The 46722-nt window shown below is 71.4% G+C and carries 49 protein-coding genes and 1 riboswitch (1 of these 50 cut by a window edge); of the genes, 35 read left to right on the forward strand and 14 right to left on the reverse strand.

Annotated elements, in window-relative coordinates:
• Positions 1-504 carry the 3' portion of a methionine adenosyltransferase gene (metK, locus tag ABLE68_RS17765; RefSeq protein WP_348873166.1) on the forward strand. The gene continues 687 nt to the left of window position 1, outside the view, so the window shows 504 of its 1191 coding nt (coding positions 688-1191); its start codon lies beyond the left edge, outside the window; its stop codon occupies positions 502-504.
• Positions 505-599: 95 nt separating this feature from the next.
• Complete coding sequence (locus ABLE68_RS17770; protein WP_348873167.1) at positions 600-2642, forward strand: primosomal protein N'; 2043 nt, start codon at positions 600-602, stop codon at positions 2640-2642.
• 1 nt (position 2643) lies between these two features.
• Here the strand turns inward: ABLE68_RS17770 and ppk2 are convergent, their stop codons facing one another.
• Positions 2644-3534, reverse strand: coding sequence for a polyphosphate kinase 2 (gene ppk2, locus ABLE68_RS17775; protein ID WP_348873168.1), 891 nt, complete (start codon positions 3532-3534; stop codon positions 2644-2646).
• Positions 3535-3613: 79 nt separating this feature from the next.
• On the opposite strand from ppk2, the gene def reads away from it, so the two are divergent.
• The 4 genes from def to ABLE68_RS17795 are packed head-to-tail and all read left to right on the forward strand — an operon-like array spanning position 3614 to position 6818.
• Positions 3614-4159 (forward strand): peptide deformylase, encoded by a 546-nt coding sequence (gene def / locus ABLE68_RS17780; RefSeq protein WP_348873169.1) that lies wholly within the window; start codon positions 3614-3616, stop codon positions 4157-4159.
• Positions 4159-5085, forward strand: a complete 927-nt coding sequence (gene fmt / locus ABLE68_RS17785) for a methionyl-tRNA formyltransferase (protein WP_348873170.1) — start codon at positions 4159-4161, stop codon at positions 5083-5085. The genes def and fmt overlap by 1 nt, the downstream gene beginning before the upstream one ends.
• A 4-nt stretch (positions 5086-5089) precedes the next feature.
• Positions 5090-5494, forward strand: a complete 405-nt coding sequence (locus ABLE68_RS17790; RefSeq protein WP_348873171.1) for an MmcQ/YjbR family DNA-binding protein — start codon at positions 5090-5092, stop codon at positions 5492-5494.
• Positions 5487-6818 (forward strand): RsmB/NOP family class I SAM-dependent RNA methyltransferase, encoded by a 1332-nt coding sequence (locus ABLE68_RS17795; protein WP_348873172.1) that lies wholly within the window; start codon positions 5487-5489, stop codon positions 6816-6818. The genes ABLE68_RS17790 and ABLE68_RS17795 overlap by 8 nt, the downstream gene beginning before the upstream one ends.
• A gap of 1 nt (position 6819) precedes the next feature.
• Here the strand turns inward: ABLE68_RS17795 and ABLE68_RS17800 are convergent, their stop codons facing one another.
• A complete protein-coding gene (locus ABLE68_RS17800) occupies positions 6820-7557 on the reverse strand; it encodes an AAA family ATPase (protein ID WP_348873173.1) in 738 nt (245 codons plus the stop codon).
• A 32-nt stretch (positions 7558-7589) separates the two neighbouring features.
• Between ABLE68_RS17800 and ligD the strand changes: the two genes are divergently transcribed.
• The 3 genes from ligD to rpe all read left to right on the forward strand — a co-directional run bounded on the left by ligD (position 7590) and on the right by rpe (position 10140).
• Positions 7590-8552 carry a non-homologous end-joining DNA ligase gene (gene ligD, locus ABLE68_RS17805; protein ID WP_348873174.1) on the forward strand — a complete coding sequence of 321 codons (963 nt, stop codon included), beginning with the start codon at positions 7590-7592 and terminating at the stop codon, positions 8550-8552.
• A gap of 486 nt (positions 8553-9038) precedes the next feature.
• On the forward strand, positions 9039-9464 hold the full coding sequence (locus ABLE68_RS17810; RefSeq protein ID WP_348873175.1) for a YkvA family protein: 426 nt from the start codon (positions 9039-9041) through the stop codon (positions 9462-9464).
• A gap of 10 nt (positions 9465-9474) precedes the next feature.
• Complete coding sequence (gene rpe, locus ABLE68_RS17815) at positions 9475-10140, forward strand: ribulose-phosphate 3-epimerase (protein WP_348873176.1); 666 nt, start codon at positions 9475-9477, stop codon at positions 10138-10140.
• 1 nt (position 10141) lies between these two features.
• Here rpe and ABLE68_RS17820 read toward each other — a convergent pair whose 3' ends face one another.
• Positions 10142-10972 (reverse strand): hypothetical protein, encoded by an 831-nt coding sequence (locus tag ABLE68_RS17820; protein WP_348873177.1) that lies wholly within the window; start codon positions 10970-10972, stop codon positions 10142-10144.
• A gap of 71 nt (positions 10973-11043) precedes the next feature.
• A riboswitch (FMN riboswitch) is annotated at positions 11044-11185 on the forward strand.
• 76 nt (positions 11186-11261) lie between these two features.
• Here ABLE68_RS17820 and ribD point away from each other — a divergent pair.
• Genes ribD through ABLE68_RS17860 form a run of 8 tightly spaced genes read left to right on the forward strand, consistent with a single transcriptional unit; the run spans position 11262 to position 16923 of the window.
• Complete coding sequence (gene ribD / locus ABLE68_RS17825; RefSeq protein WP_348873178.1) at positions 11262-12302, forward strand: bifunctional diaminohydroxyphosphoribosylaminopyrimidine deaminase/5-amino-6-(5-phosphoribosylamino)uracil reductase RibD; 1041 nt, start codon at positions 11262-11264, stop codon at positions 12300-12302.
• A 1-nt stretch (position 12303) separates the two neighbouring features.
• Entirely contained in the window at positions 12304-12909 is a 606-nt protein-coding gene (locus ABLE68_RS17830; protein WP_348873179.1) for a riboflavin synthase, read from the forward strand.
• The gene (locus tag ABLE68_RS17835; RefSeq protein ID WP_348873180.1) at positions 12906-13604 is read left to right on the forward strand and encodes a nicotinamide mononucleotide transporter family protein; all 699 of its coding nucleotides are present in this window, start codon (positions 12906-12908) and stop codon (positions 13602-13604) included. The genes ABLE68_RS17830 and ABLE68_RS17835 overlap by 4 nt, the downstream gene beginning before the upstream one ends.
• Positions 13601-14866, forward strand: a complete 1266-nt coding sequence (locus ABLE68_RS17840) for a bifunctional 3,4-dihydroxy-2-butanone-4-phosphate synthase/GTP cyclohydrolase II (protein WP_348873181.1) — start codon at positions 13601-13603, stop codon at positions 14864-14866. Before ABLE68_RS17835 ends, ABLE68_RS17840 begins: the two co-directional genes overlap by 4 nt.
• Before the next feature lie 2 nt (positions 14867-14868).
• The gene (gene ribH, locus ABLE68_RS17845; protein WP_348873182.1) at positions 14869-15354 is read left to right on the forward strand and encodes a 6,7-dimethyl-8-ribityllumazine synthase; all 486 of its coding nucleotides are present in this window, start codon (positions 14869-14871) and stop codon (positions 15352-15354) included.
• Positions 15355-15365: 11 nt separating this feature from the next.
• Positions 15366-15629, forward strand: a complete 264-nt coding sequence (locus ABLE68_RS17850) for a phosphoribosyl-ATP diphosphatase (protein ID WP_348873183.1) — start codon at positions 15366-15368, stop codon at positions 15627-15629.
• A gap of 9 nt (positions 15630-15638) precedes the next feature.
• Entirely contained in the window at positions 15639-16487 is an 849-nt protein-coding gene (gene hisG, locus ABLE68_RS17855) for an ATP phosphoribosyltransferase (protein ID WP_348873184.1), read from the forward strand.
• Positions 16471-16923, forward strand: a complete 453-nt coding sequence (locus ABLE68_RS17860) for a PH domain-containing protein (protein WP_348873185.1) — start codon at positions 16471-16473, stop codon at positions 16921-16923. The genes hisG and ABLE68_RS17860 overlap by 17 nt, the downstream gene beginning before the upstream one ends.
• Here the strand turns inward: ABLE68_RS17860 and ABLE68_RS17865 are convergent.
• Genes ABLE68_RS17865 through ABLE68_RS17895 form a run of 7 tightly spaced genes read right to left on the reverse strand, consistent with a single transcriptional unit; the run spans position 16913 to position 22914 of the window.
• Complete coding sequence (locus ABLE68_RS17865; protein WP_348873186.1) at positions 16913-17443, reverse strand: nucleoside/nucleotide kinase family protein; 531 nt, start codon at positions 17441-17443, stop codon at positions 16913-16915. The two genes, ABLE68_RS17860 and ABLE68_RS17865, sit on opposite strands and share 11 nt — an antisense overlap.
• Before the next feature lie 2 nt (positions 17444-17445).
• Positions 17446-18672, reverse strand: coding sequence for an amino acid deaminase/aldolase (locus ABLE68_RS17870; RefSeq protein WP_348873187.1), 1227 nt, complete (start codon positions 18670-18672; stop codon positions 17446-17448).
• Positions 18672-19097, reverse strand: a complete 426-nt coding sequence (locus tag ABLE68_RS17875; RefSeq protein WP_348873188.1) for a hypothetical protein — start codon at positions 19095-19097, stop codon at positions 18672-18674. Before ABLE68_RS17875 ends, ABLE68_RS17870 begins: the two co-directional genes overlap by 1 nt.
• Before the next feature lie 37 nt (positions 19098-19134).
• Complete coding sequence (locus ABLE68_RS17880) at positions 19135-20298, reverse strand: LLM class flavin-dependent oxidoreductase (protein WP_348873189.1); 1164 nt, start codon at positions 20296-20298, stop codon at positions 19135-19137.
• Positions 20295-21335 carry an ABC transporter substrate-binding protein gene (locus tag ABLE68_RS17885; protein ID WP_348873190.1) on the reverse strand — a complete coding sequence of 347 codons (1041 nt, stop codon included), beginning with the start codon at positions 21333-21335 and terminating at the stop codon, positions 20295-20297. Before ABLE68_RS17885 ends, ABLE68_RS17880 begins: the two co-directional genes overlap by 4 nt.
• Positions 21332-22105, reverse strand: coding sequence for an ABC transporter ATP-binding protein (locus tag ABLE68_RS17890; protein ID WP_348873191.1), 774 nt, complete (start codon positions 22103-22105; stop codon positions 21332-21334). Before ABLE68_RS17890 ends, ABLE68_RS17885 begins: the two co-directional genes overlap by 4 nt.
• On the reverse strand, positions 22093-22914 hold the full coding sequence (locus ABLE68_RS17895) for an ABC transporter permease (protein ID WP_348873192.1): 822 nt from the start codon (positions 22912-22914) through the stop codon (positions 22093-22095). The genes ABLE68_RS17890 and ABLE68_RS17895 overlap by 13 nt, the downstream gene beginning before the upstream one ends.
• A gap of 117 nt (positions 22915-23031) precedes the next feature.
• Here ABLE68_RS17895 and ABLE68_RS17900 point away from each other — a divergent pair, with 117 nt between their 5' ends.
• The 6 genes from ABLE68_RS17900 (at position 23032) to ABLE68_RS17925 (ending at position 27165) form a co-directional block, all read left to right on the forward strand.
• Positions 23032-23565 (forward strand): SseB family protein, encoded by a 534-nt coding sequence (locus ABLE68_RS17900; protein ID WP_348873193.1) that lies wholly within the window; start codon positions 23032-23034, stop codon positions 23563-23565.
• 304 nt (positions 23566-23869) lie between these two features.
• Complete coding sequence (infC, locus tag ABLE68_RS17905) at positions 23870-24577, forward strand: translation initiation factor IF-3 (protein ID WP_425475651.1); 708 nt, start codon at positions 23870-23872, stop codon at positions 24575-24577.
• A gap of 89 nt (positions 24578-24666) precedes the next feature.
• Complete coding sequence (gene rpmI, locus ABLE68_RS17910) at positions 24667-24861, forward strand: 50S ribosomal protein L35 (protein WP_348873194.1); 195 nt, start codon at positions 24667-24669, stop codon at positions 24859-24861.
• A 45-nt stretch (positions 24862-24906) separates the two neighbouring features.
• The gene (gene rplT / locus ABLE68_RS17915; RefSeq protein WP_348873195.1) at positions 24907-25293 is read left to right on the forward strand and encodes a 50S ribosomal protein L20; all 387 of its coding nucleotides are present in this window, start codon (positions 24907-24909) and stop codon (positions 25291-25293) included.
• A 14-nt stretch (positions 25294-25307) separates the two neighbouring features.
• On the forward strand, positions 25308-26135 hold the full coding sequence (locus ABLE68_RS17920; protein ID WP_425475652.1) for a TrmH family RNA methyltransferase: 828 nt from the start codon (positions 25308-25310) through the stop codon (positions 26133-26135).
• Positions 26136-26145: 10 nt separating this feature from the next.
• Positions 26146-27165, forward strand: a complete 1020-nt coding sequence (locus ABLE68_RS17925) for a sensor histidine kinase (protein ID WP_348873197.1) — start codon at positions 26146-26148, stop codon at positions 27163-27165.
• Here the strand turns inward: ABLE68_RS17925 and ABLE68_RS17930 are convergent.
• Positions 27157-27549: an ion channel gene (locus tag ABLE68_RS17930; protein WP_348873198.1), complete on the reverse strand. Its 393-nt coding sequence runs from the start codon at positions 27547-27549 to the stop codon at positions 27157-27159. The genes ABLE68_RS17925 and ABLE68_RS17930 overlap by 9 nt on opposite strands.
• Before the next feature lie 56 nt (positions 27550-27605).
• On the opposite strand from ABLE68_RS17930, the gene pheS reads away from it, so the two are divergent.
• From pheS to ABLE68_RS17945, 3 genes are read left to right on the forward strand one after another with little or no spacing between them, the layout of a single operon-like run.
• On the forward strand, positions 27606-28712 hold the full coding sequence (gene pheS / locus ABLE68_RS17935) for a phenylalanine--tRNA ligase subunit alpha (RefSeq protein ID WP_348873199.1): 1107 nt from the start codon (positions 27606-27608) through the stop codon (positions 28710-28712).
• Positions 28713-28716: 4 nt separating this feature from the next.
• On the forward strand, positions 28717-31197 hold the full coding sequence (gene pheT, locus ABLE68_RS17940; RefSeq protein ID WP_348873200.1) for a phenylalanine--tRNA ligase subunit beta: 2481 nt from the start codon (positions 28717-28719) through the stop codon (positions 31195-31197).
• Positions 31181-34168, forward strand: a complete 2988-nt coding sequence (locus ABLE68_RS17945) for an ATP-binding protein (protein ID WP_348873201.1) — start codon at positions 31181-31183, stop codon at positions 34166-34168. Before pheT ends, ABLE68_RS17945 begins: the two co-directional genes overlap by 17 nt.
• Positions 34169-34344: 176 nt before the next feature.
• Here ABLE68_RS17945 and ABLE68_RS17950 read toward each other — a convergent pair whose 3' ends face one another.
• Genes ABLE68_RS17950 through ABLE68_RS17960 form a run of 3 tightly spaced genes read right to left on the reverse strand, consistent with a single transcriptional unit; the run spans position 34345 to position 37024 of the window.
• Entirely contained in the window at positions 34345-35175 is an 831-nt protein-coding gene (locus tag ABLE68_RS17950) for an ABC transporter permease (RefSeq protein ID WP_348873202.1), read from the reverse strand.
• Complete coding sequence (locus tag ABLE68_RS17955; RefSeq protein WP_348873203.1) at positions 35172-36176, reverse strand: ATP-binding cassette domain-containing protein; 1005 nt, start codon at positions 36174-36176, stop codon at positions 35172-35174. The genes ABLE68_RS17950 and ABLE68_RS17955 overlap by 4 nt, the downstream gene beginning before the upstream one ends.
• A gap of 53 nt (positions 36177-36229) precedes the next feature.
• On the reverse strand, positions 36230-37024 hold the full coding sequence (locus ABLE68_RS17960; protein ID WP_348873204.1) for a maleylpyruvate isomerase family mycothiol-dependent enzyme: 795 nt from the start codon (positions 37022-37024) through the stop codon (positions 36230-36232).
• Between the two features lie 105 nt (positions 37025-37129).
• Here ABLE68_RS17960 and argC point away from each other — a divergent pair, with 105 nt between their 5' ends.
• From argC to ABLE68_RS18005, 9 genes are read left to right on the forward strand one after another with little or no spacing between them, the layout of a single operon-like run.
• Positions 37130-38167 (forward strand): N-acetyl-gamma-glutamyl-phosphate reductase, encoded by a 1038-nt coding sequence (gene argC, locus ABLE68_RS17965; protein ID WP_425475640.1) that lies wholly within the window; start codon positions 37130-37132, stop codon positions 38165-38167.
• Positions 38164-39315 (forward strand): bifunctional glutamate N-acetyltransferase/amino-acid acetyltransferase ArgJ, encoded by a 1152-nt coding sequence (gene argJ, locus ABLE68_RS17970; RefSeq protein WP_348873206.1) that lies wholly within the window; start codon positions 38164-38166, stop codon positions 39313-39315. The genes argC and argJ overlap by 4 nt, the downstream gene beginning before the upstream one ends.
• On the forward strand, positions 39312-40250 hold the full coding sequence (gene argB / locus ABLE68_RS17975) for an acetylglutamate kinase (RefSeq protein WP_348873207.1): 939 nt from the start codon (positions 39312-39314) through the stop codon (positions 40248-40250). The genes argJ and argB overlap by 4 nt, the downstream gene beginning before the upstream one ends.
• Positions 40247-41416, forward strand: a complete 1170-nt coding sequence (locus ABLE68_RS17980) for an acetylornithine transaminase (protein WP_348873208.1) — start codon at positions 40247-40249, stop codon at positions 41414-41416. Before argB ends, ABLE68_RS17980 begins: the two co-directional genes overlap by 4 nt.
• Positions 41413-42336, forward strand: a complete 924-nt coding sequence (gene argF, locus ABLE68_RS17985; RefSeq protein WP_348873209.1) for an ornithine carbamoyltransferase — start codon at positions 41413-41415, stop codon at positions 42334-42336. Before ABLE68_RS17980 ends, argF begins: the two co-directional genes overlap by 4 nt.
• Positions 42333-42866, forward strand: a complete 534-nt coding sequence (locus ABLE68_RS17990; protein WP_348873210.1) for an arginine repressor — start codon at positions 42333-42335, stop codon at positions 42864-42866. Before argF ends, ABLE68_RS17990 begins: the two co-directional genes overlap by 4 nt.
• Positions 42863-44299 (forward strand): argininosuccinate synthase, encoded by a 1437-nt coding sequence (gene argG, locus ABLE68_RS17995; protein ID WP_348873211.1) that lies wholly within the window; start codon positions 42863-42865, stop codon positions 44297-44299. Before ABLE68_RS17990 ends, argG begins: the two co-directional genes overlap by 4 nt.
• Entirely contained in the window at positions 44299-45729 is a 1431-nt protein-coding gene (argH, locus tag ABLE68_RS18000; RefSeq protein ID WP_348873212.1) for an argininosuccinate lyase, read from the forward strand. Before argG ends, argH begins: the two co-directional genes overlap by 1 nt.
• Complete coding sequence (locus ABLE68_RS18005) at positions 45713-46294, forward strand: DNA-3-methyladenine glycosylase (RefSeq protein ID WP_348873213.1); 582 nt, start codon at positions 45713-45715, stop codon at positions 46292-46294. Before argH ends, ABLE68_RS18005 begins: the two co-directional genes overlap by 17 nt.
• The last annotated feature ends 428 nt before the right edge of the window (positions 46295-46722 follow it).

The following is a 46722-nucleotide window of genomic DNA, read 5'->3' on the forward strand; positions in this document are numbered from 1 at the left end:
GACGGCTACCGGCTGCTGGTCAACCCGACCGGTCGGTTCGTCGTCGGCGGCCCGATGGGCGACGCCGGCCTGACCGGTCGCAAGATCATCGTCGACACCTACGGCGGCATGGCCCGCCACGGCGGCGGCGCCTTCTCGGGCAAGGACCCGTCGAAGGTCGACCGTTCCGCGGCGTACGCCATGCGCTGGGTCGCCAAGAACGTCGTCGCGGCGGGCCTGGCCCGCCGCTGCGAGGCGCAGGTCGCCTACGCGATCGGCAAGGCCCAGCCCGTCGGCGTCTTCATCGAGACCTTCGGCACCGGCACGGTCTCGGACGAGAAGATCCAGGAGGCCGTCCTCGAGGTCTTCGACCTACGCCCGGCCGCGATCATCCGCGACCTCGACCTGTTGCGTCCCATCTACGCCAAGACCGCGGCGTACGGCCACTTCGGTCGCGAGCTCCCCGAGTTCACCTGGGAGCGCACCGACCGCGCCGACGCCCTGAAGGCCGCTGCCGGTCTGTAGTCGGCCCGCCCGAAGCTGCTCGTCGACCCGCCCGAAACTTTCGGGCGGGTCGACGTGTTTCTGGGCCGTCCCCGGCCGCTGGTAGAACTGCGCCCATGACCGACCCCTCCGAGCAGCAGCCCGAGCTGCTGCCGGGCATGGTCCGGGCGACGGTCAAGGCATCGCAGGCGAAGGCCCGGGCGACGCGGGCCAAGAAGGCCGCGGAGGCCGAGCCGGCTGAGGTCGACCCGGTCGCGCAGGTGCTCGTCGACCTGCCGCTGGCCCACCTCGACCGGCCGTTCGACTACACGGTGCCGGCCGCGATGGCCGACACCGCGGTGGCGGGCGCCCGGGTCAAGGTGCGGTTCGCCGGCCAGGACGTCGACGGCTACGTCGTCGGTCGCGTGCCCGCCTCGGACCACGCCGGCCGCCTGGCACCCCTGCGCCGCGTGGTCAGCGCCGAGCCGGTGCTGGCCCCGCAGATCGCGGCGTTGAGCGCCGAGGTGGCCGAGCGCTACGCCGGCGCGCGTTCCGACGTCCTCCGGTTGGCCGTGCCGAGCCGGCACGCCACCACCGAGCGCGAGGAGTCGCCGCCGGCCGGCCCGTGGCAGCACGACCCCGCGGCGGGTGAGCTGGCCTGGGCCGACCACCAGCCCGGCCCGGCGTTCCTGCGCCACCTCGCCGAGGGCGGCAGTCCCCGAGCGGTGTGGGGAGCTGCCCCGGCCACCGACTGGCCGGTGCTGGTCGCCCACGCGATGGCGGCCGCCTACGCGTCCGGTCGCGGGGCGCTGGTGTGCGTCCCGGACGGCAAGGACGTCGCCCGGGTCGACCGTGCCCTGACGGACCTGCTCGGCACCGGTCACCACGTCGCGCTCACCGCCGACTCCGGTCCGGCTCGCCGCTACCGCGACTTCCTGGCCATCAGCCGGGGAGCCCGGCGGCTCGTGGTCGGCACCCGCGCCGCCGGATTCGCGCCGGTCCACGACCTCGGCCTGGTCGTCATCTGGGACGACGGCGACGACCTCCACGCCGAGCCACGCGCGCCCTACCCCCACACCCGCGAGACCCTGCTCCTGCGGGCCGAGCGGGAGGGCGCGGCCGCCCTGCTCGGTGGCTTCGTGCGCACGGTCGAGGCCGAATACCTGGTCCGCACCGGCTGGGCCCGGGAGCTGGGCCCCGACCGTGACGAGGTGCGCCGCCGGGTGACGGTCTCGATCGCCGGTGCCTCGGACAGTGCGCTCGCGCGCGACTCCCAGGCCCGCTCCGGACGGATGCCGCGCGAGGTCCACACCGCCGTCCGCGACGCCCTCGAGATCGGGCCGGTGCTCGTCCAGACACCGCGGCTCGGCTACGTCACGTCGCTGGCCTGCGAGCGCTGTCGCACCCCAGCGCGCTGCGCCGCCTGCCAGGGTCCGCTCGCGCTCACCGGCCCGACCACGCCTCCTGCCTGTCGGTGGTGCGGCACCGTCGCGGACGCCTGGGCCTGCGGCGAGTGCGGACACCGAGGGCTCCGCGCGCCCGTGCTGGGCGATGCGCGCACCGCCGAGGAGCTCGGTCGTGCGTTCCCCAACACACCTGTCCGCACGAGCTCGGGCTCGAGCGTCCTCGCCACCGTCGACGGCAGGCCGCAGGTCGTGGTCGCCACGCCCGGCGCCGAGCCCCTGGCCCCGTCCGGGTACGCCGCCGTCGTGCTCCTCGACACCTGGCTGTTGCTCTCGCGGGTCGACCTGCGCGCGGGCGAGGAGGCGCTGCGTCGCTGGGCCAACGCGGCCGGGCTCGTGGCTCCCGGTGGGCGGGTGGTCGCGGTCGGTGACCCGAGCCATCCCGCCCTGCAGTCGCTGGTGCGGTGGGACTCCGCCGGCTACGCCGCGCGCGAGACCGCCGAGCGGGTCGAGGCCCACCTCCCTCCAGCCAGCCGCCTGGCGACGATCACCGGCGAGCCGGGCGCCGTCGACGACGCCATCACGCTGCTCGCCGCTCCCGCGGACGCGGAGCTGCTCGGCCCGGTCGACGTCGGCGAGGGGGAGAGCCGGATGGTCGTCCGGGTCCCGCGGGCTCAGGGTGCCGCCCTGTCGCGGGCGCTCGGTGAGCTGCAACGGGTCCGGTCGAGCCGCAAGCTGGACGCCGTCCGCATCCAGGTCGACCCGCAGACGCTCTAGGTCAGTCGCCGACCGCGTCGATGCCGCGCTGGACGATGAGCGGGTCGGGGGTGCCCACGATCCCGGCGTCCTTGCCGTCGTACTCGAACTGCGAGAGGAAGTGGCGCATCGCGTTGATGCGCGCCCGCTTCTTGTCGTTGCTCTTGATCGTGGTCCACGGCGCCCACTCGGTGTCGGTGCGCCGGATCATCGCCTCCTTGGCCTCGGTGTAGTCGTCCCACTTGTCCAGCGACTCGAGGTCGATGGGGGAGAGCTTCCACTGCCGCACCGGGTCGACCTGGCGGATGATGAAGCGGGTCCGCTGCTCCGACTGGGTGACCGAGAACCAGTACTTCGTGAGCGAGATGCCGCTGTCGACGAGCATCCGCTCGAAGAGCGGCGCCTGGGCCATGAACTGCTCGTACTCGGGCGGGGCCGCGAAGCCCATGACCCGCTCGACGCCAGCGCGGTTGTACCAGGAGCGGTCGAAGAGGACGACCTCCCCGGCGGTCGGCAGGTGCTTCACGTAGCGCTGGAAGTACCACTGGTTCTGCTCGCGGTCGCTCGGCTTGGTCAGCGCGACCGTGCGGGCGTAGCGCGGGTTGAGGTGTTCCATGAACCTCTTGATGGTGCCGCCCTTGCCGGCGGCGTCGCGGCCCTCGAAGAGCAGCACGTGCTTGCTCTCGGTGTCGGCCGCCCAGCGCTGGAACTTCAGCAGCTCGACCTGGAGCACGTACTTCGCCTCGTCGTACTCCTCGCGCGGCATCCGCTCGTCGTACGGGTAGTTCTCCCGCCAGGTGTCGACCGCCCGCCCGTCCGGGTCGATGAGGACGGGGTCATCGTCGTGGTCCTCGCCGATCGTGTGGCCGTCGATGTGGAGGCGGTCGATGTACTCGCGCACGTCCTGGAGCATGCTGCTCAAGGTAGCCAGGCAACCTGAACGGCGGGTGACCTCCCTAGACTGGCTCTCCCGCCTGACTGCTAGGAGTTCCGTGCCCATCCAGCCGATCCGCCTCTTCGGCGACCCGGTCCTGCGCAAGCCGGCTCTCGAGGTCGTCGACTTCGACAAGGAGCTGCGCCGCCTGGTCGAGGACCTCACCGACACCATGCTCGACGCGCCCGGCGCCGGCCTCGCCGCGCCGCAGCTCGGCGTGGGGCTGCGCGTCTTCACCTGGCACGTCGACGGCGAGCTCGGTCACCTCGTCAACCCGCGCCTCGACCTCTCGGAGGAGGAGCAGGACGGCCCCGAGGGCTGCCTGTCCATCCCGGACCTGACCTTCGACTGCAAGCGCGCCCTCTCGGTCGTCGCGCGCGGCTTCGACATGTACGGCGAGCCCGTCGTGATCGAGGGCTCCGACCTGCTCGCACGCGCCATCCAGCACGAGACCGACCACCTCGACGGGGTGCTCTTCGTCGACCGGCTCGACGCCGAGGCCCGCAAGGCCGCGATGAAGGCGATCCGCGAGGCCGAGTGGTTCGGTCTGGAGCAGCCGGCCGTCAAGGTCTCGCCGCACCCGACGTTCGGGCGCGCCCTCTGATGCGGGTCGTCTTCGCCGGCACCCCCGAGGTCGCCCTGCCGTCCCTCGACGCCATCGCGGCCTCGCCGCACGAGCTGGTCGGGGTCGTCACCCGCCCCGACGCCCCGTCCGGTCGTGGTCGCAAGCTCGTCGCCAGCCCGGTCGCGCTGCGCGCCGAGGAGCTCGGCGTGCCCGTCCTCAAGCCTGCACACCCGCGCGACCCGGAGTTCCAGGCCGAGCTGCGCGCGCTGGCGCCCGACTGCTGCCCCGTGGTCGCGTACGGCGCACTCCTGCCGCAGTCGGCCCTCGACATCCCTGCGCTCGGCTGGGTCAACCTGCACTTCTCGGTGCTGCCCTCGTGGCGCGGCGCGGCCCCGGTCCAGCACTCGATCTGGGCCGGCGACGAGGTCACCGGTGCCACGACGTTCCGGATCGTCAAGGAGCTCGACGCCGGGCCGACGTTCGGCGTGATGACCGAGCGGATCCTGCCCACGGACACCGCAGGCGACCTGCTCGCGCGGCTCGCCGAGGGTGGCGCCGGACTGCTCGTCGCGACCCTCGACGGCCTCGAGATCGGCAGCCTCGACGCCCGTCCCCAGCAGGAGGACGGGTTGTCCTTCGCGCCCAAGGTGCTCGTCGACGACGCCCGCGTCGACTGGAGCCAGCCCGCGATCGCGATCGACCGGCAGGTCCGCGCCTGCACGCCCGCGCCCGGCGCGTGGACGACGTACGACGGCGACCGGCTCAAGCTCGGCCCGGTGACCCTCACCGACCAGCAGCTCCCGCCCGGTGAGGTCGCCGTCGGCAAGTCCATGCTCCTGGTCGGCACCGGCACCCACGCCGTACGCCTCGGTGACGTCCAGGCGGTCGGCAAGAAGCAGATGCCCGCCGCCGACTGGGCGCGCGGGCTGCGGCTCGAGTCCGGCTTCGTGGTTGGTGCGGGCTGACGTCATGAGCCGACCCGCAGGTCCTGACGACATCGACCTGATCTGCCGGTCGTTGCCCGAGGTCGAGCTCGGCACCTCGTGGGGTGACCGGCCGACCTACAAGGTGCGAGGCAAGGGCTTCCTGCTCTACCGCGCGCCGCACAAGACCGCCGTCGATCCCGAGACCGGTGAGCTGTACGACGACCTGCTCGTCATCACCGTCGCCGACGCGGTCGAGAAGCAGTCCCTCGTCGACGACGAGCGGCTGCCGTTCTTCACCATCGACCACTTCAAGGGCTACAACGCCGTCCTCGTGCAGGAGAGCCGGCTCGCGGAGATCGACCGCGACGAGCTCGCCGAGATCATCACGGACGCCTGGGCGGCCAAGGCGCCCGTGTCCTTGCGGAAGAAGCACTTCGGCGATGGCTGAGCGCTCCCGCAAGACCTCGAAGGTCGACCCCGCCCGGCTCGCCGCGTTCGACGTGCTCAAGGCGGTCCGGGTCGACGACGCCTACACCAACCTGGTGCTGCCCTCGACCCTGCGGAAGTACGGCCTGAGCGGTCGCGACGCCGGGTTCGCGACGGAGCTCGCCTCGGGGACCATCCGCTGGCAGGGCCTGTACGACGTGATCCTCGCGGCCTCCATCGACCGGCCGCTGGCCAAGGTCGAGGCGAAGGTGCTCGACGGGCTGCGGCTCGGCACCCACCAGCTGCTCGCGATGCGGGTCCCGGCGCACGCCGCGATCAGCACCACGGTCGACCTGGTCCGCGACAAGGTCGGCGCCGGCGCCGGCGGCTTCACCAACGCAGTGCTGCGCAAGGTCTCCCGCCAGGACCTCGCCGCCTGGGTGGCCGAGGTGGCGCCCGACGCGGCCACCGCGTCCAGCCACCCCGCATGGGTGGTCGACGAGCTGCGTGCGGCGCTCGGTGACGACTCCCAGCTCGACGCGCTGCTGGCGGCCGACAACGCCCCGCCGCGGGTCACGCTGGTCGCCCGTCCGGGTCGCGTCGACCGCGCCGAGCTGCCCGGAGAGCCGACCCCCTTCTCGCCGTACGGCGTCGTGCTCGACGGCGGCGACCCGGGCCAGGTCCCGGCCGTCGCCGACGGCCGCGCCGGTGTGCAGGACGAGGGCTCCCAGCTGGTCGCCGTCGTCGCCGCGACGGCCGCGGTCGCCGGCCGCGACGAGCGCTGGCTCGACCTCTGCGCCGGACCCGGCGGCAAGGCGGCGCTGCTCGCCGCGCTGGCGGCCGAGCGCGGTGCGCTGCTGGTCGCCTCCGAGAGGCAGGTCCACCGGGCCGGCCTCGTCCGCCGCGCGCTCGCTGGAGCCGCGGGGGTGGCCGGCGTGGTGGCGGCCGACGGCACCGCTCCGCCGTACCTTCCCGGTGCCTTCGACCGGGTCCTCGTCGACGCGCCGTGCACCGGGCTGGGTGCCCTGCGTCGGCGTCCGGAGTCGCGGTGGCGGCGACGTCCCGAGGACCTGGAGGGCCTCGTCCCGCTCCAGCAGGCGCTGGTGTCCGCGGCCCTCGACCTGACCCGCCCCGGCGGCGTGGTCCTCTACGCCACCTGCTCGCCGGTGCTCGCCGAGACCCGCGGTGTCGTCGAGTCCGTCCTCGCCAGCCGCGACGACGTCGCCCTGGAGTCCATCGACCTGGCGGTCCCCGACTGCGCCGGACCGCTGCCCGGCACCGTCCAGCTGTGGCCGCACCGGCACGGCACCGACGCGATGTTCCTGGCCCTGCTGCGCAAGGCCTGACTCAGTCCAGCACGTGCCGGAGATAGCGGCCGGGCGCGTCGAGGTAGGCCTTCCAGTGCTGCACGAGCTCGAGCTCGTCCCACGTCGTACGTCGGAGTCCCCAGTCGCCCACCTCGAGGATCGTCGCGCCGGGCATTGCAGCGAGCACAGGGGAGTGCGTGGCGCAGAGGACCTGACCTCCCTGCTCCACGACGGCTCCGAGCGTCGCGATGAGCCCGAGCGTCGAGGAGAAGGACAGGGCGGCCTCGGGCTCGTCGAGGCAGTAGAACCCCGCGGAGTCGAACCTGGTTCGGAGCACCTCGAGGAACGACTCGCCGTGGCTCATCTCGTGGAAGACCGGGTCCCGGCGGTTGGCGTCCTGAGGTCCGGGGTTGTCCTCGAGATAGCTGTAGAACCCGTGCATCGTCTCGGCGCGCAGGAAGAACCCCCAGCGGCTGCCGCCGAGCCCGCGCTGCAGCCTGAGCGACCGGCCCAGCGGCGACTCGGTGGCGCGCGTGGCGTGCTGGCTGCCGGTCGAGCCGCCCTCGACGCCGAGACCGAACGCCTGCGCGACCGCCTCGACGATCGTGGACTTGCCCGACCCGTTCTCGCCGACCAGGAACGTCACGAAGGGCGACAGCTCCAACCCGTCGGCGGCCAGCTGCTCGACCGCCGGGATCGTCATCGGCCACTGCCCGCGCCGTGGCCGACGCTCGGGGTCGACGTCGACGCGCACGACGGGCGGCTGGTCGAAGTCCACGACGTACAGCCTAGGAGCCCTAGATTGGGTTCATGCCGTCGAAGCCGCCCGCGGTCGAGATCGAGGTCGACGACCGGACCGTGCGGGTCAGCAACCCGGACCGCGTCTACTTCCCCGAGTCGGGCGCCACGAAGCTGGACCTCGTCGAGTACTACCTCGCCGTCGGCCCCGGCATCGTCAACGCGCTGTTCGAGCGACCCTGCATGCTGCACCGCTTCCCGAAGGGGCTGGCGGGCGACAAGGTGCACCAGAAGCGGCTGCCCGGCGGTGCGCCGGACTGGGTCGAGACGGTCCAGCTCTTCTTCCCGCGCTGGGGGCGCACCGCCGACGAGCTCTGCGTGACCGAGCTGGGCAGTGTCATCTGGGCGGTGCAGATGTCGACCGTCGAGTTCCACCCCTGGAACAGCCGTCGCCAGGACACCGAGATGCCGGACGAGTGGCGCATCGACCTCGACCCGGGACCGGAGTGCGACTTCGCCACCGTGCAGCGCGTCGCACAGGTCGCCCACGAGGTGCTCGACGAGCTCGGCGCGACCGGCTTCCCCAAGACCAGCGGGGGATCGGGGCTGCACGTCTACGTGCGCATCCGCCCCGACCACGGCTTCAAGGAAGTACGCCGGGCCGCGCTGGCCTTCGCCCGCGAGGTCGAGCGCCGGGCTCCCCAGGACGTCACGACCACCTGGTGGCGCAAGGACCGCGACCCGAAGCACCTCTTCGTCGACTACAACCAGAACGCCCGCGACCACACGATCGCGGCGGCGTACTCCGTCCGCGGCGTCCCCGACGCCCGCGTGTCCACCCCGATCCGCTGGGACGAGGTCGACGCCGTCGACCCGCACGACTTCACGATCTTCACCGTGCCGCAGCGCTTCGCGGACCTCGGCGACCTGCACGCCGACATCGACGCCCACGAGTTCGACATCGCGCCGCTCCTCGAGTGGGCCGAGCGCGACGAGCGGGACGGGGCCGAGCCACCGGTCGATCCGGAGGACTGACCGGTCGGTGGTTGAGGAGGTCGCGCAGCGTCGGACCTCGGTGGTCGAGGAGGTCGCGCAGCGACGGACCCCGGTGGTTGAGGAGGTCGCGCAGCGACGGACCCCGGTGGTTGAGGAGGTCGCGCAGCGACCGTCTCGAAACCCCCGCAGCCAGCAGGTGACGACGACGGACCCCGGTGGTTGAGGAGGTCGCGCAGCGACCGTCTCGAAACCCCCGCAGCCAGCAGGTGACGACGACCGACCCCGGTGGTTGAGGAGGTCGCGCAGCGACGGACCTCGGTGGTTGAGGAGGTCGCGCAGCGACCGTCTCGAAACCCCCGCAGCCAGCAGGTGAGGACGGACCCCGGTGGTTGAGGAGGTCGCGCAGCGACCGTCTCGAAACCCCCGCAGCCAGCAGGTGACGACGACCGACGAGACCTGCGCCCGAAGCCCTGACGCCCCACACCCCGCCGCAGGCGGGCTCACCCGCATGCCACGCTGGGCGCCATGGGCTGGTGGGAGTTGCTCGCGGGTGCCGTCGTCGGCCTGGTCGCCGTCTGGTTGGCGCTGATCGCGACGCTGCTCTGGGTGGGCAGGTCCCAGGACGACCCGACCCGGCTCCGGGACGTGGCCCGGCTGGTCCCCGATGTGGTCCGGCTCTTCCGTCGGCTCGCTGCCGACCCGACGCTGCCGCGCGGGGTCCGCGTGCGGATGGGACTGCTCGTCGGATACCTGCTCCTGCCGGTCGACCTGGTGCCGGACTTCATCCCGGTCGTGGGCTACGCGGACGACGCACTGATCGTCATCTGGGCGCTGAGGTCGATCACCAGGAAGGCCGGCCCCGATGCGCTCGACCGGCACTGGCCCGGCAGCCCTGAGGGTCTGGACGCCCTGAAGAGGATCGCCGGAGTCGCCGGACCCGCGTCACCCTAGACTTCGGCCCGTGGGCCACATCCAGATCACGCCGAGCATCCTCAACGCCGACTTCGCCGATCTCGGAGCGGAAGTGGCGCGGATCGGCAGCGCCGACTGGGTCCACGTCGACGTGATGGACAACCACTTCGTCCCCAACCTCACCTTCGGTCCGACCATGGTCGAGGCGCTGGCCCGGGTCAGCGACGTACCCCTCGACGCCCACCTGATGATCGAGGACGCCGACAGCAACGCCCTGGCGTACGTCGAGGCAGGGTGCGGATCGGTCACCTTCCACGTCGAGGCGGCGAAGGCTCCGGTCCGGCTGGCGCGAGAGATCCGCAGCCACGGGGCCCGGGCGAGCATGGCGCTCAAGCCGGCGACGCCGATCGACCCCTACGAGGACCTGCTCGCCGAGCTCGACATGGTGCTGATCATGACCGTCGAGCCGGGCTTCGGCGGCCAGAAGTTCCTCGACCTCTGCCTGCCGAAGATCCGCCGAGCCCGCGAGCTGATGGACAAGCACGGTGTCGAGACGTGGCTCCAGGTGGACGGCGGCGTGAGCCTCGAGACGATCGAGCGCTGCGCCGAGGCAGGTGCCGACGTGTTCGTGGCCGGCTCGGCCGTCTACTCGGCCGACGACCCCGACCGGATGGTCGCCGAGCTGCGCGCCGCCGCCGAGGCCGCGCGCTCCTGACTCAGAGCAGCGGCCGGGTCGGCTCCTGCCGGAAGACCCGTCCGTCGCGGCTGACGTAGAACGCGTCGCCCGAGCGCACCCACACCACGCCCGAGCGCCCGCTCGTGCCGCCGAGCTCGGTCATCGGCAACGCCCGCTCGCCGATCTCGGCGCGCGAAGGAGCGAACAGCGGCCGGTACGGCGCGTAGGAGCCCCAGTCGTCACCGGCGCTGATCCACAGGCCGTGGTGGGGTGTCGAGAGGTGCTGGCCCCGGTCGCCGCTCCAGTGGTCGAGGAGGACGAGCAGGCGGCCGTCGGGCAGCACGACCGCTCCGTCGACGTACGCCACCTCACCGGACACCCTCGGGACGGCGAACCGACGCCACCTCGTGCCGTCCAGCCGCGCGGCTGCCTCGAAGGGCAGCAGCGTCGCGCCGTCCCCTCCGCCGACCAGCGCTTCGCCGGTGCCGCCGACCGTCGCCACCGGCTGTGCGATCAGGCCCGCGAGCACACCGGGCTCGGGATCAACCGGGACGGAGAACGCAGCCCGGGCGCGGGCTGCCGTCCAGCGCCGGTAGGTCACCGTCGCCATCCGGTCGTCGCTGCTCACGATCGTCCGCCGGGAGCCGGCCTGCCAGGCGGCGGTGACCTGGACCCTGCCGTGCCGAAGTGCCGCGCTCGTCGCGATGAGCCGCGCGTGCGGGTCCCGCATCACCTGCTTCGGCGATGCGGCCGGTGACCCGGCTGGTGACGCTGTCGTCGAGGTGACCGGCGCGGTGGGCTCGGGAGGGGACTCGTCGCCCGAGCACCCGGTCAGCAGCACGAGCAGGACGACGACGGCGGCGGTCTTCACGCTCCTGTGACGCGAAGCACGCAGATCCGGTTGTCGGCTGTGTGGCACACTCGTCCCGACGAGTTTTCAACTCGCGTGCTCTGGGGTCGGTGTAATTCCGAGCCGGCGGTGACTGAGAGATCAGAAGTCCGCGACCCGGTCGCAGCCAGCGACCGGTTGACCAGGTGAAATTCCTGGACCGACGGTTAAAGTCCGGATGGGAAGCGCACGCAGGTGTCGTTCCACGTACGTCGTACGTGCCCGACCCGTCTGCCCCGGAGTCCGTGAACGGACATGAGGGGCCATCCAGATGAGCTTCACCGCAGCCGAGCAGGCCGCCATGCGGCGTGCCCTGGAGCTCGCGGTCACGCCCGGCGTCCCGACCGGTCCCAACCCTCGCGTCGGCTGCGTGCTCATCGACGACGCGGGCCGCACGGTCGCCGAGGGCTACCACCGCGGCGCCGGCACCCCGCACGCCGAGGCCGACGCGCTCGCCCACGCCGGCGAGAGCGCTCGCGGCACCACCGCGGTCGTCACCCTCGAGCCCTGCAACCACACCGGCCGCACCGGTCCCTGCGCCGAGGCGCTGGTCGCGGCCGGCGTACGCCGCGTGGTGTTCGCGCAGTCCGACCCCAACCCGGTCGCCGCCGGCGGGGCGGAGACCCTGCGCGCCGCCGGCGTCGACGTCGAGTCGGGACTTCTGAGGGTTGAATCGGGACTGCTGAACACGGTCTGGACCTTCGCGGTCGAGCACCAGCGCCCGTTCGTCACCTGGAAGTTCGCGTCCACCCTCGACGGCCGGAGCGCCGCCGCCGACGGCACCAGCCGCTGGGTCTCCAGCAGGGCCTCCCGCCTCGACACGCACCGGCTCCGCGCTCTCTGCGACGTGATGCTGGTCGGCACCAACACCGTCGCCGTCGACGACCCGCTCCTCACGGTGCGTGACGAGCACGACCAGCCGATCGAGCACCAGCCGCTCCGGGCGGTCATGGGGGAGCGCGACCTCGATCCCGACCGCCGGGTCTTCAACTCGGACGCCGAGAGCGTCCACCTCCGCACGCGCGACCCGCAGACCGCGCTGAAGGAGCTCTACGCCCGCGACCGCCAGCACGTCTTCCTCGAGGGCGGCCCCACGCTGGCCGCCGCCTTCCTGCGGGCCGGCCTCGTCGACGAGATCGTCGTCTACGTCGCACCGATGCTGCTCGGCGCCGGCCGGAGCGCCGTCGCCGACCTCGGAATCACCACCATCGCCGATGCGTTCCGTCCCCGGGTCACGGACATCACCGTGCTCGACGGCGTCGACGGCGAGGAACCCAACGTCCGCCTGACCCTGACCCCCGAAAGGCACTGACATGTTCACCGGAATCGTCGAGGAGCTCGGCACCGTCGCAGCCCTGGAGGACCAGGGCGACGCGATCCGCCTCACCATCCGCGCGACCACCGTGCTCGAGGACGCCGGTCTCGGCGACTCGATCTCGGTCAACGGCTGCTGCCTGACGGTCACCACCCTCGACGACGACACCTGGACCGCCGACGTCATGCAGGAGACGCTCGACAAGACCAGCCTGTACGGCGTACGCCCCGGCGACCGGGTCAACCTCGAGCGCGCCGTCACCGCCGACAAGCGCCTCGGTGGCCACATCGTCCAGGGCCACGTCGACGGCGTCGGCGAGGTGCTGAGCCGCACGCCCAGCGAGCACTGGGAGGTCGTCGAGATCTCGCTGCCCGCAGGAATGTCCCGCTACCTCGTCGACAAGGGCTCGATCAGCGTCGACGGCATCAGCCTCACCGTCGTCGAGGCCAAGGACGCCAGCTTCACCGTCAGCCTGATCCCCGAGACGCTCGCCCGCACCACCCTCGGCTTCCGCCAGCCCGGCGACCGCGTCAACCTCGAGGTCGACGTCATCGCCAAGTACGTCGAGCGACTGCTGCCCTTCCACACAGGGGAGAAGGCATGAGCCTCTCCACGCTGTACGACGCCCATCTGACCATCTCGGGCCACCAGATCACCTGGCGCGAGATCGTCGGCAACGCCTTCGGGTTCGCCTCGGCCGTCGGCGGACTGCGACGGCGGGTCTGGGCGTGGCCGGTCGGCATCATCGGCAACGTCCTGCTCTTCACGGTCTTCGTCGCCGCGACCTTCGACGCCCAGGCCCAGCAGCCGCTCTTCGGTCAGGCCGGTCGCCAGGTCTTCTTCATCATCACGAGCATCTACGGCTGGCACCGCTGGCGGCAGGCCAAGCAGGCGCACGGCGGCGGTGACGTCCCCGCGGTCGACCCGCGCTGGGCGACCGCCCGCGAACGCGTCGCCTACCTGGTGGCCGCGGCCGCAGGCGTCCTGGTCTGTCAGTGGGTCTTCACGGTCGTCGGTGCCGGCTGGCCCGCGCCGCGCTGGTACTACTGGTGCGACGCCTGGATCTTCGTCGGCTCGATGCTCGCGACCTACGCGATGGCCCGCGGCTGGAACGACTTCTGGCTGGCCTGGATCGCGGTCGACCTGGTCGGCGTACCTCTCCTGTGGCACTCGGGCTACTACCCCTCCGCGATCCTCTACGTCTTCTACGGCGGTCTCTGCGTCGCCGGCTTCATCACCTGGCTGCGGGTCAGCACCGCCGCGCCAGGACAGCACCAACGAGAGAAGGTCCCCGCATGACCCACGACCCGCAGCACGAGGGCGTCCGCCTCGACTCCATCGAGCGCGCGATCGCGGACATCGCCGACGGCAAGGCGGTCATCGTCGTCGACGACGAGACCCGCGAGAACGAGGGCGACATCATCTTCGCCGCCAGCAAGGCGACGCCCGAGCTGATGGCGTTCACGATCCGCCACAGCAGCGGCGTCATCTGCGTGCCGATGCCCGCCGACATGCTCGACCGGCTCGAGATCCCGCTGATGACGCCGCACAACAAGGACAAGCTGCGCACGGCGTACACGATCTCGGTCGATGCCCGCGACGGCGTCAGCACCGGCATCTCCGCCGCCGACCGCGCCCACACGGCGCGCGTCCTGGCGGACTCGGCGACCGAGCCGTGGGAGATCACCCGGCCCGGCCACGTCTTCCCGCTGCGCTACCGCCAGGGCGGGGTGCTCGTACGCCGCGGTCACACCGAGGCCGCGGTCGATCTCGCCACGCTGGCCGGGCTCACCCCCGCCGGGGTGCTGGTGGAGGTCGTCAACGACGACGGCACCATGAAGCGCGCGCCCGAGCTGCGCGAGTTCGCCGACGAGCACGGGCTCGCGATGATCTCGATCGACGACCTGGTCCGCTACCGCCGCCGCCACGAGAACCTCGTCGTCCGGGTGGCCGAGACCCGCCTCCCCACGCGGCACGGCGACTTCACGGCGTACGGCTACCGGATCACCGTCGACGACTCCGAGCACATCGCGCTCGTCTACGGTGACGTGTCCGGCCCCGAGCCGGTGCTCACCCGCGTCCACTCCGAGTGCCTCACCGGCGACGTCTTCGGCAGCAGCCGCTGCGACTGCGGTCCGCAGCTCGACGAGGCGCTCGAGCGGATCGTCGAGGAGGGTCGCGGCGTCGTCGTCTACCTGCGCGGCCACGAGGGCCGGGGGATCGGCCTGGTCGCCAAGCTGCAGGCCTACCAGCTCCAGGACGGCGGCCGCGACACCGTCGACGCCAACCTCGATCTCGGGCTGCCCGCCGACGCGCGTCACTACGGCACCGCCACCCAGGTGCTCCGCGACCTCGGCGTCACCAACGTGCGACTGATGACCAACAACCCCGACAAGGTCGACAACCTCGAGGACTTCGGGGTCCACGTCGCCGAGCGGGTCGGCCTCACCCCGCACCCGAACGACCACAACCTGGCCTACCTGCTGACCAAGCGGGACCGGATGGGCCACGACCTCCCCAACCTCGCTGCCGAGGCAGCCGAGCTCGCGAACGGAGCCTGATCATGTCCGGAGACGGAGCCCCCGACCAGGAGGTGTTCGACGCCAGCGGTCTCAAGGTCGCGGTCGTCGCTGCCAGCTGGCACACCCAGGTGATGGACGGCCTGCTCGCCGGCACCGAGCGAGCACTCGCGGCGTACGGCGTCCACGACGCACGCGTCGTGCGGGTGCCCGGCACGTTCGAGCTGCCGGTCGTCGCGTCCGCGCTCGCGCAGCAGGGGTACGACGCGGTCGTCGCCCTCGGCGTCGTGATCCGCGGCGGCACGCCGCACTTCGACTACGTGTGCAACGCCGCCACCGACGGACTCGTCCGGGTCGGCCTCGACCACACGGTGGCCGTCGGGTTCGGCGTCCTCACGTGCGACAACGACCAGCAGGCGCTGGAGCGCGCCGGTCTGCCGCACTCCCGGGAGGACAAGGGCTACGAGGCCACGTCGGCCGCGCTGCTCACCGCACGGACCCTGCACGAGGTCGCGGGCAGCACGCCGTAGGCTCTCTGACCGTGAAGACGTTCGACGAGCTCTGGGCCGAGCTGCAGGAGAAGGCCCGGACCCGACCCGAGGGATCCGGCACCGTGCGTGAGCTCGACGCCGGCGTCCATGCGATCGGGAAGAAGCTGGTCGAGGAGGCCGCCGAGTCGTGGATGGCCGCCGAGCATGAGGGGCCGGAGCGGACGGCCGAGGAGATCAGCCAGCTGCTCTACCACGCCCAGGTGCTGATGCTGGCCTCCGGCATCGAGCTCGACGACGTCTACGCCCACTTGTAGGAAGCAACCATGTCTCTCCTGAGGATCGCGGTCCCCAACAAGGGATCGCTCTCGCAGTCCGCGTCCGAGATCCTGCGCGAGGCCGGCTACCGGCAGCGCGACGACGCGAAGCAGCTCACCCTGATCGACACCGAGAACGGCGTCGAGTTCTTCTACCTGCGCCCGCGCGACATCGCGCTGTATGTCGGCGAGGGCACGCTCGACGTCGGCATCACCGGTCGCGACCTGCTCACCGACTCGGGCGCCAAGGCCGAGGAGGTCATGGGCCTCGGCTTCGGCCGCAGCCGCTTCCGGTTCGCCGGACCGCAGGGCGTCTACACCGACCTCGCGCAGCTGGCCGGCCTCCGGATCGCCACGTCGTACGTCGGGGTGGTGCGCGCCTTCCTCGAGGAGCGTGGCATCGACGCCAGCGTGACCCGGCTCGACGGCGCCGTCGAGACCAGCATCCAGCTCGGTGTCGCCGACGTGGTCGCCGACGTCGTGGAGACCGGCAGCACCCTGCGCCAGGCGGGTCTCGAGGTCTTCGGCGAGACGATCCTCGAGTCCGAGGCCGTCCTCGTCACGCGCGGTGGCGCCGTCCCGGACGGGTTCGAGGTCTTCAAGCGCCGCGTCGACGGCGTCCTGGTCGCGCGCAGCTACGTGATGATGGACTACGACATCGAGGAGGCCCGGGTCGGTGACGCCGTCGCACTGACCCCCGGTATCGAAGGCCCCACGATCGCGCCCCTGCATCGCGAGGGCTGGGTCGCGGTGCGCGCGATGGTCCCGCGGGCCGGCTCCCAGCGGCTGATGGACGAGCTCTACGACATCGGCGCTCGCGGCATCCTCCTCACCGACATCCATGCCTGCCGGCTCTGAGCCTGCGGCGCCGGTCGCGCTGCCGCGCACCTGGCGCCCGCTCGGCGTCCGGGTCGCCGCCGCGGTCCTGGGCGGGGGTCTGCTGATGGTCTGTGCGCTGGCCTGGATCGGCTTCGACGACGAGACCCGGGCCAAGTTCACGGTCTTCCAGCGCGGCACGCTGGTGTTCTTCGCGCTGCTGGCGTTCGCGCTCTTCTACGCGCTGGTGCGCTCGCGGGTGGTCGCCGAGGAGGGCCGGCTGGTCGTCGTCAACGGCTACCGGCGCCACGAGTACGAGTGGGCCCAGGTCATCGCGGTGCACCTGCCGCCCGGCGCCCCTTGGGTGACGCTCGACCTCGCGGACGGCACCACCGCTGCGGCGATGGGCATCCAGGGCTCGGACGGCAACCGGGCCAAGACGGCCGTGCGCGAGCTGCGCGCTCTCGTCAACCGCTGACCAGGTCGGCGTGCTCGCGCGTCGAGCACCGGGCGAAGTGCTCGTCCTCGGCGCGCGCCCACGCGTCCCAGTAGGGCGCGAACGCCTCGCCATCGCGCGCCAGTCCGCGGGCCTTCCGCACGTCGAGCTCCGCCTCGACCCAGACCAGAGCCGTCACCAGGCCGGCGAGCTCCGGCGCCCAGGACCCGACGCCCTCGACGACCAGCAGCGGCCCCGACTCCACGGTCACTGTCTCGGTGAAGGAGCCGAGGTGCCAGTCGTAGCGGCGGTAGGTCCCCGGCTCACCCGACGCGAGCGGGTTCAGCAGGGTCGACAGCTGGGTCCCCACCCCGGGCAGGCCCGCCCACCCGTCGTACAGCTCGTCCATGTGCACGACGCGACTCGCAGGTGCGAGCGCGGAGACCGCAGCGGCCAGCGTGGTCTTGCCAGAGCCCGAGGGCCCGTCGATGCAGAGCAGCCGTCCGGCGCCCAGCGTCGGCGGCCGGTCCTGCAGGAGCGCCAGGACCGACGACGGGTCCATGGTCAGAAAGCCTGGCCGTACCCGCGATAGCTGGGCACGGTGTCGACGAACTCGCTGCCCGACAGCAGCTGCACCGTGTTGGCGTGCTCGAAGACCTCGCCGGACTTCGCGTGCCGGAACCACACGAGGTCGCCGATCTCCAGCTGCGCGGCCGGCGGGCCGGTGAGCGGCGTCTGCACCTCGCCGACGCCCTCCAGGGGGATCAGCTTCAGTCCGGCCGGCGCCCACGGCGTCGGCAGCCGGTCGGGGCCGATCGGTCCGGAGGCGACCAGGCCGCCGCCGTGCACGGTGACGGTGTCCGGGCCGGGGCGTCGGGTGACCGGCAGGCCGAAGTACGACGCCGGCCGCGGCGTGAACGAGCGGTAGTGGTCGAAGAGCGTCGGGACGAGCAGGCCGGAGCCGGCCGCGATCTCGGTGACGACCGGGTCCTCGGCGGTCTCGGCGACCGAGCCGGACCCACCGCCGTTCCAGAACTCGAGGTCGGCGAACTCACGCAGCGCCTCGGCGATCTCGCGCCGGCGTACGGCGAGCTGCGGGATCGAGCGCGCCTTCACCTGACGGACGATCATCGACTTGGCCCTGGCCGTCGGGACCTGGTCCTGGAGCCCGGCGACCTGACCCTCGTAGGTCATCGCCCCCACGAGGCGGAAGCCGTCGCGCCGCGCGATCTCGCGGGCCAGGGCCACGGCGCCCGCGACGTCGTGCAACGGCGACCGCTTGGGACCGAAGTGCTGTCCAGCCATCCGGAGCCCGGCGTCCACGTCGAGCGAGATCCGGATCGGCACGGTGGGGGAGAAGCGCACGCTGTCGACCACGTCGAGCTGGGCGACGTTGTCGACCATCAGCGTGATCGCGGCCGCTGCGGCCGGCGACGCGACCAGCTCGGCCAGCGCACCGCGGTCGACGGTGGGGTAGGCGACGAGGATGTCGTCGCTGATGCCCTGCTCGTGCAGCCACAGGGCCTCGCGCAGGGTGTAGCCGAGCACGCCGTGGAAGCCCTCGGTCGCCAGCGCCCGGCTGATCAGGGCGGGGATCCGCAGCGACTTGGAGGCCACCCGGATCGGCTTGCCGGCGGCGCGGCGGCGCAGGTCGGCGGCGTTGGCGTCGAAGGCGTCGAGGTCGACCACGAAGATCGGGCTGGAGAGCGGTACGCCGTGCTTGGCGACCGCGTCGTTGAGCCGGGTCCACAGCTGGTTGCGGTCCACCGGACCCGGGGCGGCGTCTGCCATCACGTGATTCCTCGCTTGCGCAGCAGCGCCTCGATGTCGGCCATGTCGTCGTCGTCCGCGAGCGCGGGCCGACCCTGCTTCGCGGGTCCGACCGCCCGGGGTGCGTCGGCGGGCGCGACCTTAGCGCGCTCGCGCGCACGCATCCGACCCGACGTCACGAACAGCACCGCCGAGAGGCCTGCGAGCACGACGCCGGCCCAGACGAAGGGGTTGAAGACGAGGTTCGTCGCCCAGCTGGTCACGGCGTTCACGATCTTCGTGAACATCTGCAGCGTCTTGGTGAGGTAGGCCGCGAGCGGCAGCAGCGTGAAGGCGAGCGCGCGCAGTCCGGACGACAAGCCGCGGCGCTGGAACGAGACCCAGGTCCAGATCCCGCCCAGCACCGTCAGGCTCAGCGTCAGTGCCGCCCAGGCTGCGTCATCCACGCCATCAAGCGTCCCACATGCCTGAAGCGCGGACCGGTCAGGCCGAGGCCGCGACCCGAGGCGTCTCGGTCGCTCCCGCGAGCAGTCCCTTGCGGCGCAGGAGCGGCATCACGCCCTCCCCGAACCAGTACGCCTCCTCGACGTGCGGGTAGCCCGACAGGATGAACTCGTCGATCCCGAGCCGGTGGTACTCCTCGAGCCGGTCCGCCACCTCCTGGTGGCTGCCGACCAGCGCCGTGCCGGCGCCGCCGCGGACCAGGCCGACGCCGGACCAGAGGTTCGGCGCCACCTCCAGCTCGCGCGCCGAGGCGTACGACGTCCCCGACCGCAGCGACAGCATCCGCTGCTGACCGGTCGACTCGCTCTGCCGCAGGGCGTCCTGCGCCTTCGCGATGGTCGCCGGGTCGAGCCCGTCGAGCAGCCACTGGGCGTGGTCCCACGCCTCGTCGGAGGTCTCCCGCGAGAGCGTGTGGATGCGGAGGCCGAAGCGCAGGGTGCGCCCCTGCTCGGCCGCGAGCCCGCGCATCCAGTCGAGCTTCTCGCGCACCTGCTCGAGCGGCTCGCCCCAGGTCAGGTAGACGTCCGCGTGCTTCGCCGCCACCGGGCCGGCCGGGCCCGACGACCCACCGAAGTAGATGTCAGGTGCGTCGATCCCGCCGCTGACCATCGCGCCCTCGACGCGGAAGTGGTCGCCCGAGAAGTCGTACGGCGCCTGCTCCCACGCGCCCCTCAGGATCGAGAGGAACTCGTCGGTCCGCGCGTAGCGCTCGTCCTTCGACGCGAAGTCGCCGAAACGCGCCTGCTCACGCGGCTCGCCACCGGTGACGATGTTGATCATCAGCCGGCCGTCGGAGATGCGTTGGTACGCCGCCGCCATCTGCGCGGCGAGCACCGGGTTGATCGCGCCCGGGCGGAACGCGACGAGGAACTTGAGCGTGGACGTCTCGCGCAGCAGCGCGGCCGTCGTCAGCCAGGCGTCCTCGCAGAACGTCCCGGTCGGGGTGAGCACGCCCTCGAAGCCGACCTTCTCGGCGGTCCGGGCGACATCGGCGAGGTAGTCGATGGTCGGCTCGCGGAACCCGTGTCCCAGGGTCTCCGAGAGTCCGCCGCGCACCTCGCCTGGCACGCCCTGTCCAGCACCGACCAGTGATCGGCTGTCACCCGAGGTCGGCAGGAACCAGTGCAGCTTGACGCCGGTCACTGCTTGACCGCCTCACCGGTGGTGTCCGCGTTGAAGTCGTCGGTGAAGTAGTCGGACACGTCGATCTCGCCCGGCAGCAGGTCGTTGTCGGAGAACGCGTCGGCCATGTCCTGCTCCGAGTCGATGACGGTCTGGTCGATCGGCAGCGGCTGCACCTCACGGTTGTTGACCGCCGCGAGGGTGATGGACGGGCTCAGCCCGGTCTCCTCGGCCCAGACCTTCGACCACTCCTCCTTGTGCGTGCCCGACCAGACCTGTGCCTGCGCGATCCGGGACAGGTAGTCCTTGAGCGCGGCCTCGGTGGCCGGGTCGTCGATCGCTGCGTCGGACGCGACCTCGAAGGTGTAGCCGTTGGCGAGCTTGGAGCCGTCCGCGAGCACGCGGGCGTCGGCCTCCTGCTCGGCCTGGGAGGTGAAGGGCTCCCAGATCGCCCAGGCGTCGAGGTGGCCCGAGGAGAAGGCGGCCAGCGCGTCCGCGGGCTGGAGGTTCTTCACCTCGACGTCCGAGTACTTCAGCCCGGCCGCCTGCAGCTGCGCGAGCAGGTTGTAGTTGGCCGAGCTGCCCTCGGCGACGCCGATGGTCTTGCCCTTGAGGTCGGCGACGCTCTGGGCCGGCGAGTCCTTCGGCACGACGATCGCGTCGCCCTTGCCGCCGTACGTCGCGCCCTGCACGACCTTGAACTTGCTCTTCGCCGCGGCGGCGAACAGCGGCGGGGTGTTGCCGACACCGCCGACGTGGATCGAGCCGGCGTTGAGCGCCTCGAGCAGCGGCGGCCCGGACGTGAACTCCTTCCACTCGATGTCGTACTCCGTGTCGTCGAGCAGCCCGGCGGCCTGCAGCAGCGCCTTCGAGCCACCCTTCTGGTCCCCGACGATCAGGGTGACCTTCGAGAGGTCGACGGAGCCGTCGTCCTTGATGGCTCCCTCGTTGCCGGTCGCGTCGCCGCCGCAGCCGGCGAGCAGGAGGAGACCTGCGACCGCTCCGGCCAGGGTGCTGACAAGGGCTCGGTTCCTACGGGACTTCCCGGGGGTGTTCATGCTGCTCCTTGGTTGTTCAGGGGGTTGCGCTGGGGGTTGACGGTCACCGGCTTCACGCCGAGCGACGCGAGGACCTCACCGCGGGCGCGGGCGATCTCGGGCTGGGACGGGGCACGGTCGGACCGCGGGAGGGTGATCGACCAGGAGCGGGCGATCCGTCCCTCGTCGAGCACCAGGACCCGGTCGGCGAGGGCGAGTGCCTCGTCGACGTCATGGGTCACGAGGAGGACGGCCATCGAGTGGCGCCGCCACAGGTCGATGAGCAGCTGGTGCATCTCGATCCGGGTGAGCGCGTCCAGCGCACTGAACGGCTCGTCGAGCAGCAGCAGGCCGGGGTTGCTCACCAAGGCACGGGCCAGCGACACGCGCTGGGCCTGACCGCCCGAGAGCTGCAGGGGCCAGGCGCCGAGCTTCTCGCTCAGCCCGACCTCGGCCAGCGTCTGCTCGGCGAGGTCGAAGCGCGACTTACGCTCCGACGTGTTCAGCAGGGCGAGCGCGACGTTCTGGTGCACGGTCCGCCACGGCAGCAGCCGTGGCTCCTGGAACGCGACCGCCGTACGCCCGTTGATGACCACCTCGTCGGCCTTCACCGGGTCGAGGCTGGCCAGGCTGCGCAGCAGGGTCGACTTGCCGCAGCCGCTGCGACCGAGCAGGGCGACGATCTCGCCGTCAGCGATGTCGAGGTCGATCGAGCGGAGGACGTGGGTGTCGCCGAACGACCGGTTGTGCGACCGGACGCGCGCGACAGGAGTGTCGTTCAGGAGCGCCATGCGAGTGCCCTTCGTTCGAGGTAGCGGACGACTGCGTCGGTGGTGAGTCCGAGCAGCGCGTAGACGGCCAGGCCGACGACGATCACGTCGGTCTGCAGGAAGTCGCGGGCGTGGTTGATCATGTAGCCGAGCCCGGAGTCGGCGGCGACGGTCTCCGCGACGATCAGGGAGAGCCAGGCGATGCCGAGGCTCTGCCGCAGGCCGACCAGGCTCTGGGGGAGCGCGCCGGGGATCACCACGTGGCGGATCCGCTGCGACCAGCTGAGGTTCATCGACCGCGCGGCCTCGAGGGTCTTGCGGTCGATGCCGCGGATCCCCGCCAGGGTGTTGAGGTAGAGCGGGAAGCACGCACCCATCGCGATCAGCGCGATCTTCGGCTGCTCGCCGATGCCCATCCAGATGATGAAGAGCGGGATCAGGCCGAAGTGGGGGAGCATCCGCAGCATCTGCATCGGCGGGTCGATGGCGTTCTCACCGATCCGGCTGAGTCCGGCGACGATGGCCAGCGCCAAGCCGATGGACCCGCCGAGGAGGAAGCCGATGGCGACCCGCTGGATCGAGATCAGGGTCGCGGTCCCGAGCGTGCCGTCCTGGACCAGGTCGATCGCGGTCGAGGCGATCTGGGCCGGGGAGGCGATCGTGGTCTCCTCGAGGACGCCGGTCGTCGAGAGGACCTGCCAGATCGCGATGATCACGATCGGGGAGACCCATCGCACGAGGTGGCGAAGCGGGGAGGGTCGTTGTCGTGGTCTGGCGGGCGCTGTCTGGAGGCGCCCGGCCAGCTGGGCTGCGCCGAGATCGAAGCTCATTCGCCCATGTCTACGGATTTAATACACTTAAATCAAGTGGAACACTCGACAATGACTCGTGGGACGGCTCACACCTGCTGATTTCGACCGGGACCGGGCCGGCGGGACAATGGGGGCGTGTCCGGACCCGAGCAGCGCGTGATCCCCGACCCGGGGTTCGCCGGCGACGACGGAGCCGCCCCGACCGAGCTGGCCGCGGCGCTGGCCGCGTGGGAGGCCGACCCGTCGACGTACGTCGAGGCGCTGGCCGCCCTGCAGCGCTCCCGCCTTCTGGTCCCGGTCGTCGCGGTGCTCGGCGAGGTCGAGCACGACGCCGCCGGGCTGGCCCGCGAGAAGTCCAGCGACATGGCGACCGTGCTGATCCAGGGCGCCGACGGGCGGCTGGCGCTGCTCGCCTTCACCGGGACGGCGACTCTCGCCGCCTGGAACGCCGAGGCCCGACCTGTGCCGGTCGCCGCCTCGCTCGCGGCTCGTTCCGCCCTGCAGGACGACGCCGCGGCCCTCGTGGTCGACCTCGCCGGACCCGTCCGGTTCGTCGTCGAGGGCGATGACCTGCGCGGACTCGCGGAGGAGTGGACGCTCGCCCGGGTCGCGGGGGGTCACGCCTGGATTCGGCCCGACGGGGAATCTTCGGCTAGCATCTGGCGTTGACCGATCAGTTCCGACCCGACCGTCCGCGGGAGAGCCGGAGCAGATCTCACAAGCGGAGCCAGCAGCATCGTCTCCCACCCGCATCGACCGCCCCAGCAATGGGTCAAGCTCCACAGGTCGTCGGGTCCGGTCCCGAAGGCATGGCCTGCGGCGTGGATGTTTTCCTCGCCGTGAGCCTGACTGCCTTTGATGGCACTCCCACTTGCGTGGGGGGCGCCGCGACTGGCTTCCGCTTGCACCAGCGGAAGCCTTTGTTGATTTCGGACCTCCTCGGCGGAGGGCCGGTGATCGCGGGGGAGTCCGTATCACTTGGCCACCAGGAGGACACATCAGCACCGAGCTGCGAATCAACGACCGGATCCGGGTTCCCGAGGTCCGGCTCGTTGGACCCAACGGGGAGACGGTCGGCATCGTGCCGACCGACCAGGCCCTGAAGCTTGCGCAGGAGGCGGACCTCGACCTCGTCGAGATCGCCCCGCAAGGCAAGCCGCCAGTCTGCAAGCTCATGGACTACGGCAAGTTCAAGTACGAGAACGCCCAGAAGGCTCGCGAGGCGCGTCGCAACCAGACGAACGTGATCATCAAGGAGATGAAGCTTCGTCCCAAGATCGACGCCCACGACTACGAGACCAAGAAGGGTCACGTGGTGCGGTTCCTGCGCGCCGGCGACAAGGTCAAGATCACGATCATGTTCCGCGGTCGCGAGCAGCACCGTCCCGAGCTGGGTTTCCGGCTGCTCCAGAAGCTGGCCGAGGACGTGACGGAGCTGGGCTTCGTCGAGTCCGCGCCCAAGCAGGACGGCCGCAACATGATCATGGTGCTCGGCCCGCACAAGAAGAAGGCCGACGCGAAGGTCGACATCAAGGCAGAGAAGGACGCGAAGGCCGCCGAGCGCGCCGCCCTGATCGCCGATGAGCAGGCCGAGCGCGACGCCGCCCACGCCGCCGGACCGGTGGCGCAGAAGAAGGAGCGTGGACGCTCCGAGAACCTCGATCCCGAGATCGAGGCCTGAGACCCGCGGCCGGTGCCCCCGGCCGACGCAACAACTCGCTGGTCGAGCAGTCGTGACCGCGACCAGTAGGACGAGAAGAGAGAGCAGAGATGCCGAAGAACAAGACGCACTCCGGTGCGAGCAAGCGCTTCCGCGTGACGGGGACGGGCAAGATCCGCCGCCAGAAGGCGGGCATGCGCCACAACCTGGAGAAGAAGCCCTCCAAGGTCACCCGTCGCCTGTCCGGCACCACCGAGGTCGCCAAGGCCGACGTGAAGCGCGCCAAGAAGCTGCTCGGTCTCTGACCAGCGCCCGCACCCAGACTTAACAGAAGCAACAAGGAGTAAATCGTGGCACGCGTCAAGCGGGCAGTGAATGCCCAGAAGAAGCGCCGGGTCGTCCTCGAGCGCGCCAGCGGATACCGCGGCCAGCGCTCGCGCCTGTACCGCAAGGCCAAGGAGCAGGTCACCCACTCCCTGGTCTACAGCTACAACGACCGTCGCAAGAACAAGGGCAACTTCCGCAAGCTGTGGATCCAGCGGATCAACGCTGCGGCTCGCGCCCAGGGCATGACCTACAACCGGTTCATCCAGGGCCTCGGCCTCGCCGGTGTCGAGGTCGACCGCAAGATCCTCGCCGAGCTCGCTGTCAACGACATCGCCGCGTTCAACGCGCTCGTCGAGACCGCGAAGGCCGCGCTGCCCGAGGACGTCAACGCGCCCAAGGTCTCGGCCTGACGCACGGCGCCCCCCTGACCACGGGCAACACCCGGGTCAAGGAGACACGGAAGCTCAGCCGCCGCTCGGAACGCTCCGAGCGGCGGCTCTTCCTTGCTGACGGCCCGAAGGCCGTCGAGGGGGCCCTCTCGACAGTGCTGGATTCTGGGCAGGGTTGCGTGGTCGAGGTCTTCGCGACCTCCGCCGCCACCGAGCAGTACGCCGATCTCGCGGCAGCCGCCCCTCAGTGGACCCTCGTCGAGGACCGCGCGCTCGCCTCGCTGAGCGACTCGGTCAACCCGGCCGGCGTCGTGGCGGTGTGCCGCTTCCTCGACCGACCGTTGGAGCACCTGCTTCCCCCGTTGGTTGAGGAGGTTGCGCCAGCAACCGTCTCGAAACCCCGTCTCGTCGCGATCTGCGCCGACGTCCGCGACCCCGGCAACGCCGGCACCGTGATCCGCTGCGCGGACGCCGCCGGCGCCGACGCCGTCGTGCTCGCCGGGCACTCGGTCGACGCCTACAACCCCAAGACCGTGCGCGCCAGCGTCGGCAGCCTGTTCCACCTCCCGATCGCGATCGAGCCGGACCCGGCGGCCGCCGTACGCGCCGCACAGGCCGCCGGCCTGCAGGTGCTCGCGGCCGACGGCGCGGGCGAGGTCGACCTCGACCACGCCGACGAGCTGCTCGCCGCGCCGACCGCGTGGCTGTTCGGCAACGAGGCGTGGGGACTGCCCGACGAGGTGGCTGCCCTGGCCGACCACCGGGTCCGGATCCCGATCCACGGCCGCGCCGAGAGCCTCAACCTCTCCACCGCCGCGGCGCTCTGTCTCTACGCGTCCGCCCGCGTCCACCACCGCGACTAGTCTGGCCGGCGTGACGGACCTGGATGCCTTGGCCGACGGCGTCGTCCTGGCCGGCCCGGACCGCCGCGTCACCGTCGTCAACACGGCCGCGGCTCGGCTGCTCGGGGTCGACGCGATCGCCTCCGTCGGTGAGCCGCTCGCCGACGTCCTCGCCCTGCAGGACCAGGACGGTCGGGCCTGGACCGCCACGAACTGCCCCTACGACGGCCTCCCGACCCGGACCGGTGTCCCGGAGCAGCCCTGGCTCACCGCCGACGGCACCGAGGTGCTGGTCGTCGCTCGGATCCACAGGCCCGCCCTGGACCGCTCGGTCGAGCAGGTCGCGGTCAGCATCCGCTCCGGGCGGGGCCGGGCCCGGCTCGACCGGGAGCGCTCCGACCTGGTCGCCACGGTCGCCCACGAGCTGCGCTCGCCGCTCACGGGGGTGAAGGGCTTCGTGCAGGCGCTGCTGAACCGCTGGGACAAGCTCAACGACGACCAGAAGAAGCTGATGCTGACGACCGTCAGCGCCGACTCCGACCGGCTCAGCCGGTTGATCGCCGAGCTGCTCGACGTGGCCCGGATCGACACCGGACGGCTGCAGCTCTACCCGCGTCCCGTCGATGCCGCGGTCCTGGTCGGACGGGTGGTCGACTCGGTCGCCGCGGGCACCAGCCGGCCGATCGAGCTCGCTGCCACACCCGCGCTGCCGAGCATCACGGTGGACCCCGACAAGTTCACCCAGGTCGTGACCAACCTGGTCGAGAACGCCGTACGCCACGGTGAGGGCATCGTCCGCGTGACGCTGGACGAGGTCGGCAGCGACGTACGCCTCGTGGTCGAGGACGAGGGCGAGGGCATCGCGCCCGAGATGCGGCGCCGGGTGTTCACGAAGTTCTGGACCGGGGGAGCGCGCGGCGGATCCGGCTTGGGTCTCTACCTGGTCAACGGCCTGGTCAAGGCCCACGGCGGGACGATCACGATCGAGGACGCACCCGCCGGTGGCGCGCGCATCGTCGTCGTGCTGCCCTCCGACGAGACGTCAGGGTAGGCGGCGCTCCAGCGCCTCGACACGACGCGAGATCTCGTCGAGGCGGGTGAGGATCTCGTGCTCGAGCGTGGAGTTCCGCTCCTCGGCCGGCTCGGCGTCGGTGCGGATGAACACAGCCGCGAGGGTGGCGCTCAGGAGCGACATCAGCAGGAAGCCGGTCACCATCAGCACGACCGAGATCACGGTCGCGGTGGTGGTGTGCGGCGGACCGTAGACGTAGCCGAGGTTGGTCATCAGCGAGACCGCCCACCAGAGGCCGCCCCAGAAGCTCGGCACCGTGTCGGACTCCAGCGCGGCCGCTGCGCCGGCCCCGCCGAGCAGGAAGAGCAGGGTGACGACGAGCGCGGGAGCGGCGATCCGGCGTTCTACACGAGGGTTGCTCACCGGACGATTGTGAACCGGTTCGCTTCCACCGTCTCGACCTTCCTAGACTCGTGCCCGTGTCCGGCCCCAATACTGACTATGACCCCGTGGAGGTCGCGACCTTGAAGCCCGAAGAGCTCGAGGCCGCGCGCGACGCCGCCCTCACCGCGATCGCGGACGCTGCGGACCTCGCGGCGCTCAAGCAGGTGCGGATCGACCACACGGGCGACCGGTCGCCCCTCGCTCTCGCCAACCGCGAGATCGGGGCCCTTCCGCCGCAGGCGCGCAAGGAGGCCGGCCAGCGGATCGGCCAGGCGCGCGGTGCCGTCAGCCAGGCGCTCGCCGCCCGCCAGACCGTGCTCGAGGCCGAGCACGAGGAGCGGATGCTGGTCGAGGAGACCGTCGACGTCACGCTCCCGACCGACCGCGTCCCCGTCGGCGCCCGCCACCCGGTCACCACCGGGTCCGAGCTGATCGCCGACATCTTCGTCGCGATGGGCTGGGAGGTCGCGGAGGGCCCGGTCATCGAGGCCGAGTGGCTCAACTTCGACGCGCTCAACCTCGGCGCCGACCACCCGGCGCGCACCATGCAGGACACGTTCTGGACCGACCCCCAGGACAACGGGATCGTGCTGCGCACCCACACGTCCCCGGTGCAGGCGCGCACCATGCTCACCCGCGAGCCCCCGATCTACGTCGTCTGCCCGGGCCGGGTCTTCCGGACCGACGAGTACGACGCCACGCACAGCCCGGTCTTCCACCAGGTCGAGGGCCTGGCGATCGACGAGGGCATCACCATGGCCCACCTCAAGGGCACCCTCGACCACTTCGCCGCGTCGATGTTCGGCGAGGGCATCAACACCCGCTTCCGGCCGTCGTACTTCCCGTTCACGGAGCCGAGCGCCGAGGTCGACCTGGTCTGCTTCGTCTGCCGCGGCGCCGGCGTGCTCGACGGCGCGACCTGCCGCACCTGCCGCGGCGAGGGCTGGATCGAGTGGGGCGGCTGCGGCGTCGTCAACCCGCGCGTGCTCACCGCCTGCGGCATCGACGCCGAGCGCTACACCGGCTTCGCCTTCGGCATGGGCATCGACCGCACGCTGATGTTCCGCCACGGCATCGAGGACCTGCGCGAGCTCTTCGAGGGCGACGTCCGCTTCACCACTGCTTTCGGAACGGAACTCTGATCACATGAAGGCCCCTGTCTCCTGGATCCGGGAGTACGTCGACCTGCCGGCGGACGTGTCCACCGAGGACCTCGCCGCGCGCCTGACCGCGCTCGGCCTCAAGCTCGAGGCGATCGAGGCACCCGGCGACCAGATCACCGGTCCGCTCGTGATCGGCAAGGTGCTCACGATGGAGCCCGAGCCGCAGAAGAACGGCAAGACGATCAACTGGTGCTCCGTCGACGTCGGCGACGCCAACGGCACCGGCGAGCCGCAGGGCATCGTCTGCGGCGCCCACAACTTCGCGCCCGGCGACCTCGTCGTCTGCATCCTTCCCGGCGGCGTGCTGCCCGGGAACTTCGAGATCTCTGCGCGCAAGACCTACGGCCACCTGTCCGCCGGGATGATCTGCTCCTCGCGCGAGCTGGGCCTCGGCGACGACCACGACGGCATCATCGTGCTGCCCGCCGACGCGGGTGCTCCTGGCGACGACGCGTTCGCTGTGCTGGGTCTCGACGACGAGGTCATCGAGTTCGAGATCAACCCCGACCGCGCCTACGCGCTGTCGCTGCGCGGGATCGCCCGCGAGGCCGCGCTGGCCTACGCCGCGCCGTACCGCGACCCGGCGGACCGCAAGGTGCCCGAGCCCAACGCCGACGGCTACCCGGTCGAGATCGACGACCCGACCGGCTGCCCGGTCTTCGTCGCCCGCAAGGTCACGGGCTTCGACCCGGCCGCGCCCTCCCCGGACTGGATGGTCCGCCGGCTCACCCAGGCCGGGATGCGTCCCATCTCGCTGGCCGTCGACGTCACCAACTACGTGATGCTCGAGATCGGCCGGCCGATCCACGGCTACGACGCCGACAAGCTGCAAGGTCCGATCCGGGTCCGCCGGGCGACCGCGGGGGAGCGGCTCACCACGCTTGACGGTGTCGACCGGGCCCTGTCGGTCGAGGACCTCGTCGTCACCGACGACTCCGGGATCATCGGCCTCGGCGGCGTCATGGGTGGCGAGGCCACCGAGATGTCGTCGACCACGACCTCGGTGCTCGTCGAGGCCGCCCACTGGGACGCCACCTCGATGTTCCGCACCGGCAAGCGCCACAAGCTGACCTCCGAGGCCGGCAAGCGCAACGAGCGCGGAGTCGACCCGCTCGTCACGCCCGCCGCAGCGGACCGGGTCGTCGAGCTGCTCACGACGTACGGTGGCGGCACGGCCGACGCGGGCGTCACCGTCGTCGGCACCGCGCCGGAGCGGGAGGCGATCACGATCAGCTACGACCTGCCCGCGCGCGTGACCGGCATGCCGATCGACGCCGCGACCACGGTCACCAACCTCGAGGCCGTCGGCTGCGTGCTCGACAAGCAGGACACGACGCTGACCGCGACCCCGCCCCCGTGGCGCCCCGACCTCACGGACCCCTTCGACCTCGTCGAGGAGGTCGCCCGGATCGTCGGCTACGACCAGGTCCCGTCCGTGCTGCCCCGCGAGGCGACCGGCCGCGGCCTGACCCGCGAGCAGCGGTTGCGCCGCCGGATCGGTCGCACCCTCGCCGGCGCCGGCTGCGTCGAGGTGATCAGCTTCCCGTTCGTCGGCGAGGCCGCGTTCGACGCCCTCGGACTGCCCGCGGACGACGTGCTGCGTCACACCGTGCGGCTCGCCAACCCGCTCTCCAGCGAGGACCCGTCCTACACGACGACGCTGCTGCCCGGCCTGCTCAAGGCCGCCGCCCGCAACCTCGGGCGGGGTGCGACCGGCGTTGCCCTCTTCGAGACCGGCACGGTCGCCTTCCCGGCCGACCGCGGTCCGGCTCCGATCTACGGCGTCGACGGACGTCCCACCGATGCCGAGCTCGCCACGCTCTTCGAGGCGATCCCCGACCAGCCGCTCCACCTCGCGGTCGTCCTGACCGGGGAGCGCGAGCGGTCCGGGTGGTGGGGCAGCGGCCGCCAGGCCGACTGGTCCGACGCGATCGGGCTGGTCCGGCGGCTCGGCGACGAGCTCGGCGTCGAGGTCGAGGTCACCTCGGCCGCGCGGATGCCCTGGCACCCGGGTCGTTGCGCGCAGGTCAGCGTCGGCGGGGTCGAGTTCGGCCACGCGGGCGAGCTGCACCCGAAGGTCTGCACGGCGTACGGACTGCCGGCGCGCAGCGCAGCGGTCGAGATCGACCTCGACTTCCTGATGCGCGCCGCTCGCGACGTCACGCCCGGGCCGCAGTTCTCGACGTACCCCCTGGCCAAGGAGGACGTCGCGCTGGTCGTCGCGGAGGAGGTCACCGCCGCCGAGGTCGAGAGGGCGCTGCGGGAGGGCGCCGGGGAGCTGCTCGAGTCGATCCGCCTCTTCGACGTCTACACCGGCGACCAGGTCGGCGCCGGCCACAAGTCCCTGGCCTTCGCGCTGAGGTTCCGTGCTCCTGACCGCACCTTGACCGAGGAGGAGACGGCGGCCGCACGCAACGCCGCCGTCGCTGCCGCCGCCGAGCGGACCGGTGCCGTCCAGCGCTGACGGCCCGAGCGCTCCCAGGCTCGCGGTCCTCGACGACGTCACCTGGCACGGCGAGCCCATCCCGGGCGAGCGCACGCACGCGCTGCTGCGCAGCCTCGCCGGGGCGGGCAGCCGCGGCCTGTCCGAGGCTGCGCTGGTCGACGAGATCTGGGGCGACGACGTCCCGGCCAACCCGACGAAGGCGCTCCAGGTGGTGGTCTCGCGGGCCCGGTCGGCGACCGGCTCGGACGTGATCGAGCGGACGGCGCGCGGATACCGCCTGGCCCTCGAGGACACCGACGTCGATGCCTGGGCGCTGCGCCCGGAGGGGCTGCGGCTCGCCGCGGCCGGCGACTACGCCGCAGCGCTCCCGCTCCTGGAGCGGGCCGAGCCCGACGACGAGGTGACCGCCGCCCTGCTGCGCTCGGTTGCCGGCGTCCACGGGGCTCCCGCTGCGCTCGATCGCTACGAGACCTACCGCGAGGACCTCGTGGACCGCCTCGGCGTCGACCCCAGCCCGGAGCTGCGCGCGCTTCACGCCGAGCTGCTCGCCCGCGACCGCCCGGTGCGCGAGGGGCTGCTGTTCGAGGCATCCCGGCTGATCGGCCGCGAGGACGACGTCGTCGCGCTCGAGGGGATGATCCGTACCTCCCGGGTCACCTCGATCGTCGGACCCGGCGGGCTGGGCAAGACCCGGCTCGCCCACCTGATGGGTCGGCTGGCCGAGCAGCCCGTGGTCCACTTCGTCGAGCTCGCCGGTGTCACCTCACCGGAGGGCGTCGCGGTCGAGGTCGGCGACGTGCTGGGCGTGCGCGAGTCGGTCGCAGCCGGACGCCTGAACGTCGCCGTCAGCCGTCGCGCCGACCTGCTGAGCCGGATCATCGACCAGGTCGGCACCGCACCGGCCCTGCTCATCCTCGACAACTGCGAGCACGTCGTCGAGGCGGTGGCCGACCTGGTCTCCGTGCTGGTGCAGCGCACCCCTGCGTTGCGGGTGCTCACCACCACCCGCGCACCCCTGGGCATCGCGGCCGAGCGGGTCTACCTGCTGCCGCAGCTGAACCTGGACGACGCCGTGCAGCTCTTCCGTGAGCGCGCGACGGCTGCGCGCCCCGGCGTACGGATCGACGACGCGGAGGTGCGCTCGCTCGTCGGCCGGCTGGACGGACTGCCCCTCGCTGTCGAGCTCGCGGCCGCGAAGGTGCGCGCCATGTCGGTCGTCGAGATCGAGCGGCGCATCGGCGACCGGTTCACGCTGCTACGGGGCGGGTCGCGCGACGCCCCCGAACGGCACCAGACCCTGCTCGCCGTCATCGACTGGAGCTGGAACCTGCTCCGTGACGAGGAGCGCGTCGCGCTGCGCCGACTCTCGGTCTTCCGGGACGGGTTCTCCTTCGAAGGCGCCGAGGCGGTGGTGGGCGACGACGCGCTCGCGGCCCTGGTCAACCTGGTCGACCAGTCGCTGGTCACGGTGGTCGAAGGATCGGGTGAGCTGCGCTACCGACTGCTCGAGACCGTGCGGGAGTTCGGTCAGATGCAGCTCGTCGGAGCAGGCGACGACGCCGAGACGGTCGAGCGGCTGCGGGGCTGGGGCGTCGCCTACGCCCGTACCTGCTCCGCGAGCCTGTTCGGACCGCGTCAGGTCGAGATGATGACCGCCATCCGCACGGAGGAGGGCAACCTCGTCGACCTGCTCCGCAGGTGCCTCCGTGATCGCGACGCCGAAGCGGTCGTGGTGCTGATGGCCTGCCTGTCCGACTTCTGGACGATCGAGGGCAGCCACCTCAAGGTCGTCAACATCGCTCCCGACGTCGAGGACGTCGTCGTGGACGCGGACATTCCTCCCGATCTCGACGAGGCCCTCCGGGCAACCCTCGTCTCACTCGCCTTCAACACGATGATCTTCACCGACAGCGCGGCCGGACGCGCCTTCGACCGGCTCGAGCTGCTCGGTCCGGGAGATCGCACCACGCGCAGCGGCATCTCGGCGACCGTGCTCCTCGCCGCCCGGGCGACCGTGGAGGACGGCCACATCGGTGCCGTCGAGGCGATGTGTGACGACGACGATCGCCGGGTGGCCCAGCTCGCGATGCAGTGGTCCAGCCAGTTCCACGAGAACCAGGGCGACATCCAGGCCGCGCAGGAGCGCGGCCGGCAGGCGCTCCTCCTCAGTGACGACGCCGACGGGCCCTGGGGTGCTGCGCTGATCCGGGCGCAGCTCGCCGGCCTCACCATGCAGGTCGGCGAGATGGAGGAGGCGATGGCCTACGCGCGCGAGGCCATCCCGGCGCTCGACGCCCTGGGAGCCGACGAGGACGCCGCTCAGCTCAAGGCGGTGCTCGCCATGGGGGCGATGGAAGCCGGCCGCATCGACGAGGCGGAACGGATCTTCGACGAGATCGAGGCCTCCGACGGCGCCACCGGCATCTTCGGTGCCGCCATCATCCTGCTCTGCGGTCGCCCCGAGCTCGACCTCGCCGCCGGCCGCACCGAGGCCGGTCTCCACGGCTACCGCGAGGCCGCCCGGATCCTGTCCGCGCGCAGCTTCCCCGGTCTCGAGACGATGCTCGGCTTCGAGCCCTGGACGTTGTACGCCGAGGCCGCGGCCGTCGCCGCCCACGTCCGGCACGGGCAGCGCGAGGAGGTCGTGGGCATGCACCGTGACCTGCTCGAGAAGTCACCGCGGATCCTGGACGGGGCCATCGGCTTCCTCGACTTCCCGGTCTTCGGGTCGATCCTCTTCGCCCTGGCCGTGTGGGACCTGTCCGACCAGCCCGACCAGGTCCGGGCGGAGCGCGCCGTGCGCCTGCTCGTCTACGCCGACCGGTTCGGCTACAACCGCCAGCTGCCGAGCCTGGCCTGGGCGCCCGGCGTGGCCCTGGCCGAGGCCGTCCTGCCCGGTGGTGAGGCGACCTTCCGCGCCAGCCTCGAGGGCCGCAACGCGCCCGAGCTCCGCCCGGAGGTCGGCGACCTGCTGGCGGAGCTCGGGTGAGGCGGTGGTTGAGGTGTGAGGCGCGTTAGCGCCGAGCCTCGAAACCACCTCGACTTGCCTCTCGGCTCACCGGATTTCGACGCGCTCGTGCGAGTTCGCAAGCTCACTCGCGTCGCTTGCTCAATCTGGCCGGCCCACGTCGGGCGCGACTTCGTCGCGCCCGACTGGCCGTCTCATCACATCTTGCGCGAGTAGGACCTCACGGAGAGCGGCAGGAAGACCGCCACGATGAGCGCGCAGCCGAGCAGCGCCCAGCCGACGTTGGCAGTGACCTGGCCGTCGTTCATCAGGTCGCGCACCGCGGAGATGACCAGTGAGACCGGGTTGATCTTCACGAAGGCCTCGAGCCAGCCGGGCAGCGACTCCGGGGGCACGAAGGCGTTCGAGAGGAAGGTCAGGGGGAACATGATCATCATCGAGATGCCCTGCACGGCCTGGGCGCTCCGGGCGCGGGTGCCGAGGTAGGTGAAGATCCAGGCCAAGGACCAGCCGGCGATGATCGTCAGCAGCCAGCCGGCGAGAACGCCGGGCACGCCGCCGCCGGGGCGGTAGCCCATCAGCATGCCGGTCAGGATCGTCAGCGTCGCGGCGGTCGCGTAGCGCGCCAGGTCGGCGATGGCCGGTCCGACGAGCGGCGCGATCCGCGCGATCGGCAGCGACTTGAAGCGGTCGAAGACGCCCTTGTCCATGTCCTCGCGGAGCTGGACGCCGGTCGCCATCGAGGCGGTGAGCGCCGTCTGCGCGAGGATGCCGGTGATCACGATCGGCAGGTAGTTCTCGACGCTGCCCGAGATGGCGCCGCCGAAGATGTAGGCGAACATCGCGGTGAAGAGCAGCGGCTGGAGCGTGACGTCGAACCACTGCTCGGGGTTGCGGCGCATCTTCTTGAGGGCGCGCCAGGCCATCGCGAGGCTCTGGTCGAGGGTGTCGCGGAGCGACGGGCGGGTCACGAGGGTGCGGTCGAGCACCTGGGTCGTCTCGTGCTCGGCGAGGAGTGAGGTGCTCATCGGACGGCCTCCATCTGGGGCTCGATCAGGGACTGGTTGGTCTCGTCCTCGGCGGCGTGGCCGGTGATGGCCATGAACACCTCGTCGAGGGTGGGCTTCTGCACGGTCGCGGAGGCGATCGAGAGGCCTGACTGCCGCAGCGCGATCAGCACGTCGGCTGCCTGGTTGGCATCGGTGAGCGCGACGTTCATGCCGCCGGACTCAGGAGTGAGGACGGGTTCCTCGCCGAGGACGCGTCGTACGACGTCCGCCGCGCCCGCGGTGTCGGCGCTGTCGGCCATCCGCAGCTGCAGCGTGGAGCTGCCGACCGAGGTCTTCAGCTCGTCGGGGGTGCCCTCGGCGACCTTGATGCCGCGGTCGATGACCGCGATCCGGTCCGCGAGCTGGTCGGCCTCGTCGAGGTACTGCGTGGTCAGCAGGACCGTGCTGCCCTCGCGGATCAGGTCGCGGATGGTCTCCCACATCTGCCCGCGGGTGCGGGGGTCGAGGCCGGTCGTCGGCTCGTCGAGGAAGATCAGCGGCGGCTGCGAGATCAGGCTGGCCGCGAGGTCGAGCCGACGGCGCATGCCGCCGGAGAAGGTCTTGATCTGCTTGTCCCGGGCCTCGGTGAGCCCGAAGCGCTCGAGCAGGTCGGCGGCGGTGGCCTTCGACCTGCGCGACGAGAGACCCTGCAACCGGCCGAAGAGCCAGAGGTTCTCCGAGCCGGTGAGGTTCTCGTCGACGGAGGCGTACTGCCCGGTCACGCCGACGAGCTGGCGGATCATGTGCGGATTGCGGCGTACGTCGACGCCGAAGACGCTCGCCTCTCCGCCGTCCAGCGGCAGCAGGGTCGCGAGCATCTTCAGGGTGGTGGTCTTGCCGGCGCCGTTGGGGCCGAGCACACCGAAGACCTCGCCGCGCCGCACCTCGAGGTCGATCCCGTCGACCGCGCGGAAGTCGCCGAAGGTCTTGACGAGCCCGGAGGCCGCCACGGCCAGGTCGGTGTCAGGAAGTCGTGTCATGGCTACACCCTGGACCCGGCCGGTTTCACTCTGCCTTCACCGCGGTTTCAGCGCTAGGTGAGCGGGTGGTTCACGCAGGTGCGGAAGAGGTCGTAGATCTCGCGGTCCCCGGTCACCGAGATCTCGCTGTCGTCACCGCGCCGCCACAGCCAGGCGTCGAGCGCTCCGGCCGGTCCGCGGACCACCGCGTCGGCGTCGATGCCCGGATCGGGGACGACGCAGATGTCGTCGAGGTCGTGGTGGTCCCCGTCGGGATCGGTGCCCGAGAAACGCCCGAGCTGGACCCACACCGACTCGTCCCGGTCGGTGACGTCGACCCGGACGTGGTGGGGGAGTCCGGAGAAGGAGCCCCACGGCGGCTTCCCGCCGAACATCACGTCGAGGGCCTCGTCGACACCGTCGGCGGCCAGCTCGGGATCGAGCGCGGTCACCTGCCCGGCCGTCTGCTCGGCGTCGAGCCGGTGGATCAGTGCCTCCTGCGCCTGTCGGCGGTAGGTGAAGCCGACGGTCTGCTCGTCGGACCAGCTCCACGCCGGCTCAGCCGGGTCGGCGGCGCGGAGCGCGGCGATCAGGGCGGCGGAGTACTCGTCGAAGGCAGCCAGCAGCCCGTCGTACGACGCGGGGCGCTCGGGTCCCTCGGCGTCCTCGTCGGCCGGAGCGGGCCGGGTCGCGATCGTCGTGCCCCAGAACCACTGCACCTCGGCGAGGTGCCAGAGCAGGTCGGCCGCGTCCCAGTCGGGACACCCGGGCACCCGCGCGCCCGGATCACAGTCGGCCAGCACCGCGCGGAAGCGCGCCGACTCCTGCTCGAGGTGTCGGAGGTAGTCGTCGAACGCAAGTCTCGCCATAGTGGGGAAACCTAGACCGGCCCGCCGACGGCCCGCATCCGAGTTCCACCCGAGTTGCCATCACCGGACCCCGCTGCACATGAACATGCAAAGGTCTGTATAGTCATGCATATGACGAGGAAGAGCGTCGCTGTCGCCGGAGCCAGCGGGTACGCCGGAGGCGAGCTGTTGCGCCTGCTGCTGGCCCATCCCGAGGTCGAGATCGGCGCCCTCACCGGGGCGTCCAACGCGGGTCAACCGCTCGGTGCGCTCCAGCCGCACCTGGTGCCGCTCGCGGACAGGGTGCTCGTGGAGACCTCCCTGGAAACCCTGTCCGGCCACGATGTGGTCTTCCTCGCACTCCCGCACGGCCAGTCGGGAGAGATCGCAGCCCAGCTGGGCGATGACGTCGTCGTCATCGACTGCGGCGCCGACTTCCGGCTCGCCGACCCCGCGGCCTGGGACAAGTTCTACGGCGGCACCCACGCCGGCACCTGGCCCTACGGCCTCCCCGAGCTCCCCGGCCAGCGCGCGCTGTTGACCGGCGCGTCCCGGGTGGCCGTCCCCGGCTGCTACCCGACGATCTCCACCCTCACCCTCGCGCCCGCCATCGCGGCCGGGATCGTCGAGCCCGACGTGGTCGTGGTCGCGGCGTCCGGCACCAGCGGTGCCGGCAAGGCCGCCAAGCCGCACCTGCTCGGCAGCGAGACCATGGGCAACGTCAGCGCGTACGGCGTGGGCGGCACCCACCGGCACACCCCCGAGATCACCCAGAACCTCTCGACGCTCGTCGACGGCACGGTGAGCGTCAGCTTCACGCCGCTGCTGGTCCCCATGCCGCGCGGCATCCTCGCCACGTGCTCGGCGAAGCTCACCAGCGACCTCACCGCTGACGAGGCCTACGACGTCTACGCCAAGGCGTACGCCGACGAGCCCTTCATCCACCTGCTCCCGCAGGGCCAGTGGCCGCAGACCAAGTCCGTGATGGGCTCCAACGCCGTCCACCTCCAGGTGACGGTCGACGAGGACGCACGACGACTCGTCGCCGTCGGTGCGGTGGACAACCTGTCCAAGGGCACCGCCGGCGCTGCCGTCCAGTGCATGAACCTCGCGCTCGGCCTCGACGAAGGCCTGGGCCTCTCAACGGTAGGAATCGCCCCGTGACCATCACCACCCCCGCAGGCTTCCGGGCCGCCGGCGTCGCCGCCGGCCTCAAGTCCACCGGCGCCAAGGACGTCGCGCTCGTCGTCAACGACGGCCCGACCTTCGACTCCGCAAGCGTCTTCACCGCCAACCGCTGCAAGGCCAACCCGGTCCTCTGGAGCCAGGAGGTCGTCAAGGACGGCACCGTCCGCGCGGTCTTCCTCAACTCCGGCGGCGCCAACTGCTACACCGGCCCCGAGGGCTTCCAGACCACGCACGCCGTGGCAGAGACCGTCGCCGGCAGGCTCGGGATCGGCGCCGGCGACGTCGTCGTCTGCTCGACCGGGCTGATCGGCCTCACCAACGACCGCTCCGCGGTCCTGGCCGGCGCCGAGGCGGCGTACGACGCCCTGGCGGCCGACGGCGGGCAGCAGGCGGCCGAGGCGATCATGACCACCGACTCGGTCAGCAAGCAGGTCGTCGTCGAGGGCGCGGGCTGGTCCATCGGCGGCATGGCGAAGGGCGCCGGCATGCTCGCCCCACAGCTGGCCACGATGCTCGTCGTCCTCACCACCGACGCGGTCGTCCCTGCAGCCGACCTCGACGTCGCGCTGCGTGGGGCGACCCGGGTCAGCTTCGACCGGCTCGACTCCGACGGCTGCATGTCCACCAACGACACCGTGACCGTGATGGCCAGCGGGGCCAGCGGGATCACCCCGTCGCTGCCCGACTTCACCGACGCGCTGACGCAGGCCTGCACGGACCTCGCGATGCAGCTGCTCCGCGACGCGGAGGGCGCCGACCACGAGATCGCGATCACCGTGCTCAACGCGGCGAGCGAGGACGAGGCCGTCGAGGTGGGCCGCAGCGTGGCCCGCTCCAACCTCTTCAAGGCCGCGGTCTTCGGCAACGACCCCAACTGGGGCCGGGTGCTCGCGAGCATCGGCACGACCGGCGCACAGTTCGACCCGGCCGACCTCGACGTCGCCATGAACGGCGTCTGGGTCTGCAAGCAGTCCACGCCCCACGCAGACCCGGCCGAGGTCGACCTGAAGCCGCGCGAGGTCAGCGTCACCATCGACCTCAAGTCCGGCGACGCGCGGGCCACCGTATGGACCAACGACCTCACGCACGCCTATGTCCACGAGAACAGCGCGTACTCCTCATGACCGACATCGCTCACACCCGCCACGACCCGAGCAAGCCCGACCAGGCGAAGGCCCGGACCCTCGCGGCCGCGCTGCCGTGGCTGAAGAAGTACCACGGCAAGATCGTCGTGGTGAAGTACGGCGGCAACGCCATGACCGACGACACCCTGAAGCGCGCGTTCGCCGAGGACATCGCGTTCCTGCGCTTCGCGGGCTTCAAGCCGGTCGTCGTCCACGGCGGCGGCCCCCAGATCTCCACGATGCTCGACCGGCTCGGGATCGAGTCCGAGTTCCGCGGCGGTCTCCGCGTCACGACCCCTGAGGCGATGGACGTCGTCCGGATGGTGCTCGTCGGCCAGGTGCAGCGCGAGCTCGTTGGCCTGATCAACGAGCACGGCCCGCTCGCGGTCGGCTGCTCGGGCGAGGACGCCGGCCTGTTCACCGCGACCACGACGGGCACGATCGTCGACGGCGAGGAGGTCGACCTCGGGCTGGTCGGCGAGGTCACGCACGTGCGCCCCGAGTCCGTGCTCGACCTGATCGAGGCGGGCCGGATCCCGGTCGTCTCCAGTGTCGCGCCCGACATCCACGGCCGCGTGCACAACGTCAACGCAGACTCCGCAGCGGCCGCGCTCGCCGTCGCGCTCGACGCCGAGAAGCTGCTCGTGCTGACCGACGTCGAGGGCCTCTACCTCGACTGGCCCAACTCCGAGGACGTCATCGGCGAGATCGGCCCCGAGGCGCTCGCGGAGATCATCCCGTCGCTCGCCTCCGGCATGGTGCCGAAGATGAAGGCCTGCCTCCAGGCGGTCGAGGGCGGCGTCCCGCGTGCCACCGTCGTCGACGGCCGTGAGCAGCACGCCGTGCTCCTCGAGCTCTTCACGCAGGAGGGCGTCGGCACCCAGGTCCTGCCCGGCGTGGAGACCAAGACCCGGAAGGCGAGGGACTCCCAGTGAGCGACTACCAGCAGCGGTACGCCGCCAGCCTGATGAACACCTTCGGCCCGCCCAAGCTCGTGCTCACGCACGGCCAGGGCGCCCACGTCTGGGACGAGGACGGCAACGAGTACGTCGACTTCCTCGGCGGCATCGCCGTCAACGCCCTCGGTCACGCCCACCCCGCGCTGGTGGAGGCGGTGACGAGCCAGATCGGGAAGCTCGGGCACATCTCCAACTTCTTCACCAGCGAGCCCCAGGTCGAGCTGGCCGAGAAGCTGCTCGGGCTTCTCGGCAGCTCGCCCGGGGAGGGCAAGGTCTTCTTCACCAACTCCGGCACCGAGGCCAACGAGGCGGCGTTCAAGCTGACCCGCCGCACCGGGCGCACCCACGTCGTGGTCGCCGAGGGCGGCTTCCACGGCCGGACCATGGGCGCGCTCGCGCTGACCTCGAAGGAGGCCTACCGCGCTCCCTTCGAGCCGCTCCCCGGCGACGTGACGTTCGTCCCGTACGGCGACGCCGACGCGCTCGCGGCCGCGGTCACCGACGAGACCGCCGCGATCCTGCTCGAGCCGATCCAGGGCGAGGCCGGCGTCGTGGTCCCGCCCGAGGGCTACCTCGCCTCCGCGCGCACCATCGCCGACGACCACGGCGCCCTGCTCTGGCTCGACGAGGTGCAGTCCGGCATGGGCCGCACCGGCCAGTGGTTCGCCCACACCGGTGTCACGCCGGACGTCGTCACCGTCGCGAAGGGCCTCGGCGGCGGCTTCCCGATCGGCGCCTGCATCGCGCTCGGCGCAGCCGGCGACCTGCTCCAGCCCGGCAACCACGGCACCACGTTCGGCGGCAACCCGGTCGCCTGCGCCGCCGCGCTCGCCGTGATCCGGACGATCGAGGACGACGAGCTGCTGGAGCACGTCACCGTCCTCGGCCAGAAGCTCCGCGACGGCCTCGCCGCCGACCCGCGGGTCACCGAGGTCCGTGGCGAGGGGCTGCTCATCGGCCTCGACCTGTCGGCCGACGCCTCGGCCGAGGTGGTCGCCGCCGCCCAGAAGGCCGGCTTCATCCTCAACAACCCGACCCCCAAGCGGATCCGGCTCGCGCCGCCGCTCGTGCTCACGGTCGACGACGCCAACGCCCTCCTGGCCGCCTGGCCGGGGATCCTCGACGAGGCGGGCCTGCAATGAGGCACTTCCTCGCCGACGACGACCTCAGCCCGGCCGAGCAGGCGCAGGTCCTCGACCTCGCGTTCGAGCTCAAGCAGGCGCCGTACGACGCGAAGCCGCTGGCCGGCCCGCGGACGGTCGCGATGATCTTCGACAAGCAGACGCTCCGCACCCAGGCGTCCTTCGCCGCGGGCATCGCCGAGCTCGGCGGCTTCCCGATGCTCGTCGACGGGGCCCTGGCCGGTATCGGCGTCCGTGAGTCCGTCCACGACGTCGCGCGGGTCATCGGCCGCCAGGCATCGATGGTCGTGTGGCGCACCTACGCGCAGAGCAGCCTCGAGGAGATGGCCGAGCACTCCGGCGTCCCGGTGATCAACGCGCTCACCGACGACTTCCACCCGTGCCAGCTGCTCGCCGACCTCCTGACGATCCGCGAGCACAAGCAGACGCTCGCCGGCCTCACGGTCGCCTTCGTCGGTGACGGTGCCTGCAACATGGGCAACTCCTGGCTGCTCGCCGGTGCGACCGCCGGCATGCACGTCCGGGTCAGCTCGCCCGACGGCTACGCCCCGTCCACCGACATGGTCGAGCGTGCGGCCGCGATCGCCGCGACCACGGGCGGCTCGGCGGTCCTCGAGCCCGACCCCGTTGCTGCCGTCACCGGGGCCGACGTCGTCGTCACCGACACCTGGATCTCGATGGGCAAGGAGGACGAGGCCGCAGCCCGGGCCGAGGTCTTCGCGCCGTACTCGCTCACCGCGGCCCTCTTCGAGCAGGCCAAGCCCGACGCCATCGCCATGCACTGCCTGCCCGCCTACCGCGGCAAGGAGATCGACGCCGAGGTCCTCGACGGTCCGCAGAGCGTCGTGTGGGACGAGGCCGAGAACCGGCGCCACGCCCAGAAGGCGATCATGTCCTTCCTCTGGGAAGCCCTGTCATGAGCGCCACGCTCCGTCCGGCCACCAAGAGCGCCCGCCACCAGCGGATCGTCGAGATCGTCACCCACCACGAGGTGCGCTCGCAGACGGACCTCGCCACGCTCCTCGCCGAGAGCGGGCTCGGCGTCACCCAGGCCACGCTGTCGCGCGACCTGGTCGAGCTCGACGCCGTCAAGGTCCGCACGCCGAGCGGCGCGCTCGTCTACGCCGTGCCCGCCGAGGGCGGCGACCGACGACCCGCGGTGCCGGGGGAGACCGCCGCTGCCGCGGCCCGGCTGGCCCGCCTGTGCGGCGAGCTCCTCGTGAGCGCCGAGTCCAGCGCCAACCTGGTCGTCCTGCGTACCCCGCCCGGTGCCGCCCAGTTCCTGGCCTCGGCGTTCGACAAGGCCGAGTTCCCTGAGATCCTCGGCACCATCGCCGGCGACGACACCGTCCTGGTGATCGGACGTGAACCGGAAGGCGGCGAAGCCCTCGCCCGCCGGTTCCTCGCCCTCGCCGACGACACCCACCAGCAGAAGGAAGAAACTCCGTGAGCAAGGTCCTGACATCCCTCCCCGTCGGCGAACGCGTCGGCATCGCGTTCTCGGGAGGGCTGGACACGTCCGTCGCCGTTGCCTGGATGCGGGAGAAGGGCGCGATCCCGTGCACCTACACCGCCGACATCGGGCAGTACGACGAGCCCGACATCAGCGGTGTCCCCGGCCGCGCGAAGCAGTACGGCGCCGAGATCGCCCGGGCCGTCGACTGCCGCCGCCAGCTGGTCGAGGAGGGCCTGGCCGCGATCGCGTGCGGTGCCTTCCACATCCGCTCGGGTGCGCGGACCTACTTCAACACCACGCCGCTCGGTCGCGCCGTGACCGGCACCCTGCTGGTGCGTGCCATGCACGAGGACGGCGTCGACATCTGGGGCGACGGCTCGACCTTCAAGGGCAACGACATCGAGCGGTTCTACCGCTACGGCCTGCTCGCCAACCCCGAGCTGCGCATCTACAAGCCCTGGCTGGACGCCGACTTCGTGCAGGAGCTCGGCGGCCGCGCCGAGATGAGCCAGTGGCTCACCGAGCGCGACCTGCCCTACCGCGACTCGAAGGAGAAGGCCTACTCCACCGACGCCAACATCTGGGGCGCCACCCACGAGGCCAAGACCCTCGAGCACCTCGACGTCTCCCTCGAGACCGTCGAGCCGATCATGGGCGTGAAGTTCTGGGACCCCTCGGTCGCCATCGAGACCGAGGACGTCACGATCCGGTTCGAGGCCGGTCGCCCGGTCGCGATCAACGGCACGCGGTACGACGACGCGGTCGCGCTGGTCCACGAGGCCAACACCATCGGTGGTCGCCACGGCCTCGGCATGTCCGACCAGATCGAGAACCGGATCATCGAGGCCAAGTCGCGCGGCATCTACGAGGCCCCCGCGATGGCGCTGCTCTGGACGGCGTACGAGCGCCTGCTCAACGCGATCCACAACGAGGACACCATCGCCAACTACCACGCGCAGGGCCGCCAGCTCGGCCGGCTGCTCTACGAGGGCCGCTGGCTCGACCCGCAGGCGCTGATGATCCGCGAGGCCATCCAGCGCTGGATCGCCTCCCTGGTGACCGGCGAGGTGACGCTCCGGCTGCGGCGCGGTGAGGACTACACCGTCCTGCGCACCGACGGTCCGGCGTTCTCCTACCACCCCGACAAGCTCTCGATGGAGCGCACCGAGAACGCCGCGTTCGGTCCCACCGACCGGATCGGCCAGCTCACCATGCGCAACCTCGACATCGCCGACTCGCGCTCCAAGCTGGAGATGTACGCCGCCCAGCCGCTCGACCAGGGCCAGGTGCTCGTCGAGAACGGCACCCTCTTCGGCGAGATCGAGGCCGGGGGAGGCGAGCGGATCGCGATCAACCCGGTGATCTCGCAGGAGGCCCTCGACGACGAGGCGCTCGACCACGCCGCCATGGAGTTCGGCACCGACTGATGAGCGACAAGGAAGCCACCAACACCGGCAAGCTCTGGGGCGGCCGGTTCGCCGACGGCCCGTCTCCCGAGCTCGACGCGCTCTCGCGCTCGACGCACTTCGACTGGCGGCTCACGCCGTACGACCTCGCCGGCTCGCGGGCGCACGCCAACGCACTGCACCGCGCCGGCCTGCTCACCGACGCCGACCACCTCGAGCTGCTGCGCGGCCTCGACGTCCTGGGGGAGAAGTACGCCGCGGGAGTCCTGCTGCCCGACCCGAGCGACGAGGACGTCCACGGAGCGCTCGAGCGGCTGCTCCTCGTGGAGGTCGGAGCCGAGATCGGCGGTCGGCTGCGCGCCGGTCGTTCGCGCAACGACCAGATCGCCACCCTCTTCCGGGCGTTCCTGATGGACCACTCGCTCGCGATCGCGGGCCAGGTCCTCGACCTGGTCGACGCGATCGCGGGACAGGCGACCGCGCACCTGGCCGGGCCGACGATCATGCCGGGGCGCACCCACCTCCAGCACGCCCAGCCGGTGCTGCTGTCCCACCACCTGCTCGCCCACGCCTGGCCGCTGCTGCGCGACGTCGACCGGCTCACCCAGTGGCGCGCCCGCACGGCCGCCGAGTCGCCGTACGGCTCCGGCGCGCTCGCCGGCCAGAGCCTGGGCCTGGACCCGCGCCTGGTCGCCGCCGAGCTCGGCTTCACCGGGTCCAGCGCGAACTCGATCGACGGCACCGCCGCCCGCGACTTCGTGGCCGAGTTCGCCTACGTCACGGCCCAGATCGGTGTGGACGTCAGCCGGATCGCCGAGGAGGTCATCCTCTGGTCGACCCGCGAGTTCGCCTTCGTCACCCTCCACGACTCCTGGTCGACCGGGTCGAGCATCATGCCGCAGAAGAAGAACCCCGACATCGCCGAGCTCGCCCGCGGCAAGTCCGGTCGCCTGATCGGCAACCTGGCCGGACTGATGGCCACGCTCAAGGCCCTGCCCCTGGCCTACAACCGGGACCTCCAGGAGGACAAGGAGCCGGTCTTCGACTCCGTCGACACCCTCGAGGTGCTGCTGCCGGCGTTCTCCGGCATGGTCGCGACCCTGACCTTCAACGCCGAGCGGATGGCCGAGCTCGCCCCCCAGGGCTTCTCGCTCGCCACCGACATCGCCGAGTGGCTGGTCCGCGAGGGTGTGCCGTTCCGGATCGCCCACGAGGTCGCCGGCGCGTGCGTGCGCCGGTGCGAGGAGCTCGGCATCGAGCTCGCCGACCTCACCGACGAGCAGTTCGCCGAGATCTCACCCGCCCTGACGCCCGCGGTCCGTGACGTCCTCACGGTCGAGGGCTCGGTCGCCTCCCGCGACGGCCACGGCGGCACCGCGCCGATCCGGGTGGGCGAACAGCTCAGCGACCTTGCCGCCCTCGTCGATCGACACCGTGCCCGGCTCGCTTGATCTCTCCGGGCCGGTCCTCGAGGAGGCGCCCCGGTTGCTCAACGCCGTGCTCCGGCACGGCGAGGTCGCCGTCCGCATCACCGAGGTCGAGGCGTACGACGGCCCGAACGACCCGGGGTCCCACGCCTACCGTGGGCAGACCCCGCGCAACGCGATCATGTTCGGCCCGTCCGGCTACCTCTACTGCTACTTCACCTACGGGATGCACGTCTGCTGCAACGTGGTGTGCGGACCCGAGGGGACGCCGAGCGCGGTGCTCGTCCGGGCGGGGGAGATCGTCGACGGGCTCGAGGTCGCTCGGGGACGCCGCCCCGGCGCCAGCGACCGCGACCTGGCCAGGGGACCGGCCCGGCTCTGCAAGGCGCTCGGCATCGAGCTCTCGGACAACGGTGCGGACCTGTCGACCGGACCCGTCACCCTCGCGCTCGGCACCCGCCCGCCGGACATCTCGACCGGGCCTCGCGTCGGCCTCCGGGGCGCGCCCCACCGGCCCTGGCGGTTCTGGCAGACGGGCGATCCGACCGTCTCGACCTACCGCCCAGCGGCCCCGTTGCGCCCTCGCTGAGCGTGCGAGCACCCCGATTTTGGCGTCTCCGGGGAGCGCTGCTAACGTTCTTCTTGTCGCGCTGAGCGGCGCCCCCAACTCAGGCTGAGAGGCCAAAGGTCAGGGGTGCTTCATGCCCGGCGCTGGCGAGGATCGCCCCGAGTTGACTCGGTCGATCTGAACCGGTAAGTTTCTGCAGGTTGCCCCGCCGCTGGTCTGAAAAGATCAGGACGGTGTGCGTCTGATTCTTGAGAACTCAACAGTGTGTCATAGTCGACGAATTAGTTTGTTTGTTTTACCCGTCGATCTGGCTTGGATCCCCTTGGGGGTTCGGGTTGGTTGACGATTTCTTTGACAATGATTCTGACAATTTGTCAGTGTCTCCTGTCAGGGGCAACTTTTTGTTTTCAACGGAGAGTTTGATCCTGGCTCAGGACGAACGCTGGCGG

Source organism: Nocardioides pollutisoli (assembly GCF_040045055.1).
GTDB lineage: Bacteria > Actinomycetota > Actinomycetes > Propionibacteriales > Nocardioidaceae > Nocardioides > Nocardioides tweenelious.

Excerpts from the sequence above, each read along its gene's own strand:
- ABLE68_RS17770 (WP_348873167.1), top strand. The coding sequence starts at position 600 with ATGACCGACCCCTCCGAGCAGCAGCCCGAGCTGCTGCCGGGCATGGTC.
- ppk2 (WP_348873168.1), bottom strand. The coding sequence starts at position 3,534 with ATGCTCCAGGACGTGCGCGAGTACATCGACCGCCTCCACATCGACGGC.
- fmt (WP_348873170.1), top strand. The coding sequence starts at position 4,159 with ATGCGGGTCGTCTTCGCCGGCACCCCCGAGGTCGCCCTGCCGTCCCTC.
- ABLE68_RS17790 (WP_348873171.1), top strand. The coding sequence starts at position 5,090 with ATGAGCCGACCCGCAGGTCCTGACGACATCGACCTGATCTGCCGGTCG.
- ABLE68_RS17795 (WP_348873172.1), top strand. The coding sequence starts at position 5,487 with ATGGCTGAGCGCTCCCGCAAGACCTCGAAGGTCGACCCCGCCCGGCTC.
- ligD (WP_348873174.1), top strand. The coding sequence starts at position 7,590 with ATGCCGTCGAAGCCGCCCGCGGTCGAGATCGAGGTCGACGACCGGACC.
- ABLE68_RS17810 (WP_348873175.1), top strand. The coding sequence starts at position 9,039 with ATGGGCTGGTGGGAGTTGCTCGCGGGTGCCGTCGTCGGCCTGGTCGCC.
- ribD (WP_348873178.1), top strand. The coding sequence starts at position 11,262 with ATGAGCTTCACCGCAGCCGAGCAGGCCGCCATGCGGCGTGCCCTGGAG.
- ABLE68_RS17830 (WP_348873179.1), top strand. The coding sequence starts at position 12,304 with ATGTTCACCGGAATCGTCGAGGAGCTCGGCACCGTCGCAGCCCTGGAG.
- ABLE68_RS17835 (WP_348873180.1), top strand. The coding sequence starts at position 12,906 with ATGAGCCTCTCCACGCTGTACGACGCCCATCTGACCATCTCGGGCCAC.
- ABLE68_RS17840 (WP_348873181.1), top strand. The coding sequence starts at position 13,601 with ATGACCCACGACCCGCAGCACGAGGGCGTCCGCCTCGACTCCATCGAG.
- ribH (WP_348873182.1), top strand. The coding sequence starts at position 14,869 with ATGTCCGGAGACGGAGCCCCCGACCAGGAGGTGTTCGACGCCAGCGGT.
- hisG (WP_348873184.1), top strand. The coding sequence starts at position 15,639 with ATGTCTCTCCTGAGGATCGCGGTCCCCAACAAGGGATCGCTCTCGCAG.
- ABLE68_RS17860 (WP_348873185.1), top strand. The coding sequence starts at position 16,471 with ATGCCTGCCGGCTCTGAGCCTGCGGCGCCGGTCGCGCTGCCGCGCACC.
- ABLE68_RS17865 (WP_348873186.1), bottom strand. The coding sequence starts at position 17,443 with ATGGACCCGTCGTCGGTCCTGGCGCTCCTGCAGGACCGGCCGCCGACG.
- ABLE68_RS17870 (WP_348873187.1), bottom strand. The coding sequence starts at position 18,672 with ATGGCAGACGCCGCCCCGGGTCCGGTGGACCGCAACCAGCTGTGGACC.
- ABLE68_RS17885 (WP_348873190.1), bottom strand. The coding sequence starts at position 21,335 with ATGAACACCCCCGGGAAGTCCCGTAGGAACCGAGCCCTTGTCAGCACC.
- ABLE68_RS17890 (WP_348873191.1), bottom strand. The coding sequence starts at position 22,105 with ATGGCGCTCCTGAACGACACTCCTGTCGCGCGCGTCCGGTCGCACAAC.
- ABLE68_RS17895 (WP_348873192.1), bottom strand. The coding sequence starts at position 22,914 with ATGAGCTTCGATCTCGGCGCAGCCCAGCTGGCCGGGCGCCTCCAGACA.
- rpmI (WP_348873194.1), top strand. The coding sequence starts at position 24,667 with ATGCCGAAGAACAAGACGCACTCCGGTGCGAGCAAGCGCTTCCGCGTG.
- pheT (WP_348873200.1), top strand. The coding sequence starts at position 28,717 with ATGAAGGCCCCTGTCTCCTGGATCCGGGAGTACGTCGACCTGCCGGCG.
- ABLE68_RS17950 (WP_348873202.1), bottom strand. The coding sequence starts at position 35,175 with ATGAGCACCTCACTCCTCGCCGAGCACGAGACGACCCAGGTGCTCGAC.
- ABLE68_RS17955 (WP_348873203.1), bottom strand. The coding sequence starts at position 36,176 with ATGACACGACTTCCTGACACCGACCTGGCCGTGGCGGCCTCCGGGCTC.
- ABLE68_RS17960 (WP_348873204.1), bottom strand. The coding sequence starts at position 37,024 with ATGGCGAGACTTGCGTTCGACGACTACCTCCGACACCTCGAGCAGGAG.
- argC (WP_425475640.1), top strand. The coding sequence starts at position 37,130 with ATGCATATGACGAGGAAGAGCGTCGCTGTCGCCGGAGCCAGCGGGTAC.
- argB (WP_348873207.1), top strand. The coding sequence starts at position 39,312 with ATGACCGACATCGCTCACACCCGCCACGACCCGAGCAAGCCCGACCAG.
- argF (WP_348873209.1), top strand. The coding sequence starts at position 41,413 with ATGAGGCACTTCCTCGCCGACGACGACCTCAGCCCGGCCGAGCAGGCG.
- ABLE68_RS17990 (WP_348873210.1), top strand. The coding sequence starts at position 42,333 with ATGAGCGCCACGCTCCGTCCGGCCACCAAGAGCGCCCGCCACCAGCGG.
- argH (WP_348873212.1), top strand. The coding sequence starts at position 44,299 with ATGAGCGACAAGGAAGCCACCAACACCGGCAAGCTCTGGGGCGGCCGG.